At 48.7% G+C, this 55,073-nt stretch carries 59 protein-coding genes and 1 pseudogene (1 of these 60 running past the window's edge); 38 read left to right on the top strand and 22 right to left on the bottom strand.

Features of this window, described 5'->3' with window-relative positions; translation table 11 throughout:
- From ACTHUF_RS10525 to ACTHUF_RS10500, 6 genes are all read left to right on the top strand, one after another.
- Positions 1-507: the 3' portion of an acetyl-CoA carboxylase carboxyltransferase subunit alpha gene (locus ACTHUF_RS10525; RefSeq protein ID WP_440407645.1), read on the top strand. Its footprint begins 453 nt before the window's first position; only the last 507 of its 960 coding nucleotides appear in the window; the start codon falls outside the window, past its left edge; it ends in the stop codon at positions 505-507.
- Positions 508-595: 88 nt separating this feature from the next.
- Positions 596-1,924 carry a tRNA lysidine(34) synthetase TilS gene (tilS, locus tag ACTHUF_RS10520; RefSeq protein ID WP_440407643.1) on the top strand — a complete coding sequence of 443 codons (1,329 nt, stop codon included), beginning with the start codon at positions 596-598 and terminating at the stop codon, positions 1,922-1,924.
- 214 nt (positions 1,925-2,138) lie between these two features.
- Entirely contained in the window at positions 2,139-2,738 is a 600-nt protein-coding gene (gene rpoE / locus ACTHUF_RS10515; RefSeq protein ID WP_004519728.1) for an RNA polymerase sigma factor RpoE, read from the top strand.
- Positions 2,739-2,743: 5 nt separating this feature from the next.
- A complete protein-coding gene (locus ACTHUF_RS10510; protein ID WP_440407641.1) occupies positions 2,744-3,292 on the top strand; it encodes a sigma-E factor negative regulatory protein in 549 nt (182 codons plus the stop codon).
- Between the two features lie 117 nt (positions 3,293-3,409).
- Positions 3,410-4,201: a TrmH family RNA methyltransferase gene (locus ACTHUF_RS10505; protein WP_128581046.1), complete on the top strand. Its 792-nt coding sequence runs from the start codon at positions 3,410-3,412 to the stop codon at positions 4,199-4,201.
- Positions 4,202-4,235: 34 nt separating this feature from the next.
- A complete protein-coding gene (locus tag ACTHUF_RS10500; RefSeq protein ID WP_049348483.1) occupies positions 4,236-4,895 on the top strand; it encodes a YecA family protein in 660 nt (219 codons plus the stop codon).
- Positions 4,896-4,964: 69 nt separating this feature from the next.
- Here ACTHUF_RS10500 and ACTHUF_RS10495 read toward each other — a convergent pair whose 3' ends face one another.
- The 4 genes from ACTHUF_RS10495 to ACTHUF_RS10480 form a co-directional block, all read right to left on the bottom strand.
- Positions 4,965-5,453: a DUF456 domain-containing protein gene (locus ACTHUF_RS10495; RefSeq protein WP_003746916.1), complete on the bottom strand. Its 489-nt coding sequence runs from the start codon at positions 5,451-5,453 to the stop codon at positions 4,965-4,967.
- 143 nt (positions 5,454-5,596) lie between these two features.
- A complete protein-coding gene (locus tag ACTHUF_RS10490) occupies positions 5,597-6,832 on the bottom strand; it encodes an MFS transporter (RefSeq protein WP_440407639.1) in 1,236 nt (411 codons plus the stop codon).
- Positions 6,833-6,932: 100 nt separating this feature from the next.
- Positions 6,933-7,331, bottom strand: a complete 399-nt coding sequence (locus ACTHUF_RS10485) for an extensin (protein ID WP_219088609.1) — start codon at positions 7,329-7,331, stop codon at positions 6,933-6,935.
- Between the two features lie 96 nt (positions 7,332-7,427).
- Positions 7,428-9,473 (bottom strand): TonB-dependent receptor, encoded by a 2,046-nt coding sequence (locus ACTHUF_RS10480; RefSeq protein WP_440407638.1) that lies wholly within the window; start codon positions 9,471-9,473, stop codon positions 7,428-7,430.
- A gap of 551 nt (positions 9,474-10,024) precedes the next feature.
- Between ACTHUF_RS10480 and ACTHUF_RS10475 the strand changes: the two genes are divergently transcribed.
- A complete protein-coding gene (locus ACTHUF_RS10475; RefSeq protein WP_440407636.1) occupies positions 10,025-10,645 on the top strand; it encodes a TetR/AcrR family transcriptional regulator in 621 nt (206 codons plus the stop codon).
- 90 nt (positions 10,646-10,735) lie between these two features.
- Here ACTHUF_RS10475 and ttcA read toward each other — a convergent pair whose 3' ends face one another.
- Together ttcA and ACTHUF_RS10465 are read right to left on the bottom strand one after the other, a co-directional pair.
- Positions 10,736-11,695: a tRNA 2-thiocytidine(32) synthetase TtcA gene (ttcA, locus tag ACTHUF_RS10470; RefSeq protein ID WP_440407635.1), complete on the bottom strand. Its 960-nt coding sequence runs from the start codon at positions 11,693-11,695 to the stop codon at positions 10,736-10,738.
- A 128-nt stretch (positions 11,696-11,823) separates the two neighbouring features.
- The gene (locus ACTHUF_RS10465) at positions 11,824-12,177 is read right to left on the bottom strand and encodes a RidA family protein (protein ID WP_314575700.1); all 354 of its coding nucleotides are present in this window, start codon (positions 12,175-12,177) and stop codon (positions 11,824-11,826) included.
- Positions 12,178-12,275: 98 nt separating this feature from the next.
- On the opposite strand from ACTHUF_RS10465, the gene ACTHUF_RS10460 reads away from it, so the two are divergent.
- The 5 genes from ACTHUF_RS10460 to hemB all read left to right on the top strand — a co-directional run bounded on the left by ACTHUF_RS10460 (position 12,276) and on the right by hemB (position 16,189).
- The gene (locus tag ACTHUF_RS10460; RefSeq protein ID WP_314059020.1) at positions 12,276-12,761 is read left to right on the top strand and encodes an aminoacyl-tRNA deacylase; all 486 of its coding nucleotides are present in this window, start codon (positions 12,276-12,278) and stop codon (positions 12,759-12,761) included.
- Positions 12,762-12,776: 15 nt separating this feature from the next.
- The gene (locus tag ACTHUF_RS10455; protein ID WP_315093584.1) at positions 12,777-13,409 is read left to right on the top strand and encodes a DnaJ domain-containing protein; all 633 of its coding nucleotides are present in this window, start codon (positions 12,777-12,779) and stop codon (positions 13,407-13,409) included.
- A gap of 3 nt (positions 13,410-13,412) precedes the next feature.
- Positions 13,413-14,285, top strand: a complete 873-nt coding sequence (locus ACTHUF_RS10450) for a DMT family transporter (RefSeq protein ID WP_315093582.1) — start codon at positions 13,413-13,415, stop codon at positions 14,283-14,285.
- A 159-nt stretch (positions 14,286-14,444) separates the two neighbouring features.
- Positions 14,445-15,155 (top strand): DUF6973 domain-containing protein, encoded by a 711-nt coding sequence (locus ACTHUF_RS10445; RefSeq protein WP_036491232.1) that lies wholly within the window; start codon positions 14,445-14,447, stop codon positions 15,153-15,155.
- Positions 15,156-15,187: 32 nt separating this feature from the next.
- The gene (hemB, locus tag ACTHUF_RS10440) at positions 15,188-16,189 is read left to right on the top strand and encodes a porphobilinogen synthase (protein WP_039863499.1); all 1,002 of its coding nucleotides are present in this window, start codon (positions 15,188-15,190) and stop codon (positions 16,187-16,189) included.
- Positions 16,190-16,393: 204 nt separating this feature from the next.
- On the opposite strand, the gene lipA is transcribed toward hemB, so the two are convergent.
- The 3 genes from lipA to ACTHUF_RS10425 all read right to left on the bottom strand — a co-directional run bounded on the left by lipA (position 16,394) and on the right by ACTHUF_RS10425 (position 18,387).
- Positions 16,394-17,377, bottom strand: coding sequence for a lipoyl synthase (lipA, locus tag ACTHUF_RS10435; RefSeq protein WP_049349829.1), 984 nt, complete (start codon positions 17,375-17,377; stop codon positions 16,394-16,396).
- Between the two features lie 132 nt (positions 17,378-17,509).
- Positions 17,510-18,112: a lipoyl(octanoyl) transferase LipB gene (gene lipB / locus ACTHUF_RS10430; protein WP_004519711.1), complete on the bottom strand. Its 603-nt coding sequence runs from the start codon at positions 18,110-18,112 to the stop codon at positions 17,510-17,512.
- Entirely contained in the window at positions 18,112-18,387 is a 276-nt protein-coding gene (locus ACTHUF_RS10425) for an HP0495 family protein (protein ID WP_004519710.1), read from the bottom strand. Before ACTHUF_RS10425 ends, lipB begins: the two co-directional genes overlap by 1 nt.
- Before the next feature lie 213 nt (positions 18,388-18,600).
- On the opposite strand from ACTHUF_RS10425, the gene lon reads away from it, so the two are divergent.
- From lon to ACTHUF_RS10400, 5 genes are all read left to right on the top strand, one after another.
- Entirely contained in the window at positions 18,601-21,060 is a 2,460-nt protein-coding gene (gene lon, locus ACTHUF_RS10420; RefSeq protein ID WP_440407633.1) for an endopeptidase La, read from the top strand.
- A gap of 186 nt (positions 21,061-21,246) precedes the next feature.
- A complete protein-coding gene (locus ACTHUF_RS10415; RefSeq protein WP_070625332.1) occupies positions 21,247-21,516 on the top strand; it encodes an HU family DNA-binding protein in 270 nt (89 codons plus the stop codon).
- A gap of 351 nt (positions 21,517-21,867) precedes the next feature.
- Positions 21,868-22,137 carry a FeoA family protein gene (locus tag ACTHUF_RS10410; protein ID WP_003746882.1) on the top strand — a complete coding sequence of 90 codons (270 nt, stop codon included), beginning with the start codon at positions 21,868-21,870 and terminating at the stop codon, positions 22,135-22,137.
- Between the two features lie 27 nt (positions 22,138-22,164).
- Complete coding sequence (gene feoB, locus ACTHUF_RS10405) at positions 22,165-24,033, top strand: ferrous iron transporter B (protein WP_049336637.1); 1,869 nt, start codon at positions 22,165-22,167, stop codon at positions 24,031-24,033.
- Positions 24,030-24,158 (top strand): FeoB-associated Cys-rich membrane protein, encoded by a 129-nt coding sequence (locus ACTHUF_RS10400; RefSeq protein ID WP_003683546.1) that lies wholly within the window; start codon positions 24,030-24,032, stop codon positions 24,156-24,158. The genes feoB and ACTHUF_RS10400 overlap by 4 nt, the downstream gene beginning before the upstream one ends.
- A gap of 115 nt (positions 24,159-24,273) precedes the next feature.
- On the opposite strand, the gene ACTHUF_RS10395 is transcribed toward ACTHUF_RS10400, so the two are convergent.
- The 8 genes from ACTHUF_RS10395 to yhbY form a co-directional block, all read right to left on the bottom strand.
- Positions 24,274-24,927, bottom strand: coding sequence for a DUF1287 domain-containing protein (locus tag ACTHUF_RS10395; protein WP_440407630.1), 654 nt, complete (start codon positions 24,925-24,927; stop codon positions 24,274-24,276).
- Positions 24,928-25,150: 223 nt separating this feature from the next.
- The gene (gene mpl / locus ACTHUF_RS10390) at positions 25,151-26,527 is read right to left on the bottom strand and encodes a UDP-N-acetylmuramate:L-alanyl-gamma-D-glutamyl-meso-diaminopimelate ligase (protein ID WP_440407629.1); all 1,377 of its coding nucleotides are present in this window, start codon (positions 26,525-26,527) and stop codon (positions 25,151-25,153) included.
- Between the two features lie 412 nt (positions 26,528-26,939).
- Positions 26,940-27,278 (bottom strand): P-II family nitrogen regulator, encoded by a 339-nt coding sequence (locus ACTHUF_RS10385; RefSeq protein WP_003683576.1) that lies wholly within the window; start codon positions 27,276-27,278, stop codon positions 26,940-26,942.
- A gap of 89 nt (positions 27,279-27,367) precedes the next feature.
- The gene (gene lpdA / locus ACTHUF_RS10380) at positions 27,368-29,152 is read right to left on the bottom strand and encodes a dihydrolipoyl dehydrogenase (RefSeq protein WP_440407627.1); all 1,785 of its coding nucleotides are present in this window, start codon (positions 29,150-29,152) and stop codon (positions 27,368-27,370) included.
- Positions 29,153-29,229: 77 nt separating this feature from the next.
- Positions 29,230-30,840, bottom strand: a complete 1,611-nt coding sequence (gene aceF, locus ACTHUF_RS10375; RefSeq protein WP_440407625.1) for a dihydrolipoyllysine-residue acetyltransferase — start codon at positions 30,838-30,840, stop codon at positions 29,230-29,232.
- A 148-nt stretch (positions 30,841-30,988) separates the two neighbouring features.
- Positions 30,989-33,652: a pyruvate dehydrogenase (acetyl-transferring), homodimeric type gene (aceE, locus tag ACTHUF_RS10370; protein ID WP_440407623.1), complete on the bottom strand. Its 2,664-nt coding sequence runs from the start codon at positions 33,650-33,652 to the stop codon at positions 30,989-30,991.
- Positions 33,653-34,271: 619 nt separating this feature from the next.
- Positions 34,272-35,699, bottom strand: a complete 1,428-nt coding sequence (locus tag ACTHUF_RS10365; RefSeq protein WP_315093562.1) for a tetratricopeptide repeat protein — start codon at positions 35,697-35,699, stop codon at positions 34,272-34,274.
- 219 nt (positions 35,700-35,918) lie between these two features.
- Positions 35,919-36,206, bottom strand: a complete 288-nt coding sequence (yhbY, locus tag ACTHUF_RS10360; RefSeq protein WP_049323205.1) for a ribosome assembly RNA-binding protein YhbY — start codon at positions 36,204-36,206, stop codon at positions 35,919-35,921.
- A gap of 112 nt (positions 36,207-36,318) precedes the next feature.
- Here yhbY and rlmE point away from each other — a divergent pair, with 112 nt between their 5' ends.
- Both rlmE and ftsH read left to right on the top strand, forming a co-directional pair.
- Entirely contained in the window at positions 36,319-36,939 is a 621-nt protein-coding gene (rlmE, locus tag ACTHUF_RS10355) for a 23S rRNA (uridine(2552)-2'-O)-methyltransferase RlmE (RefSeq protein WP_049323206.1), read from the top strand.
- A gap of 70 nt (positions 36,940-37,009) precedes the next feature.
- Complete coding sequence (gene ftsH, locus ACTHUF_RS10350) at positions 37,010-38,968, top strand: ATP-dependent zinc metalloprotease FtsH (protein ID WP_315093557.1); 1,959 nt, start codon at positions 37,010-37,012, stop codon at positions 38,966-38,968.
- 103 nt (positions 38,969-39,071) lie between these two features.
- Here the strand turns inward: ftsH and tpx are convergent, their stop codons facing one another.
- From tpx to trpS, 3 genes are all read right to left on the bottom strand, one after another.
- Positions 39,072-39,566 carry a thiol peroxidase gene (gene tpx / locus ACTHUF_RS10345; RefSeq protein WP_070850501.1) on the bottom strand — a complete coding sequence of 165 codons (495 nt, stop codon included), beginning with the start codon at positions 39,564-39,566 and terminating at the stop codon, positions 39,072-39,074.
- 43 nt (positions 39,567-39,609) lie between these two features.
- On the bottom strand, positions 39,610-40,149 hold the full coding sequence (locus ACTHUF_RS10340; RefSeq protein WP_070850499.1) for a hypothetical protein: 540 nt from the start codon (positions 40,147-40,149) through the stop codon (positions 39,610-39,612).
- Between the two features lie 79 nt (positions 40,150-40,228).
- Positions 40,229-41,239, bottom strand: a complete 1,011-nt coding sequence (gene trpS / locus ACTHUF_RS10335) for a tryptophan--tRNA ligase (RefSeq protein ID WP_070850497.1) — start codon at positions 41,237-41,239, stop codon at positions 40,229-40,231.
- Positions 41,240-41,498: 259 nt separating this feature from the next.
- On the opposite strand from trpS, the gene clpB reads away from it, so the two are divergent.
- Entirely contained in the window at positions 41,499-44,072 is a 2,574-nt protein-coding gene (clpB, locus tag ACTHUF_RS10330) for an ATP-dependent chaperone ClpB (protein ID WP_440407619.1), read from the top strand.
- A gap of 359 nt (positions 44,073-44,431) precedes the next feature.
- Here the strand turns inward: clpB and ACTHUF_RS10325 are convergent, their stop codons facing one another.
- A complete protein-coding gene (locus ACTHUF_RS10325; protein WP_440407617.1) occupies positions 44,432-45,145 on the bottom strand; it encodes a S24 family peptidase in 714 nt (237 codons plus the stop codon).
- Between the two features lie 202 nt (positions 45,146-45,347).
- Between ACTHUF_RS10325 and ACTHUF_RS10320 the strand changes: the two genes are divergently transcribed.
- Positions 45,348-45,611 (top strand): helix-turn-helix domain-containing protein, encoded by a 264-nt coding sequence (locus ACTHUF_RS10320; RefSeq protein WP_079453753.1) that lies wholly within the window; start codon positions 45,348-45,350, stop codon positions 45,609-45,611.
- 43 nt (positions 45,612-45,654) lie between these two features.
- Positions 45,655-47,649 (top strand): Mu transposase C-terminal domain-containing protein, encoded by a 1,995-nt coding sequence (locus ACTHUF_RS10315; protein WP_440407615.1) that lies wholly within the window; start codon positions 45,655-45,657, stop codon positions 47,647-47,649.
- 66 nt (positions 47,650-47,715) lie between these two features.
- Here ACTHUF_RS10315 and ACTHUF_RS10310 read toward each other — a convergent pair whose 3' ends face one another.
- Entirely contained in the window at positions 47,716-47,973 is a 258-nt protein-coding gene (locus tag ACTHUF_RS10310) for a GntR family transcriptional regulator (RefSeq protein ID WP_222571107.1), read from the bottom strand.
- A 45-nt stretch (positions 47,974-48,018) separates the two neighbouring features.
- Between ACTHUF_RS10310 and ACTHUF_RS10305 the strand changes: the two genes are divergently transcribed.
- From ACTHUF_RS10305 to ACTHUF_RS10230, 16 genes and pseudogenes are all read left to right on the top strand, one after another.
- Positions 48,019-48,933 carry an AAA family ATPase gene (locus ACTHUF_RS10305; protein WP_440407612.1) on the top strand — a complete coding sequence of 305 codons (915 nt, stop codon included), beginning with the start codon at positions 48,019-48,021 and terminating at the stop codon, positions 48,931-48,933.
- Positions 48,934-48,948: 15 nt separating this feature from the next.
- Positions 48,949-49,191: a toxin PIN gene (locus ACTHUF_RS10300; RefSeq protein ID WP_315038100.1), complete on the top strand. Its 243-nt coding sequence runs from the start codon at positions 48,949-48,951 to the stop codon at positions 49,189-49,191.
- 27 nt (positions 49,192-49,218) lie between these two features.
- Positions 49,219-49,458, top strand: coding sequence for a hypothetical protein (locus ACTHUF_RS10295; protein WP_440407610.1), 240 nt, complete (start codon positions 49,219-49,221; stop codon positions 49,456-49,458).
- Between the two features lie 99 nt (positions 49,459-49,557).
- Positions 49,558-49,713: a hypothetical protein gene (locus ACTHUF_RS10290; RefSeq protein ID WP_440407608.1), complete on the top strand. Its 156-nt coding sequence runs from the start codon at positions 49,558-49,560 to the stop codon at positions 49,711-49,713.
- Positions 49,710-49,832, top strand: coding sequence for a hypothetical protein (locus ACTHUF_RS10285; protein WP_440407606.1), 123 nt, complete (start codon positions 49,710-49,712; stop codon positions 49,830-49,832). Before ACTHUF_RS10290 ends, ACTHUF_RS10285 begins: the two co-directional genes overlap by 4 nt.
- Positions 49,833-49,903: 71 nt before the next feature.
- A complete protein-coding gene (locus ACTHUF_RS10280; protein ID WP_440407604.1) occupies positions 49,904-50,071 on the top strand; it encodes a hypothetical protein in 168 nt (55 codons plus the stop codon).
- Positions 50,071-50,499, top strand: a complete 429-nt coding sequence (locus tag ACTHUF_RS10275; RefSeq protein WP_440407602.1) for a hypothetical protein — start codon at positions 50,071-50,073, stop codon at positions 50,497-50,499. The genes ACTHUF_RS10280 and ACTHUF_RS10275 overlap by 1 nt, the downstream gene beginning before the upstream one ends.
- Positions 50,496-50,984, top strand: a complete 489-nt coding sequence (locus ACTHUF_RS10270) for a hypothetical protein (RefSeq protein WP_440407601.1) — start codon at positions 50,496-50,498, stop codon at positions 50,982-50,984. Before ACTHUF_RS10275 ends, ACTHUF_RS10270 begins: the two co-directional genes overlap by 4 nt.
- Positions 50,981-51,364, top strand: coding sequence for a hypothetical protein (locus ACTHUF_RS10265; RefSeq protein WP_249552033.1), 384 nt, complete (start codon positions 50,981-50,983; stop codon positions 51,362-51,364). The genes ACTHUF_RS10270 and ACTHUF_RS10265 overlap by 4 nt, the downstream gene beginning before the upstream one ends.
- A gap of 16 nt (positions 51,365-51,380) precedes the next feature.
- Positions 51,381-51,908, top strand: a complete 528-nt coding sequence (locus tag ACTHUF_RS10260; protein WP_249552032.1) for a host-nuclease inhibitor Gam family protein — start codon at positions 51,381-51,383, stop codon at positions 51,906-51,908.
- The gene (locus tag ACTHUF_RS10255) at positions 51,905-52,150 is read left to right on the top strand and encodes a hypothetical protein (protein WP_440407598.1); all 246 of its coding nucleotides are present in this window, start codon (positions 51,905-51,907) and stop codon (positions 52,148-52,150) included. The genes ACTHUF_RS10260 and ACTHUF_RS10255 overlap by 4 nt, the downstream gene beginning before the upstream one ends.
- Positions 52,151-52,177: 27 nt before the next feature.
- Positions 52,178-53,065, top strand: a complete 888-nt coding sequence (locus ACTHUF_RS10250) for a recombination-associated protein RdgC (RefSeq protein WP_440407596.1) — start codon at positions 52,178-52,180, stop codon at positions 53,063-53,065.
- 178 nt (positions 53,066-53,243) lie between these two features.
- Positions 53,244-53,645 (top strand): gp16 family protein, encoded by a 402-nt coding sequence (locus ACTHUF_RS10245; RefSeq protein WP_440407595.1) that lies wholly within the window; start codon positions 53,244-53,246, stop codon positions 53,643-53,645.
- Positions 53,645-54,085 (top strand): Mor transcription activator family protein, encoded by a 441-nt coding sequence (locus ACTHUF_RS10240; protein ID WP_440407672.1) that lies wholly within the window; start codon positions 53,645-53,647, stop codon positions 54,083-54,085. Before ACTHUF_RS10245 ends, ACTHUF_RS10240 begins: the two co-directional genes overlap by 1 nt.
- An 89-nt stretch (positions 54,086-54,174) precedes the next feature.
- Positions 54,175-54,738 carry a hypothetical protein gene (locus ACTHUF_RS10235; protein WP_440407593.1) on the top strand — a complete coding sequence of 188 codons (564 nt, stop codon included), beginning with the start codon at positions 54,175-54,177 and terminating at the stop codon, positions 54,736-54,738.
- A gap of 143 nt (positions 54,739-54,881) precedes the next feature.
- Positions 54,882-55,073, top strand: a pseudogene (locus tag ACTHUF_RS10230) (N-acetylmuramoyl-L-alanine amidase); the annotation flags it as partial.

Here is a 55,073-nt window from a genome sequence, read left to right as displayed (position 1 = left end):
ATTCCGGTCATGACCTTTGTCGATACTCCGGGCGCGTATCCGGGCATTGGCGCGGAAGAGCGCGGCCAGTCCGAAGCCATCGGCCGTAATTTGTACGAACTGACCCGCCTGCATGTACCGGTATTGTGCACCATCATCGGCGAAGGCGGTTCGGGCGGTGCGTTGGCAGTAGCTGTCGGCGACTACATCAATATGCTGCAATACTCGACCTATTCGGTGATTTCTCCCGAAGGTTGCGCCTCTATTCTTTGGAAAACTGCCGAAAAAGCAGCAGACGCCGCGCAAGCATTGGGCATTACCGCCAAACGCCTGCAAGAATTGGATCTCATCGATAAAGTCATTGACGAGCCGTTGGGTGGCGCACACCGTGATTACGAAACTACGATGAAAAACGTTAAAACCGTTTTGGAACAGCAATTAAGCGAAGCGCAAAGCATGACCATGCCTGATTTGCTTTCCCGCCGTTTCGACCGCATCATGGCTTACGGTAAATTTACCGATAAATAAGTTTGACTGCTGAAAAAGCAAGCAGATGGCGCTGCTTGCTTTTTTTGTATTCTATTTTTGAGTCATTCATAATTTCAGGCCGTCTGAAATGTCGCAACTATCCCCTGATTCCCTATTCAAAAGTTTTCAAGCAACTTTTCCTGATTTGCCGAACCATACTGTTTTTGAAGTCGGTTTGAGCGGCGGATTGGATTCCGTTGTCCTGTTGCATCTTTTGCACCGGATGCGTGAATTCCACCGTTTTGATTTGCGTGCCGTCCATGTTCATCATGGTTTAAGCACCAATGCCGACAGTTGGGCAAAATTTTGTCAGGATTATTGTCAGCGTTTGAATGTTGCCTTGCGGGTGTGCCGTGTCAATGTGGAAAAACAAGGAAAAGGTTTGGAAGCGGCGGCCAGGGCTGCCCGATATCAGGCATTTTCAGACGGCATGAAGAAAATTATTGTTTTGGCCCACCATCGCAATGATCAAATCGAAACATTTATGCTGTCGGCCGTACGCGGCGGCGGATTGCGCGGTATGGCGGCCATGCCGGTATGGCGCGATTTAAATGAAGAGATCCAAATCTGGCGGCCGCTTTTGGCATTTTCCCGTCAGGAATTGGCAGAGTATGCGCAACAATGGGGGCTGCCTTTTGTCGAGGACGAAAGTAACGAGGATCCTGTCTATTTACGCAATTGGATGAGAAATCAGGCCTTGCCGCAATGGCAGCAGCGTATTCCGAATTTTGAGCGGCAAATTTGTGCCAATGTTCGATTATTGCAGGAAGATTTGCAGCTTTTAGATGAATTGATTGAGTCTGAATATCAGCTCATCAGTCCGGACGGAATATTCAGTATCAGTCTGTGGCGGCAATGTACGCCGCTTTTGCGCCGTCGGTTGCTTTGGTATTTTTTGCGAAAGCAAACGGAATCATTGCCTTCTTATCACAGCATTGCCGATTTCGCCCGAGTATTGGAAACCGCAGAACAGGCGCAGTTGAATTTGCCATACGGCGAATTGTTCGCCTATCGGGATCAGTTGTTTATTTGGCAAGAAAGTGAATTTCAACAGCTGCCTTGGTGCAATGGTAGGGAAGTTCGAGGCCGTCTGAAAGATATTTTGCTGGAAAACGGTTTTGTTTTATTGCCTTTTAAAGGCGGTTTGCCGGAAGAGGAGTTGGAGAAGCCGGCCGTGCTTAGAACTGTATCCGAGGGCGACGTGATTCAGTTCGGGCAGAGGGAAAAATCAGTCGAAAAACTATTGCAAGAGTGTCATATCATGCCACTCGTGCGTAAATATTGGCCGATTATCATAAGTATGGGCAACAAGTGCCTTGCTGTTGCTAACCTTAGGGTTGGAAGCGATGTTCAAATAGAGCAAGGCTATCTGCCTGTTCATAGAAAGTTGGTCGAATATATGGCAAAAGTAAAGTAAATAACTCTAAATTTAGTAAGTATCAGTAATTTAACTACTTGTGCTAAGTGTAGGTATATTAAGCAATACAGCTTATATTAGAGTACCTACACGAATAAACTTTTGCTATTAAATGTAATCTTATGGAACTATTTCAAAGCAGTGTTGTCTTTATTGTGCACAGCACGCTTTACTATTTTTTGGTTTAAAGCAGTAAAACGATTAAAGGGTGGGTATGAACGATCGCCAAATAGATCAAGTTTTGGTGGAGCGCGCGCAGAAAGGTGACCATAAGGCATTCGAGATGCTGATGTCCAAATATCAGCGTCGGCTAAACAGACTGATTTCCCGTTTTATTCAGGATGAGCATGAAGTGCACGATGTAACCCAAGAGGCAATGATTAGGGCTTATCGTGCGCTGGTTAATTTTCGAGGTGAGAGTGCATTTTATACATGGCTGTACCGTATCGGCATCAATACGGCAAAGAATTTCCTGACTACTTCGGGTCGTCAGTTTTTTGTCAGTTCGGAAGCAGCCAATGAGGAAGGAGATGTTCTCGATTTAACCGATCAGATTGCGGATTACCATACGCCGGAAGCTGAGATGATGAATCGGGAAATCTTGCAGACCGTCGAGGCAAGCATTGCGCAACTGCCAGACGATATGCGTCAAGCCATTACGCTTAGGGAAATGGACGGCTTGTCTTACGAAGAAATAGCTCGGGTAGTGGATTGTCCGATAGGTACAGTACGTTCGCGTATTTTCAGAGCGCGTGAACTGATTGCAAAAGATTTGCGGCCGCTGTTGGATACTTCTGAAGATCAAAGGTGGTAATAAAAATGAACGATAAAACAAATAAAGCATTGGAGTATGTGTCCGCATTGATGGACGGTGAAGCATTGACTGATGAGATGCTGGATGCCGTATTGGCAGACGAGGAAGCATTGCGCGCTTGGCATGAGTACCATATTATCGGCGACTGTATCCGTCAGGGCGCGGCGGCGAAGGTGGCTGATGAAACCATGCAAAGTAAAGCATTTACAGTGCCTCAAGCTGAGATTGCCGGTAAGCAGGAAAAATATACTCATCGCGAAGCAGCTAATAACGGCTTCTTTAAATTCTTTGCAGCCGCTGCCAGCGTGTGTGCCATTGCTGTGACGGCATGGCAGTTTACGCCGCAAACTTCTCGTGACGCTATGCCGGTTGCCGAGAAGTCTAATGTTCAGCCTGCACAAGATATCATTCCGGTAAGCGGTACGCCTGACGATAAAGTGGCTTCCGAGCCTGGTGAAACCGTTGTGCCGAATGCGGCGAAAGACGGCAAAATTGAAAATCGTCCGACTGTCCGTACCGAGCAGAAAAATGAGCAGCAGACTGTTGTGCAGTAAAAAATGAAATCATGCAAAACCCTTGCTTTATGGCAAGGGTTTTTATTTTTGCAGTAAAACCGTCAGGCCGTCTGAAAGCATAGCTTCAAAGAAGTCAAAACAGTTATAATGCGCTCCATGAAACTGATTACCTCTGCTCAAAACGAACAGCTCAAACATTTATTCCGTCTTTTGACGCAGGCCAAAGCAAGGCGCGAAAGCGGTGAAACCGTATTGGAAGGCGTACATCTGCTGCAAACTTATTTGCAAAGCGGCGGCACGCCCAAACAGGTTTATCTGCCTGAAAAGAAACAGCAACATACTGAAATTCAAGAAATTACGGCGCAGTTGGACGAGGGATTGATTACTTGGGTCGGTAACGAAGCACTGTCTAAAATCACCAGTCTGACCGATGCCGATGATGTGATGACTTGGATTGATATTCCGAAGCAAACTGGCTTGCCTTCAGACGGCGATTGCGTGGTATTGGAGCGGGTACAAGACCCCGGCAATGCAGGCACGATTTTGCGCAGCGCGGCGGCAGCCGGAGTCAGGCAAATTGTGTGCAGCAATGATTCCGTAGATATCTGGTCGCCCAAAGTGTTGCGGGCGGGAATGGGCGCGCATTTTCTGCTGTCTATTTTCAGCCGGGTGGAATTATCCGCTTGGATGGAAACGTATCAGCATCCAATTTGGGCAACAGCTTTGGGCGGTCGCAATATCGGGTTGTATGAGATGAACCTCAGTCAACCCTGCGCTTGGGTGTTTGGCAACGAAGGCAGCGGCGTGAGTGAACGAATAAAAGAGAAGGCTGAAGCCTGTGTCAAAATCCCCATGTTGGGGCAAACTGAATCCTTGAATGTCGCGATGGCGGCAACGGTTTGTCTGTTTGAACAAATGCGGCAACGTATCCATGCCCAGGCCGTCTGAAAACCATAATACGATTTTATTTTAAGGAACGAAAATGCAAATACTGACTTTTGATGAAGCGGCACGCAGCCGATTGATGGAATTGCTGGATGCCAAATCCGAAGCCCACAACACCATGCGTTGTGATGAAGTTCAAGGTTTTATGATGGCTTTATTGAGCGGTCCGGATGCTTTGAATCCGACCAACTGGCTGCCTGAAATTTTGGGTGAAGAATCTTTGTTTGATGCCAAAGAGCGTACCGAAATCGAGCGTTTGGTGATGGCAATGGCTGCCGATATGCGCATGAAGCTCAATGAGAAAATCCTGCCGGATTTGTGGTTTTATGAAGATGAAGCCGGCAATCCGGATTTCTACACATGGTGTAACGCCTATCTTTACGCACTGGATATTGTGCCTACCGATTGGTTTGAAGCAGTCGATCAGGAAGAGTTTGAAGATTTGTTCTATCCGATTATGGCTTTGGGTGGCATCTATGACGATGAGGAAAACGGCGAAGTCATCTTGCATCTGAATGAAAAAGAGCTGACCCAGCTGGAATCTGATTTGCCGCATGTCCTGCTGGATATTTACTGGTACTGGCAGGCCATCATCAATAAACCGCAAACCGTCCGCCGCGAAGGCGAAAAAGTGGGCCGCAACGATCCTTGTCCGTGTGGCAGCGGTAAAAAATACAAAGCCTGCTGCGGCAAATAAGAAAAATAAATAGTAAAATGAAAAGGCCGTCTGAATGCTTGAAATTCAGACGGCCTTTAATGTTTTGTCTTAGAACAACGAGGCCAACCAAACAAACAGAATGGTCAGTGCAATGGTCAAGGCGCAGCCGATTTTGGCCACGGTGCCGATGATAAAGCCGATAAACGTACCGATACCGACCTTGCCTGCCTGCCAAGTGTCTTTGCGTGCGATAAATTCACCGATGGCTGCGCCTGCCAACGGGCCGAGCAACAGACCGGGAATAGAGAAGAATGCGCCGACGATGCCGCCGATAAACGCACCCCAAACCGCAGTTTTACTTGCGCCGGTATATTTTGCACCCAATGCCCCCGCCACATAGTCCATCGCAGTACCGAATACGGCAACGATGGCCAAAAAGGTCAGCGTCCCCGAGCCAAACACTTGATAATCGCCGGCATAACCCAACAACCATGCGCCACCAAACATCAAACCCAATCCGGGCAGGGCGGGATAAATAGTGCCTAAGATGCCGACAACAATAGCAATCAAGCCGAGAACGATGAGAACAGCAGTCATGAGGTTCCTTTTGAATGTAAGAGTGTAATAACGGCAGTATTATGGGCACGTTTTGTTATATTTTCATGAGAGATTGTGCAATAAAATGAAAAATTATCCGGAGGCGCGCTCAATTAAAATCGATGGATAAATATCTGAGCGAATTATTGTGAATCACGCTCTGAATGATTGAATAAATTTCTATTCAAATATAAAAGCAGGCCTACCAATACGGCCAAGTACACTGCAATCCAATACGCATCTGTATAACCAATAGCCTTTGCCAGCCTCAGGGCGGCGAAACCGGCCGCGTAACTGCCGAGCAGGACGACGGAAAATTGCAGGCTGCTGTCGAGTGCGGCGGTGGCGCGGTCTGATTTGTCCATCACCAACGCCAGTATCACCGGCAGCAGCAGCGTGTAGCTCAGGCTCAGGGCGATGATTTGCGCGGGTGGCAGCCAAGGATGGATGCGGGCGAGCGCATCGATGGCGGTCATGGACGCCAAAAGCGGCAGTTGCAGCGCGTAGAGCAGGAACACGAGTTTGCGGCGCGGATAATTGCGCGAAAACCAACCCGACAGCGGCGTCACAATCAGGCAGGCAACAGGAATACCTACCGCCAAAATTCCGCCCGTCTGCTTCGGGGTGAAGTCCAAATCCGCCAGTTTGGGTACAAAAGTTGCCGCCATAAACGCATACGGTGCGGCAACGGCAAACAGCAAAACCAGCCACCGCCAGCCTGTTTTAGGTTGCTGCCAAAAACAAACCAGCCGTGCTGCCAACGCCGTCCAATTGCCTTGCGCAGTCGGACTTTCCGGCTCGCGGTAGTATAAGAGTTGCAGCAACATCAGCAGGCTGAACGCCAGCATAAAGCCGGCCGCCGCCGTCTGTCCGTATTCCTGATACAGCCACAATACCAGCGCGCCGCCGATCATCTTGCCGCCGCGTGCCGCCATTGTTTGAATCACGCCACCGAAGCCGCGTTCGCGGTGCGGCAGGACGATGCACGACAAGCCCAGCATCGCGCAGCCGTACACTGCCGACATTGCTGAGAGCAAAACGCAGCAGGCCAGAAGTAGCGGGAAGTTCTGCGTGATGTCGGTACAGGCCATCAACCCGAACACCGCCGAAAGCCCCAGCGTCGCCGTCAGCAGCCAGCCGCGAAACCGTCCGAACTGCCCCGCCGGCCGCCGTTCCATCAGCGCGGCAAACAATACCTTCGCCGCTTCGATTCCGCCGATCAAATGAATCCAGCTCAGTTGGTTCAGGCTGTAACCGTGGTTTTTCAGAATAGCGACCAGCGCGACCAGATAAAAACCGGTCAGCGTGAATTTGTAAGTGCTGCCGCCGATAAGCAGTAGCCAGTCGCGTGAGTTTGGGGAAGTCTGATTGTCGGACATCACATGATTCTTTTGAAGATGAGGCAAATAAAGGGACAAGGCCGTCTGAACATATTGGGTGGCAATACTTGATTTGTATTTAAATAGGTTTAGTATCTTTTCAGACGGCCTTCAATGCTTCTTCTGCGCGAAGCAGGGCGGTTGTTTCATCTGCTTCGACGATGTAGTTCACGCCCAGCGCGGGGCCGAGTTTGGACGATTGTTCGCGGAAGAACGCTAGTTGCGCCGCGTCGGGTTCGATGAGGAGCATGGCGGCGCAGCGTTCGGACAGTTGAGGCCGATGTGCCTTTATCCATTCGATGTAGGTTTTGCGGTCGGCAATGCGCTGTTCGTCGCTCACCTGCCGCCGCATCGGGGTGCAGACGGTGGCGAAGCGGCGGTTTTGGTTTAACAGGGTTTCGAATTCGGCCAGCCAGTCGGAAAAGTCGGCGACGTGGGTCAGGTCGGTCAGGTAGATGGTGCCTTCGGGCAGGGTTTTGGCGGGGGTGAAGTAGTGCATGGGATTCCTTTGGGTGTTTTGGGGGAATAAACGGTAGGTCGGGCATAAATGTCCGACCTATGTTTTTTCAGACGGCCTCCATCATTTCAGCCCCGCCTAAAACTTCCATTCTGCGCTCACGCCCACGCTTCTGGGGCGTTGGTAGAGTGCGTCTTGGCGGTCGGCGCTGGAAATGAATATGGGTCGGCGGCGGTTGAACACGTTGTCGGCGTAGAGCGAGATGCGGCCTTGTTTGAAGTTGTAGGCGGTGTAGAGGTTGACTTGGTTGTATGCGTCGATTTTGCCTGATTCCGCATTGTCGGCGGCGGAGTAGTAGCCGCCGTAGAAGCGAACGTCGCCGCCGGCTTCCCAGCCTTTGTCGTTCAGGTATTTCACGCCGATGTTGGCGGTGTATTTGGGCGCGCGACCGAGTTTGTTGCCTTCGATGCCGCTATCGGGATAGCTTTTGATTTTGGTGTTGAGCAGCCCCAGTCCGGTGGTGAGTTTCAGGCTGTCGGTGGCCTGCCAGTCGGCGGCGAGTTCCGCGCCGTAGGTATGGACTTTTTTGGCGTTGCGGATGACGACGGAGTTGGTGCCGAGATAGAAGGGGAGCTGCATGTCGCGGTAGTGGTTCAGGAACAGGTTGCCGGAGAGTTGCAGGCGGCGGTCTGCGCTGCGCCAGCGGGTGTACCACTCGTAGTTGTTCACATATTCGGGTTCATAAGTGTAGGTTACGACAGGGCGGCCGAAGGTGATGCCCGCGCCGCCGGGGTTGTAGCCGCGCGCGGCTTTGATGCCGCTGACCCATTGGTCGGTAGGTTTGAAGGCGATGTCGATTTTGGGCAGGAAGACGGTCTGGCCTTTGTCTAAATCAAGGTGCAGTGCGCCGCTGCCGCCGCTTCGTTTGTGCGTTTCTTTTTCAATGCGGGCGGCGGCCGTGATGTCCCATTTTTCGCTGGGGCTGTATGTGGTTTCGGCAAACAGGGCGCGCACGCTGTTGCGGTCGTCAAAGGTATTGCGGCCGCCGACGCTGCGGATGTCCACCCATTCGTCTTGTTTGCTGCGGAAGTAGTGTAGTCCGGCAAGGCCTTTCAGACGGCCTTTGTTGGAAAAATGCAGTACAGGCTCCCATTGCAGTTCGCGGCCTTTGAGTTCGGCGGGCACGCCTTGCGGGCTGACGGTCATCGGCAGGTGCAGCCGCTCGTTGTGGTAGCGGCCGTAAACCAGTTTGTTTTCCAGTTTCAGATAGTCGTTAAGCTGCCACGATACGTCCCAGATGCCCGATGTCGAGCCGGTTACGAACACGGGCTTTTCTTTTAAAAAACGGCGGCTGGCGGTGTTGCCCATGATTTCGTTTTGCGGCGCGCGCGAACGGATGTGGTTCAGCGTCAGGCGGCTGTAAAAATCGGGATGGTTTTCGGGCGTGAGCAGGAGTTTGAAACGCACGTTGGTGTTTTCCACGCGGCGCGGGTTGCCGGTCGGCTCGTAGGACACGAACGGCTCGTAGCTTTCGCGCTGCTGCCGCTCCGCGCTCAATCTGAAGGCAAGGTTGTTTTTCACAATCGGGCCGGACACTACGCCGGCGATGTTGCGCGTTTTCTGGTTGCCCAAACCCAAGCGCAGCGCGCCTTCCCATTCGTCGGTCGGATCTTTGGAGCGCATCACCACCGCGCCCGCCACCGCGTTCTGCCCGCGCACATGGCTTTGCGGCCCGCGCAATACTTCCACTTGCTGCATGTCCCACAGCGACTGCGTGCCGAAGGCGAATTCATTGTAAGTGGCGGAGCGGCCGTCTATGGACAGGTTCAGGCGCGGCCGCGTGCCCGCGAAAAACGCCACTGCGCCGACAGCGGGGCCGGAGCCGTCCACGCCGCGCACGGTCGGCAAATCGTTGCCGCTGCCCAAGTCCACCGTGTTCACGGTTTGTTTCAGCAGGTCGGTCGCGGAAAGATTGTGGCCGCTGCGGTCGATGTTGGGCGTGGTGAAAACGCGGTTGGACGTGGCGGTTTCAAAGCCGCTGCGGTTAGCACGTTCGCCGGTGACGACGACTTCTTCCAACTGCACTTGTTCCGCGTCTTGTGCCGCATCGGTGGCATAAATCCATTCGGAAGCAAAGGCGGCGGCAATCAATAGGGGCAGGCGGCGGAGGGTGTGTTTCTGCATTTCTTTATCCTTTCAGACGGCATAGGTCGGGGCGGATTGAACATCAGGCAATCCAATTGTTCCGTCATTATGCAAATATTTGTGTTTACACATTTACATAAAACAAACTATTAATGTAAAGTATAAGAAATTAGAAACAGGAATGCAAGTGTTTATCATTCACTTTACTTCCCCTCTTATCTTGTGAATCGTCTAAAAAATTCCCTCTCCTATTTGGGGGAGAAGGTTGGAGGAGGGAGATTCTGTAATCTTCATGAATTTGGCCTGCCAAGCATCCGACAGTCCTCATCCGTAGGGCGGAGCGGAGGGACAAGGAAAGAGGTCGTCTGAAACGCCACTATCTTGCCATTGCCGCCGTGGGAAAATATAGTGGATTAACAAAAATCAGGACAAGGCGACGAAGCCGCAGACAGTACAGATAGTACGGAACCGATTCACTTGGTGCTTCAGCACCTTAGAGAATCGTTCTCTTTGAGCTAAGGCGAGGCAACGCCGTACTGGTTTAAAGTTAATCCACTATATGATGGGTATCCGACTTGCGGATAACTTTAATGAACCTCCTTTATGAACAAAATCAAAACCTTCCTACCGTCATGACTGCCAGCAAACAACAAACCATCATCGACACCGCCCGCCGCCTGTTCCGCGAACACGGTTTTTCCGCCGTATCCGTAGGTAGCATCTGCGTCGAGGCCGCCGTCAGCCGCGTTACCTTTTACAAATATTACAGCGGCAAAAACGCGCTCTTGCAGGAAATTGTTACCGAGCAGAAAAACCGCGTCCGTGCCGAATTTGAGGCGCTGCTCGCACGGCAATGCAGCCTGCGCGAAGCCGCTGAAGCCGTTTTCGCCCTGCAAAAACAATCATTTGAAGAACTCTATTCCGCCGCCTTCCTGCGCGACATTGAAGAGAACACCGATTTGGAGCTGGAGCGGTTTTTCCACGAATTGAACGAAGAAAAATACGCCTTTATGCGCGGTTTCTTCCACACTCTGCAACAACGCCGCCTGATTCAGCCCGATTTGCCAGTGGAACTCATCGATCTGTTCATCCGTCAGGCGGATATATTGATGCGCCATCCGCAACTGACCGCGCTTTATGCCGCCGCGCCGCAAAAGCTGCCGCAAGACGTATTGGGATTGCTGCTGCACGGTTTGTCAGGGAAAGAATAGATAAAAAGAATAGAAAAAATTTCAAATTTGAATATTCAGACGGCCTTTCGGTAAATAGCTACCGAAAGGCCGTCTGAAAATTAAATGGAATTATAAACCGCAAGTTTTAGGTTTGTTTGCCAGAATATTGATGACTTTGCGTTCGGCTTTTTGCGGTTCGATTTTGATTTCGCTTTCGTCTTCTTCGCTGCCGTCGGAGAAACGTTCCGGCATTTTTTCGTTGTCAAACGCTAAGTCGCCACCATGTTTCAGGTTTTGACCGCGTTCCAAGCCGACAAAGTCGAAGAGTTCGGTATCGGCCAAATGTGATGGAACGACGTTTTGCAGGGCGGAGAACATGGACTCGATACGGCCGGGGAAGCGTTTGTCCCAATCGCGCAGCATGTCGCCGATGACTTGGCGTTGCAGGTTGGGCTGCGAGCCGCAGAGGTTACACGGGATGATTGGGAATTGTTTCAGTTCGGCATATTTGATCAAGTCCTTCTCTTTGACATATGCGAGAGGACGGATGACGATGTGTTCGCCGTTGTCGCTGACCAGTTTGGGCGGCATGGCTTTGAGTTTGCCGCCGTAAAACATATTCAGGAACATGGTGGCAAGGATGTCGTCGCGGTGGTGTCCCAAGGCGATTTTGGTGCAGCCCAATTCTTTTGCGGTGCGGTAGAGGATGCCGCGGCGCAGGCGGCTGCACAGTGAACAAGTCGTTTTGCCTTCGTCCAACACGCGTTTGACGGTGGAGTAGGTGTCTTCTTCAACGATTTTGTAGGGAACGCCGATGCTTTCGAGATAGGTCGGCAATACTTCTTCAGGGAAGCCCGGCTGTTTTTGGTCGAGATTGACGGCGACCAGTTCAAAATCAATCGGCGCACTGGCTTGAAGCTGGCGCAGAATATCTAAAAGGGCGTAGCTGTCTTTGCCACCTGAGAGGCAGACCATGATTTTGTCGCCCGGCTCGATCATATTGAAATCGTTAATGGCATCGCCGACGGCGTGACGCAGGCGTTTGCTGAGTTTGTTGTTTTCTAATTCTTGCTTGGTTTTTTTGGACATGGCTGTTTGTGCTTTGAAATAATAGAAAAATTTAAGGGCGGTATTGTACCGCAAAAGAATAAAGGCCGTCTGAAAAACTGTGCTTGCTTGATTGAAGTGGCATTTTCAGACGGCCTGATATTTGTGCTTTATTTGATTTGAAGGGCGGTAATTTTGATTTCAACCTTCCAGTCGGGTGAGGCCAGTTTTGCTTCCACGCAGGCGCGGGCCGGAGCGCGCTCGTGGGCTGTCCATGCGTCCCAGGCTTCGTTCATGGCGGCGTAGTCGTTCATATCGGGCAGATAGATGGTAGCTTCTAAAATGTGGGCTTTGTCAGATTGGCATTGGGCGAGCCATGAATCGATTTGTGCCAAAACATTTTCAGTTTGCGCTTTGGCATCGGCTTCAGGATTTTCGGGAACCATGCCGGATAGGAAAACCAAGCCGTTGGCTACGACGGCTTCCGAATAGCGTTTGCTTGTGCCAAGATAGCGGATGTCCATGTTGTCTCCTGATTTCAAAAAGAAGGTATGGTAACATTGCAGTTGTTTACGTTCCACATTTAAGAGGGGCCGTCTGAACAGGGTGGCGGAAAACAACCATGAGTAAAGCAGAATATCCGGTTACGCAGGCAGTGCGCTTTTTACGCAGTAAGAAAATCGATTTTGTCCCTTATGTTTATGCGTATGAAGAACATGGCGGTACGGCGCGTTTTACCGAATGTACGGGCAAGCCTGAGCATCAAGTCATCAAAACAATCGTCCTGCAGGATGAACACAAAAAAGGCTTGGTTGTGTTAATGCACGGCGACAAACATATTTCCACCCGCAATCTGGCACGCGAACTGGGCTTGAAACACATCGAGCCGGCAACGGCGGATCAGGCGGCGAAATGGACGGGCTATTTGGTCGGCGGGACATCGCCGTTTGGTATGAAAACCGCGTTGCCGGTTTATGTGGAAGAAAGCATTTGGGCTTTGGACGAGATTTTTATTAATGGCGGTAAACGCGGGTTTATCGTGGGCATGAAGCCTGAAAACCTGCGTACGCTCAACCCGCAAGATGTTCATGTTGCAGTGGATGCATAAAGGATAGGAATAAAGATGGAACAATTAAATTTATACGAAATCTTGGGTGTGTCTCAGGATGCGGATATTAATGTTATCCGCGAGGCTTATGGAAAATTGGTGGCCAATCCGGATATTCAGAAAGATGCGGAGCGTTTCAAAGCCATCGGACAGGCGTTTGAAGTATTGTCCCATCCGGAAAAACGTCTGGCTTATGATGCGGCGATGCAGTATGAGCCTCAGGAAGTCAGAGACAACGGCTTCAATAATATAGTGGTCAATCATACGGAAAACCATAATACAGGGAACAATAATACGGAGGCCAATATGGTCAATACGTCTAATTCTGAAGTGAAAAACTATGTTTTTATCGCCTATATTACCTATGCGTTGGGCCTGTTTATCTGGTTTGCACCCGTTGTCGGTGTGATTTTGGCATATGTCAAACGCGATGAGGCACAAGGCAGTATTTATGCCAGCCATATTGACTATCTGACCAAGACATTTTGGGTGTCGTTGGTGGGTATGCTTTTCGGGATGTTGACCATACTTATCTTAATCGGTTGGCTGATTTTGGTGGCAACCGGTATTTGGCTCATTTATCGCGTAGTCGTCGGACTGATTAAACTGAATGAAGATAAGCCTGTTCCTACTCAAGGATGGTTCTAAAGCATGGCATATTTATTGGCAAGTATTGTTTGCAGCGTGTTGGTTTCCGTATTGCTGAAAGTGGCGCGTAAGCAAAAAATCAATATTGAGCAGGCGGTAGCGGTGAACTATATCGTTGCCGTCACTTTGACCATGCTGGTGTTAAAACCCGATTTGAGTAATCCGCAGGTGTTTTTACCGACTTGGTGGCTCTTTGCGGCTTTGGGTATCTTGTTGCCAAGCGTGTTTGTCATTATGGGCAAATCCGTCGATGCGGCAGGTATCGTTAAATCGGACGCGGCACAACGCTTATCGCTGTTTTTGCCCATTATCGCTTCATTCACGCTTTTTCATGAACAACTGACCGAAGGTCGTCTGATTGGTTTGGTATTGGCATTTACAGCATTGTTTTTCTTGCTTTGGAAAAGTGATGGCGGCAAGAAATCCGGCGGCTTCAGCACGCAAGTAATGCTGCTTTTGGGCGTTTGGTGCGGCTATGGCGTCATTGATATTTTGTTCAAACAAGTGGCAAAGAGCGGTACCGCGTTTGCCGGAAATTTGCTGGTGGCATTTTGTTTGGCCGGTATCTTGATGTTTGGCTACCTGTTTGCCAAAGGAAGCAAATGGACCAAAGAAGGTATCTTGGGCGGTATGATTTTAGGCTGCCTGAACTTTTTGAATATTGTTACCTACATCTCGGCACACCAAATCATGAAGGATAATCCGACCTTGGTGTTTGCCGGTATGAACATCGGCGTGATTGTTTTGGGTACGCTGATTGGTGCGGCAATGTTTAAAGAAAAAATCAGCAGCATTAATGCGGCCGGTATCAGTATTGCTATTTGCTCGATAGCCTGTCTGTTTTATTGGCCGCAAATTCGAAGCTTGGTAGGTTAAAAATACTTATGCCGTCTGAAAAATTTCAGACGGCCTTATTTTTATTATAAAATAGCCATTCATGCGCCGATTTGGCCGTATGGGAATTATTTTGCGCTTACGGGCGTTTCTATGTTAAACAATAAGTTGAACTCACACAATAATATCGATAGTTACATCATGAAACATATTAAAAAACACATTCAATGTGCCGTTCTCGGCATGCTGGTATTGTCCGGTTGCCAATCGTATCAGGAAGATCAAAGCCGCCGCAGTAAAATGGCACAATTTGCGCTTAATCATCCCGTGGCCGCCCAAGTCATCGGTATGGAGGACGAGGGCTTAATCAATATGACCAGTAATGCCACACGTTTTGCCGAGCGTACAGGTTTGGATGACAAAGCAAACGGCGACAGCAGGGGAACACAGGTCAATGCCGTACGCCAAGCATTATGGCAGGCGGCGATTGCTTCTAAATTCGACAGCATTATTGCCGAAAAAGCAGGTAATGCGCGCCTGACGGATATGGAGTTGCGAGAAGGTAAAGACGACTACTTCAGCCGTTACCTTGCCGACCAGGCAGTCGATCAACGTAACAACCGTATCGGCCGCAGTATCGGCAGTGCCAAACCCGACAGCGATATGAAGACGCTGGCGGCAAGCATTTTGTTCTACTACAACAAAGTAGGCTTGTGGACGGCTTCCGAAGTGAAAAACCGTTGGCACATCAAACAGGAAAAACTTTCAGACGGCCAATATGCCGAAGCATTGAAAAATATCGCCAAATTGGATCAAAACGGTATGACCGAGCAGGAACGTAATAGTTATAAAACCGGTACGCTCAGCGAAATCAAACGTTCGGTCAAAGCCATACGTCAAGTCGAAGACTGATTTTAAGACTTCATTATTGAAAGGCAATTGTTATGAATTTCCCTCCGCGTTATGTCTCAAACACCCGTATGCGCCGTATGCGTAAAGACGATTTTTCACGCCGTCTGATGCGCGAGCATACTTTGACGGCAGATGATTTAATCTATCCGGTTTTTGTATTGGAAGGTCAGAATCAGGAAGAGGCAGTGCCGTCTATGCCCGGCGTCAAACGCCAAAGTTTGGATAAATTGTTGTTTACCGCTGAAGAAGCACTGAATCTCGGTATTCCTATGCTGGCTTTGTTTCCCGTGGTAACGCAAAACAAAACCGAATTTGCGGAGGAGGCTTATAACCCTGAAGGCTTGGTACCGACAGTAGTGCGAACCCTGCGCGAGAAATTCCCAGAGCTGGGGATTATGACCGACGTTGCCTTGGACCCCTATACCATTCACGGCCAAGACGGTTTAACCGATGAAAATGGCTATGTCCTCAATGATGAAACCATTGAAGTTTTGGTAAAACAGGCTTTGTGTCATGCCGATGCAGGCGCACAAGTCATTGCCCCATCAGACATGATGGACGGACGTATTCTTGCCATCCGCGAAGCCTTAGAAGATGCCGGACATATCCATACGCGCATTATGGCATATTCGGCAAAATATGCTTCAGCGTTCTACGGCCCGTTCCGCGATGCGGTCGGCAGCTCCGGCAATTTGGGTAAGGCAGACAAGAAAACCTACCAAATGGACCCTGCAAACACCAATGAAGCCTTGCACGAAGTCGCATTGGATATTCAAGAGGGCGCAGACATGGTCATGGTAAAACCGGGTCTGCCGTATCTGGATGTCGTCCGCCGAGTTAAAGACGAGTTCGGCGTACCGACTTATGCTTACCAAGTTTCCGGCGAATATGCCATGCTTCAGGCTGCCATTCAAAATGGCTGGTTGGATGGTGAGAAAACCATTTTGGAAAGCCTATTGGCATTCAAACGCGCCGGCGCCGATGGCATTTTGACTTACTATGCGATTGAAGCGGCAAAATTGTTGAAGAAATAAAATAAAGAAATAAATCAAAAAGCGGCAAACAGTGTTTATCCTGTTTTGCCGCTTTTTTATATTACTTAAGATTGGCTCAATAGAGTCCAACTAAGGTTTATACTTTGAAAATCTAAAAATTTTGTATAGTAAGTTATGACCAAATAAAGACCGTCTGAAAAAACAGTCTACTGATTTTTCAGACGGCCTTATATGATTTAAACTTTAGTGGTGGCTGCAACCGCCGTGGGTTTCACGCAAAGCTTCGGCTGCTTGTTCGTCTGCGTGGTAGCTGGAGCGGACCATTGCACCGATGGCGGCATTGGTAAAGCCCAATTCGTATGCTTCTTTTTCAAAAACTTTGAATTGGTCAGGCGTTACATAGCGTAGGACGGGCAGGTGGCCGTCTGAAGGTTGCAGATATTGGCCGATGGTAATCATCTCGATATTGTTGGCACGCATATCGCGCATGATTTCGCGCACGTCCTCGTCTGTTTCGCCCAGGCCGACCATGATGCCGGACTTGGTCGGGATATGGGGCATCATTTCTTTGTAGCGGCGCAGGAGGTCGAGGGAGTGCTGGTAGTTGGCACCCGGACGGGCTTTTTTATACAGGCGCGGATGGGTTTCCAAGTTGTGGTTCATCACGTCAGGCGGTGTTTCTGCCAAGATTTTCAATGCGATGTCCAGGCGGCCGCGGAAGTCGGGAACGAGGATTTCGATTTTGGTATTCGGGCTGGTTTCTCGGATGGCTTTGATGCAGTCGGCGAAGTGTTGTGCGCCGCCATCGCGCAAATCGTCGCGGTCGACAGATGTAATGACGACATAGCGCAGGTTCATGGCTTTGACGGATTCGGCCAAATGTTTAGGCTCGTCAGGATCCAGCATATTGGGGCGGCCATGGCCAACGTCGCAGAATGGGCAGCGGCGGGTACAAATATCGCCCATGATCATGAATGTGGCCGTACCCTTGGTAAAGCATTCGCTGATATTGGGACAAGATGCTTCTTCGCACACGGTATGCATTTTTTGTTCGCGAAGAATGTTTTTGATTTCAAAGAATTTCTTGCCTGGTAATTTGGCGCGGATCCATTCGGGCTTTTTCAATTTTTGTTCCAATGGAACCACTTTAATCGGAATGCGTGCAGTTTTGTCTGCACCTTTCAGTTTGATGCCGCGTTTGGGGTCGTTTTTTACTTCTTCACTCATGGTGATGTGTTCTTTCTGTCGTTATAAAGGCCGTCTGAAAGCTTCTAGAAGGATTTATACCTAAAAGCTTATGGGTAAAAGTTCAGAGGGCGGTTAAAAGATGGCAGTGTGACTGGATTTTTTCAGACGGCCTTATGCCAGCTCTTTCTGTAAATGCTTGGTCAGTTTGTCTGAAACTTCTGCCAAGCCGGGTGCCGGAGAGACAAAGTCGGCAATTTGGGTCATTTCCATACCGGCATAACCGCAGGGGTTGATATGGGTAAACGGACTTAAATCCATGTTCACGTTAAGCGCCAAGCCGTGGTAAACGGAGCCGTCTTTGATACGCAGGCCCAGGGAAGCGATTTTACGCTCGCCGACATAAACGCCGGGACGTTTGGGGTCGGCGGCTGCTTCGATGCCGTATTCTGCCAAGGTGGCGATGATGCTGTTTTCAAGTGCGGAAACGATATGGCGCACACTGGTCTTACGGCGTTTGAAATTGATCATCGTATAAACGACCAATTGGCCAGGACCGTGGTAGGTAATTTGACCTCCTCTGTCAATTTGGACAACGGGAATATCGTCGCGGATGAGGAGGTGTTCGGGCTTACCGGCCAAGCCTTGAGTGAATACGGGCGGATGTTCGACCACCCATAATTCGTCTTCGGTATTTTCGTCACGCGAGGCATTAAATGCCTTCATGGCTTCGAAAGTCGGCAGGTAATCGACCAAGCCTTTGTGCACGATTTTCATTACAGCACCACTTTTACCAATTCGTGTGAAGTCAGGTCGCGGTAGATATTGTCGAGCTGCTCTTGATTTTCAACATTTACATGGACAGTCGCGCCGGTATAGTTGCCTTTGCTGCTTGGGCGCGTAGTAATGTGGTGCGGCTCGGTATCGGGAGCGTGTTTGCGCACGGTTTCCAAGATGGCGGATTCAAATTCCGGATGAACCACGCCCATGACTTTTACAGGAAAGGTGCAAGGGAATTCAATTAATGATTTTTTTTCGGTTGAGTCTGTCATGGTTTACTACCTTTTTTGGTTAGCCAGGGCCGTCTGAAAAGTTTTCAGACGGCCCAAAATCCGATATATTTTATCGTAAACGTCCATATCGGGCTATTAAAAATGATGTTTTAGAAAATAGGTGCGGATAAGCTGTTTTCAAGTCTTGAAATGGAGCGCTTCAGCCCAATTTTGAGCTACATTCTGATTTAACAATGATTGAGATTTCTAACTATGCCGACAAAAGACAAATATTTCGAGGAATACAGTGCGCTGGCTACCTTGCCTTTACGCGATGTCGTGGTGTATCCGCATATGGTATTGCCGCTGTTCGTCGGTCGTCCTAAATCGATTGCAGCCCTTGAGGCGGCAATGGCTAATGATGATCCGGTTTTCCTGTTGGCCCAGCTTGACCCTAATACAGAAGACCCTAAAGCTGAAGATTTGCACCAAACTGGTACGGTTGCCCAAGTTTTGCAGGTTTTGAAGCTGCCTGACGGCACCGTTAAAGTGTTGGTAGAAGGTATCCGTCGTGCGCGCGCATTGACGGTTGACGAAACAGGCGGACTGTTTTTATCCCATGTGGAGGCGATTGATGAAAACAGCGACAAGGACAATCCCGAAATTGAAGCCTTGCGCCGTACCTTGCTGACTCAATTTGAGCAATATGCGAAATTGAACAAAAAAATCCCTGCCGAAGTTATCAGTACCATCAGCAGTATCGATGACAACAGCCGTCTTGCCGATACTATTGCCGCGCATTTGCAGCTGAAATTAGAGCAGCGTCAATATGTACTGGAGACTGCCGGCATTGTTGACCGTTTGGAATTTCTGCTGGCGCAGTTGGAAGCCGAACTCGATATCATGCAGGTCGAGAAACGCATCCGTGGCCGTGTGAAACGTCAAATGGAAAAATCCCAACGTGAGTATTACTTGAATGAGCAAGTCAAAGCGATTCAGAAAGAATTGGGCGAAGAAGACGAGCGCGACGAGCTGGATGCGCTGGAAAACAAAATCAAAGAAGCAGGCATGAGCAAAGAGGCTGAAGAAAAATGTCTGTCTGAATTGAAAAAACTGAAAATGATGCCGCCGATGTCTGCGGAATCTACCGTCGTGCGCAACTATATCGATACTTTGCTTGAGCTGCCGTGGGAGAAAAAATCCCGTGTCAGCAAAGATATTGCCAAGGCTGATTTGATTTTGAATGCCGACCACTATGGTTTGGAAAAAGTCAAAGAGCGCATTTTGGAATATTTGGCTGTTCAAAAACGTATGGACAAGCTCAAAGGCCCGATTTTATGTCTGGTTGGCCCTCCGGGAGTAGGTAAAACTTCCTTGGGTGAGTCGATTGCCAAAGCCACAGGTCGCCAATATGTGCGTATGGCGTTGGGCGGCGTGCGTGATGAAAGCGAAATCCGAGGCCACCGCCGTACCTATATCGGCTCTATGCCGGGCAAAATCCTGCAAAACATGGCAAAAGCGGGTGTGAAAAATCCATTGTTCCTGCTTGATGAAATCGACAAAATGGGCAGCGATTTTCGTGGCGATCCGGCCAGTGCATTGCTTGAGGTGCTGGATCCTGAGCAAAACAATAAGTTCGCCGACCACTATGCCGAAGTCGATTATGATTTGAGCGATGTGATGTTTATTGCCACTTCAAACAGCTTGAATATCCCGACTCCGCTGCTTGACCGTATGGAAATTATCCGTTTGTCCGGTTATACGGAAGACGAAAAAATCAATATCGCCATGCAATACCTTGTGCCGAAACAAATGAAGCGCAATGGTGTAAAAGAGGGCGAATTGGTGGTTGATGAAAGTGCGGTGCGCGATATTATCCGTTACTACACCCGCGAGGCCGGTGTCCGCTCGTTGGATCGTGAAATTGCCAAAATCTGCCGTAAAGTGGTAATGCAGGTTACCTTGAATGAGGACAAGAAAAAAGCGTCCAAATCCAAAACAATAAGCAAGGCCAAGCCTAAAGCGATTAAAGTTACTGAGAAAAATCTGCATGACTATTTGGGCGTGCGCCGTTTTGACTATGGTGTGGCCGAAAGCGAAAACCGCATCGGTCAGGTAACCGGTTTGGCTTGGACTGAAGTCGGTGGCGAGTTGTTGACTGTTGAGGCAGTAGCTTTGCCGGGCAAAGGTACGATTCAATGTACCGGCCAACTGGGCGATGTCATGAAAGAATCGGTATCGGCCGCATGGTCGGTTGTCCGTTCCCGTGCTGAGTCAGTGGGTTTGGCTCCTGATTTTTACGAGAAAAAAGACATTCACGTCCATGTGCCTGAAGGTGCGACACCGAAAGACGGTCCGAGCGCAGGTATCGCCATGACTTTGGCGATGGTTTCTGCCTTCACCAAAATTCCAGTGCGTGCAGACGTGGCGATGACCGGTGAAATCACTTTGCGTGGCGAAGTGTTGCCGATCGGCGGTTTGAAAGAAAAACTGCTGGCTGCTTTGCGCGGCGGCATCAAGCATGTATTGATTCCGAAAGACAACGTCAAAGATTTGGAAGAAATCCCTGAAAATGTCAAAACCGGTCTGACCATCCATCCGGTCAAATGGATTGATGAAGTGTTGGCTTTGAGTCTGGAAACTCAGCCTGAGCAATGGGTTGCCGAATTGGCAGTTGCCGAGACCGTGCAAACTCCTAAGACAAAGTCAAGAACAAAAGCAACCAAGCATTAAGTTGGCCGTCTGATGTTGCAAAAAATGTGGTTTTGCCCTGAATGCCCCAAAAATAGGGCAATTCCACATTTTTTACTTGACATGATAATTTCAGAATTGCTATAAAGTGCGTATGTGCTTTGAAAGCGCTCAAGCCCCGAGTATTCGGGCATTTCATCATCTTTATACGATAGGAAGGGACTAATTGTGAACAAGTCTGAATTGATCGAAGCAATTGCTCAAGAAGCCGGCATTTCCAAATCTGCTGCGCAAAAAGCTTTGGATGCTACTACTAATGCCGTAACCAACGCATTGAAAAGCGGCGACACTGTTACTCTGGTCGGTTTCGGTACTTTCTACGTCGGCGAACGCGCCGAACGTCAAGGCCGCAACCCAAAAACTGGCGAGCCTTTGACTATTGCTGCTGCTAAAACTCCTAAATTCCGTGCCGGTAAAGCATTGAAAGACGCTCTGTAATTTAGAGTCTTTCCCTGAATGGGAATAAAAAACCGATTTGATTCGGTTTTTTATTTTGAAGGCCGTCTGAAACCTTTCAGACGGCCTTTAGTTTGTTGAGTGCATAAAAAGGCTGAAATCCTAATGATAAAAGGATTTTAGCCTTTTTAGTTTATCTTGTTACATTTGATTTTTATATTGATATACCTTATAATTAAGGGAAACAATAACAGTATTCAAAACAAACCGCACTTATCGAAAGAAGGGGCAAATAGCCATTCGTAAACAATCTTTCAAATGTGCTACACATTCATCATACTTCTCACGTTTTTTCAATAATCTATTTTTAAAACAAAAAGAAAAGAGAGACTTATGTCTGCTGTTCCTTTGTCGCGCCTGAAAAAAGGCGCAGTCGTACATATTGATTCCATTGCTCCCAATCCTGTTTTTGGTGATTTGGATACCTTGGTAACCCGTCGTCTTGCAGATTTGGGTTTTTCCAGCGGAATGCCGTTGCAAGTGATTGCAGTGGGTGGTTTTGGGAGAGGCCCGTTTGCGGTACGTTTGGGTAACCAATCTCAATTTTCCCTGCGTTCGGAAGAGGCCGGGAAGATTATGTGTCGTATCGTTGAGGCCGTTTAAGGCCGTCTGAAAGAATAAGGAAAAATGATGGAACTAAGCTATTTTGCCTTGATTGGCGCGCCAAACTGCGGCAAAACCGTTTTGTTCAACGGTTTGACCGGCTCACATGCCAAGGTTGCCAATTATCCGGGCGTAACTGTCGATAAGCGCGAGGGCGCCTTCCTCGACGACGAGGCCGTCCGCATTATCGACCTGCCGGGCACATACAGCCTACGCACGACCAGCCCCGACGAAGCGGTGGCGAAAGATGTAATGGTAGGCAAGATGGGCATTCCGCCCGATGCCATTATTGCCGTTGCCGACGCGACCAACCTGCGTATGACCCTGCGCATGATTTTGGAACTGAAAACGCTGGGACTGCCTATGGTGGTGTCGCTGAATTTGAGCGACGTGGCCCGCAAAAGGGGCTTGAATATCGACGCGGCCAAACTGAGCGAGTTGTTGGATGCACCTGTTTTGGAAACAGTTGCAGTGAGCGCGTCGGGTGTACAGGCTGTACGCGAAGCCGTGGCGAAGCTGCCGCGCAAACGCTCTTTCCCCGCAAACCCCGCCTCTGCCGAACGCACGCTCGATGCGCTGGATAGCGACAAACTTTATCAAGAAGTCGAATCGATTTTGGCACAAGTGGTACGCACCCAGATGACGCTGCCCGCATGGCACAAAAAACTCGACGACATCGTGCTGCACCCCGTCTGGGGCATGATTATGCTGCTGGTCATCCTGTTTATGGTGTTCCAAGCGGTTTACACATGGGCGGCGCCGATTATGGACGCCATCGAAGGTGGCTTTACCGCGCTGGGCGAATGGATAGGCGCCAACATGGAGCCGGGCATCCTCAGCGACTTGCTCGTCAACGGCGTCATTGCCGGTTTGGGCAGCGTGTTGGTGTTCCTGCCGCAGATTACGATTTTGTTTGCCTTTATCCTGCTATTGGAAGACTCAGGCTATCTGCCGCGTGCAGCCTTCCTGCTGGATAACATCATGGCAAAAAGCGGTTTGTCCGGCCGTTCGTTTATTCCCCTTTTGTCCAGCTTTGCCTGTGCCGTTCCTGCCGTGATGTCGGCGCGTACCATTAACGACCCGCGCGAACGCCTTGTTACCATCGCGGTTGCGCCGTTGCTGACTTGTTCCGCACGTTTGCCAGTGTATGCGCTGATTATCGCCGCTGTTATTCCTGACCGTACAGTGGGTGGGATTTTCAACCTGCAAGGCCTGACATTGTTTATTCTTTATATCGTAGGCATTCTGTCGGCTGCATTGGCAGCGTATATCATGAAACGCTTGGCGCGGATGAAAGGCAATGTGCAACAATTCCCACTTTTGATGGAATTGCCGACTTTCCGTACGCCTAACTTCAAACACATCATGACCAGCTTGTGGGATAGGGTAAAAGCCTTCCTGAAACGCGCGGGTACCATCATTTTTGCGTTGGCCGTGGTTCTGTGGGGCTTGGTAAGCTGGCCGCAACCGCCTGAAGGCGCAACCGGTGCCGCCATCGATTACAGCTTGGCAGGTACGCTTGGTCATGCTATTCAGCCGTTTTTTGCACCTTTGGGCTTTACTTGGGAAATGTGTATCGCCATGATTCCGGGTATCGCTGCACGTGAAGTAGTCGTTGCCGCTTTGGGTACCGTTTATGCCGTCAGCGCGTCGTCTGAAGATGCCGTACAAAACGCATTAATTCCCATCATACACAACAACTGGGGCTTGCCGACTGCCTTTGCCTTCTTGGCTTGGTATGTGTATGCTCCGATGTGTGCCGCGACTTTGACCGTGATTAGACGCGAAACCAAATCCACGAAAAATATGCTTATGATTACAGGCTATTTGTTCCTGATGGCTTATTTTGCCGCATTCGTGGTTTACCAAATTTCTTCAAGGATACTATCATCATGACTCAATATATTATCGTCGGCTTGATTATGCTCGCCTGCGTATTCTTCCTCTTGCGAAAATTCGTATTCAAACCGAAAAAACGCGACTGCAGCAGCGGCTGCGGCAAATGTGGCGGTTGCGGTTAAATAAAGAGGGTTAGGTAAAAGTAAAAGGCCGTCTGAAATGGTTTCAGACGGCCTTTTTTATTGCTCTATGGCTTTTCAGATTCAAAACTAGGTATCTAGGACTTAGCACTAAGATTTATTGAACGGGAAGCCTGAAATGTCCGGTGATAGTGTAGCGATAGAGAATATCGTCTTCACGGGTTCCAGAACCGATATTATGGATAATCAAAGGCCTGTCGCCGATTTTTCGATCGGAGACAATGCCGATATGGGGACGGTTGCCTTTTAGTTCCCAAGTTACAATATCGCCAGCTTGATAGTTTGTATCTTGGATGACCCAGCCTTGACGCGTGAAATAAGTCATTAGGTTAGGGACGCGGCGGTGGTCGATATTGGTATCGGGTTGTTTCAAACCCCAGCGTTTCGGATAGACAGAAAAGTTACGGCTCATGTCTTGATGAACAAGCTCTTGCAAATCTATATTTTGGTCACGCAAGGCACGGATGACCACGTCTGTGCAAACGCCTTTTTCCATCGGTACATCGCCCATTGGATATTTGAGCTTGGTATAAGCAGGGTCGTAGTGGAGGGTTTTGCCAATTTGGTTTCGTGCAGATTGGACAATTTGCGGTGATGGTCCTTCGGGTTCGGTAATCTTTTGTTGTAGGAAATTGGTATTAAAACTTGGGATAGAGTTGTGATGACGGGCAAAAAATATAGCTGTTGTAATCAGAAGGATGGAAAGCGCAATACTGAGAACTATGGGCTTAAAGAGAGTTTTGTGTTTCATGATATATGCACAGATTAGATGTTGTCTGCATTATTATCAGATTTTGGGGAGGCTTGGCAATGCATAATGGAAAAATGGTCTTGAGCAAGTATGTATTGGCTAATAATGGATGAGTGCTATTTGGGTATTATTAAAACGTTTTTTCGTAAATATAGATTTTAATTAGTACATGATAAAAGGCCGTCTGAAAACTTTTCAGACGGCCTTGGTTATTGGAGAAGGCTTATTTCAAGGCTTCTAACAGCTTCCCGTGTATTCCACCGAAACCACCGTTGCTCATGACCAAAATATGGTCGCCTGCTTCGGCATTTTTCACGATTTCGGCAACAAAGGTATCGAAGTCTTTGCCGACGTGCAGCTTGCCGCCTAAAGGTGCAAGAGCTTCGGCAACGTCCCAGTCCACGCCACCGGCGTAGCAGAACACTTGGTCTGCATCGTTTAAGCTTGCAGGTAGGGCGGCTTTCATTGTGCCAAGTTTCATGGTATTGGAACGCGGCTCGAGGACGGCGAGGATGCGTGCGTTACCGACACGTTGGCGCAGGCCTTCGATGGTGGTTTCGATGGCGGTCGGGTGGTGGGCAAAGTCGTCGTAAACAGTGATGCCGTTCACCGTGCCTTTGATTTCCATACGGCGTTTGACATTTTTAAACGCGCTCAAAGCTTCACAGGCCGTCTGAATATCGACGCCGGCATGACGTGCGGCAGAGATAACGGCGAGTGCGTTCATGCGGTTGTGTTCGCCCATCAGTTCCCAAGCGACGTGTCCGACTGTTTCGCCGTGATGGCGTACGTCGAACGAGCCGTCGGCATGGACACTACCAACCTGCCAGCCTTGTTCGGTACCGAATTTTTCTACGGGCGTCCAGCAGCCTTTGTCCAAAGTATCTTGCAGGCTTTGCTGCTGGCCATTGCAGACGATGAGGCCTTCAGACGGCACGGTGCGTACCAAATGATGGAATTGGGTTTGAATGGCGCCCAAATCGGCAAAAATGTCGGCGTGGTCGAATTCTAAATTGTTCAAAATGGCGGTACGCGGACGGTAGTGTACGAATTTGGAGCGTTTATCAAAAAAGGCGGTATCGTATTCGTCGGCTTCGATAACGAAGAATGGCGATTTTGAGTTAGGGTCTTGACGCGGAGTTTGCGGCAGACGGGCGGAAACGCTGAAGTTTTCCGGTACGCCGCCGATGAGGAAGCCCGGTGCAAGGCCGGCATATTCCAAGACCCATGCCAGCATGGAGGCTGTGGTCGTTTTGCCGTGTGTCCCTGCCACGCCGAGTACCCAGTGCTGGTGCAATACGTTTTCAGCAAGCCATTGCGGGCCGGAAATATAAGGCAGGCCTTTGTTCAAAATGGCTTCAATCACATCCATGCCGCGTTTGGCAACATTACCGATAACGTAAATATCGGCTTTAAATTTGTCCAATTGAGCGGCATCAAAGCCTTCGTGTACGTCAATGCCCAAGGCTTCGAGCTGGGTACTCATCGGCGGATACATCTTGGCATCGCAACCGCTGACTTTAAAACCTGCTTCTTTGGCAATAGCCGCTACGCCGCCCATAAATGTGCCGCCGATACCGATAATGTGGATGTGTTTCATGATAAGACTGTCTTTGGATAAATTAATTTTAAAGCCGTCATTATAACGGAGTTTGGATAAAGAAAGGGGTCGTCTGAAAAGTTAGGCAACAATAAGAATAGGAAACAAATACGAGGAATTTGATTTTAAAAGGAGGGCATTGAGGTTTTGCAAGTATGGGATTGGGGTTAGCCCTGCTTTGGAAAGAGTTATTTGATACGGTAAAGTTGTTCACGAAGGTCAGGTGAAGCATTGCCTTGAATTCCTCCATACTTGATGGCGTGAGGTTTTCGGTAACTGGTTTATTTGGATAGACTTTAGAAAATGGATGGTTGTTGTTATTAAAATAATGCCGTCTGAGAAATAAGTCTTGATTAAAACAAGTCATGACTTTTTTCAGACGGCATTTATATCCTGTGTTTTACGATTTCTATTAAAGTGCTGCTTCTGAGCGTTCTCCGGTACGAATACGGATGGCTTCTTCAACCGGATAAATGAAGATTTTACCGTCACCGATTTTGCCGGAATGCGCGGTTTCCAAGATGGCATCAACAGCTTGATCAACTTTATCGTCAGCCAATACCAATTCGATTTTTACTTTGGGCAGGAAATCAACTGCGTATTCTGCGCCGCGATAAATTTCTGTGTGGCCTTTTTGGCGGCCGAAACCTTTGACTTCGCTGACGGTCATGCCGGTAATGCCGATTTCAGTTAGGATTTCGCGTACATCGTCGAGTTTGAAAGGTTTGATAATAGCTTCGATTTTTTTCATATTGAGTCTCCTTATTTGCGAAAAGGCCGTCTGAAACATTCAGACGGCCTTTGTTCCATCAAGTTCGTTCAAATTTTATTTGAGTGAACTTATTTCTTTTTCTGAGCAGGCAGGTCGGTACATACGCCCAATGCCACTTCCGCAGCCATACCGATGGATTCGCCCAGGGTTGGGTGTGGGTGGATGGTTTTGCCGATATCGGCTGCATCACAGCCCATTTCAATCGCCAAGCAGACTTCGCCGATCATATCGCCGCCGTTAGGACCAACGATACCGCCGCCGATGATGCGGCCGGTTTCAGCATCAAAAATCAGCTTGGTGAAACCATTGTCGCAACCGTTGGCAATTGCACGGCCGGAAGCAGCCCATGGGAAGTTGGCTTTGGTGATTTTGCGGCCGGAGGCTTTGGCAGACAACTCGGTTTCGCCAACCCATGCCACTTCAGGAGAAGTGTAGGCAACGCCCGGAATAACGCGCGCGTCGAAGTAGGCTTTGTGGCCGGCACAGTTTTCAGCGGCAACGTGGCCTTCGTGAACGGCTTTGTGTGCCAACATCGGTTGACCGACGATGTCGCCGATAGCGTAGATGTGCGGCACGTTGGTACGCATTTGTTTGTCTACTTCGATGAAGCCGCGGTCAGTTACAGCAACACCGGCTTTCTCAGCGCTGATCAGTTTGCCGTTAGGCGCACGACCGGCGGCAACCAGTACGGCATCGTAACGTTGTGGCTCTTTAGGCGCATTTGCACCTTCAAAGGTAACGTAAACACCGTCTTCTTTAGGCTCAACAGCAACAGTTTTGGTGTTGATCATGATGTTGTCAAAACGATATTCGTTTTGTTTTTGCCATACTTTAACCAAGTCGCGGTCTGCGCCTTGCATCAGGCCGTCCATCATTTCAACAACATCTAGGCGAGCCCCCAAAGTGCTGTAAACCGTACCCATTTCGAGACCGATAATACCGCCGCCGATGATCAACAGTTTGCCCGGTACTTCTTTCAGAGCCAGTGCACCGCTGGAATCGATGATGCGTGGATCTTCAGGAATAAAAGGCAGTTTGGTTACGCGGCTGCCTGCTGCAATGATACAGTTTTTGAAGGCAACGATTTTTTTCTCGCCGGTAGGGGTCGCTTGCTCGTACACGTCGCCGGTAGTCAGCGACACTTCCAAGTGGTGAGGATCCAAGAATTGACCGTCGCCTTGGATAACGTCCACTTTACGGCCTTTGGCCATACCTGCCAAGCCGGTAGTCAGGCGGGAAACCACGCCGTCTTTGTAAGCGCGCAGCATGTCGATATCGAGTTCTGGCTCTGGGTATTTGATACCGTTGGCAGCCAAGTGACGTACTTCATCGATAACGGCAGCGTTGTGCAACAAAGCTTTAGAAGGGATACAGCCGACGTTCAAGCAAACGCCGCCCAAAGTTTTGTAACGCTCGACGATGGCAACTTTCAAGCCTTCGTCAGCAGCGGCAAATGCAGCGGAATAACCGCCGGGGCCGCCACCCAATACGACCACATCGTATTCAGCATCGGCAGAACCGCCAAATTGTGCAGCTTGAGGAGCTGGAGCAGCAGCTTTAGGTGCTTCTTGTGCAGGAGCAGCTGGTGTTTCGACTTTAGGAGCGGCAGCCGCACCTTCGGCTTCAACGACTGCAATCAAGCCGCCTTCGGAGATTTTATCGCCGACTTTAACTTTAACTTCTTTAACGACACCTGCAACTTCGGCAGGTACGTCCATAGTGGCTTTATCGGTTTCCAAAGTAATCAGGGTATCGTCCACAGCAATGGTGTCGCCTACATTTACTTCAACCGCAATAATATCTACGTTTTCGTGACCGCCAATGTCGGGCACTTTTAATTCAACTAAGCTCATGTCTAATCTTTCTGAATGATGTTCGGACTTCTTTTTTCAGACGGCCTGAGTAAAAAGGCCGTCTGAAAATGCTCGGATTACAGAGTAATGCGGCGGAAGTCTTTCAACAGGTTGGCCAGGAATACGGTAAAGCGCATACCGGCAGCACCGTCGATGACGCGGTGGTCGAAGGACAGGCTCAATGGGCACATCAGGCGAGGAGCGAATTCTTTGCCGTTCCAAACCGGTTTGATTTGGGATTTGCACACGCCCAAGATAGCAACTTCAGGAGCATTCACGATCGGCGTGAAGCCTGTGCCGCCGATACCGCCCAAGCTGGAAATAGTAAAGCATGCACCTTGCATTTCTTGTGGTTTGAGCTTGCCTTCGCGGGCTTTTTTAGACAATTCGGTCAGCTCTTGGCTGATTTGTTTCAAGCCTTTTTGATCCACGTCTTTAATTACTGGAACAACCAAGCCGTTTGGTGTGTCGGCTGCGAAACCGATATTGAAGTAGTTTTTCAGCACCAAGTTGTCGCCATCCAGAGAGGCGTTAAATTCAGGGAAGGCTTTCAGCGCAGCAACAGAGGCTTTGATGATGAACGCTAACGGAGACAGTTTCACGCCTTCGCGTTCCCATTCTTTGTTCAGTTGTTTACGGAATTCTTCCAATTCGGTCATGTCCGCTTCTTCGTGTACGGTAACGTGAGGAATCACAACCCAGTTGCGAGAAAGGTTTTGACCGGAGATTTTCTTAATGCGAGACAGTTCTTTAACTTCGACGCTGCCGAATTTAGAGAAGTCGACTTTAGGCCATGGCAACAAGTCCAGACCACCGCCCAAAGAGGCAGCAGCAGGTTTGCCTGCACCGCTTTGCATAACGGATTTAACGAAGGCTTTAACGTCTTCGCCCATGATACGGCCTTTCAGACCGGTACCTTTGACTTGGCCCAAATCTACGCCCAATTCGCGCGCCAGTTTGCGTGCGGAAGGACCTGCATGAGCTTTTGCAAATGCAGCTTCGTCAATTTTGGCAGCTGCAGGTGCAGCCGGAGCAGGCGTAGCGGCTGGTGCAGGTGCGGCAGTAGGAGCAGCGGTTGGTGCAGGTGCGGCAGCTTGAGCGGCAGGAGCAGGAGCAGCTGCGGCGGAACCGGCGGTTTCTACTTCGATAATAGCGGAGCCTTCAGATACTTTGTCGCCAACTTTTACAAATACGGCTTTAACCACACCGGCTTCTGTACATGGTACGTCCATAGTGGCTTTGTCGGTTTCCAAAGTAATCAGAGTGTCGTCAACGGCAACAGTGTCGCCAACTTTAATTTCAACGGCAATAATGTCTACATCTGTATGATCGCCAATATCCGGTACAACAACTTTTACAGTTGCACCGCCTGCAGGAGCGGCTGCAGGCGCAGTAGCTGGAGCTGCAGGAGCTTCAGCTGTAGGAGCCGGAACTGCATCGGCAGCGGCGGCATCGGTTTCAACGGTCAGAATAACGCCGCCTTCAGAGATTTTATCGCCAACTTTAACTTTAACTTCTTTCACGACACCAGCTGCATCGGCAGGTACGTCCATAGTGGCTTTGTCGGTTTCTAAAGTAATCAGGGTGTCGTCAACGGCAATGGTGTCGCCTGCTTTAACTTCTACAGCGATGATGTCGACGTTTTCATGACCACCGATATCAGGGACTTTGATTTCTACGATACTCATTTGAGTTCCTTTAATATTTTCAGTTTGATGCCGCCTGAAAACTGTTTCACACGGCATCGGTACAGTTTGTCTGTTCAAACCATTCAAACATTTGGTTTTCAGACGGCCTAATGTTGGCATGAAGCAAATAGGCCGTCTGAAACATCAATTAGCGTTTCCAGCTAGGAGCTGCATCGGCTTTGATGCCATATTTTTCAATAGCTTGTTGAACGGTTTCTTTGCTGACTTTGCCTTGTTCGGCCAATGCGCTCAATGCAGCAACGGCAACGTTGTAGCGGTCAACTTCGAAGAAGCTGCGCAGGTTGGCACGGCTGTCGGAACGACCGAAGCCATCGGTACCCAAGACGTGGTAGTCGTTAGGGATGTAGGCACGAATACGGTCGGCATAGCTGCGGATGTAGTCGGTAGCGGCAATAACCGGACCGTCATGACCTTGCAGTTGAGAAGTAACAAACGGTACTTTTGCAGTTTCCAATGGGTTCAGACGATTGAAGCGTTCCACTTCGATGGCATCGCGGTGCAGCTGGTTGAATGATGGGCAAGACCAGATGTCTGCTTCTACGCCGAAGTCGGCTTTCAACAATTCGGCACCGGCAATGACTTCTTGCAGGATGGTACCGGAACCCATCAATTGGACTTTTTTATCGCCTTTGCCGCCGGCTTTCAGCAAGTACATACCTTTCAGGATGTCTTGTTCTACGCCTTCAGGCATGTCCGGATGGGTGTAGTTTTCATTCATTAGGGTGATGTAGTAGAACACGTCTTCGTGGTTAACATACATGCGGCGCAAGCCATCGTGTACGATAACGGCTACTTCATATTGGAATGTTGGATCGTAAGTTACACAGTTTGGAATCAAGTCTGCTTGAATGTGGCTGTGGCCGTCTTCGTGTTGCAAACCTTCGCCATTCAGTGTTGTACGGCCGGCTGTACCACCCAACAGGAAGCCGCGTGCATGCATATCGCCTGCTGCCCATGCTAAGTCGCCAACGCGTTGGAAACCGAACATAGAGTAGTAGATGTAGAAAGGAATCATGGCAAAGTCGTTGTTTGCGTAGCTGGTCGCAGCAGCAATCCAGTCAGCCATGGCACCTGGTTCGTTAATACCTTCTTGCAAGATTTGACCGTCAACAGACTCTTTATAGAACATCAGTTGGTCTTTATCTTGAGGAGTGTATTGTTGGCCTTTAGGGTTCCAAATACCGTATTGGCGGAACATACCTTCCATACCGAACGTACGGCTTTCATCAGGAACGATAGGCACCACGCGTTTGCCGATTTTTTTGTCTTTCAGCAAAGTAGACAGGATACGGACGAAAGCCATGGTGGTTGAGAATTCACGGTCACCGCTGGATTTCAGTTGAGTCTCAAATGCTGACAACTCAGGCACTTCCAGAACTTCTTGGGTAGGTTTACGTTGAGGCAGGTAGCCACCCAAAGCTTCACGGCGTGCATGCAGGTATTTGTATTCTTCGCTGTCAGGAGCAAAAGTCAGGTAAGGCAGGTCGCCGCTTTCGATTTGTTCGTCAGTTACAGGAATGTCAAAGCGGTCACGGAATTGTTTCAGAGAAGCTTTGTCCATTTTTTTAGCTTGGTGGGCAACGTTTTGACCTTCGCCGGATGCACCCATGCCGTAACCTTTAATGGTTTTCGCCAAGATTACAGTAGGTTTGCCGTCAGCGTGGTTCACTGCGCGGTCGTAAGCGTTGTACACTTTTTGAGGGTCATGACCACCGCGGTTCAACGCCCAAATTTGCTCATCGGTCATATCGGCGACCAATGCTTTCAGTTCAGGTGTATTGAAGAAGTGTTCGCGAACGTATGCACCGTCTTTGGATTTGTAAGTTTGGTAGTCACCGTCCAGGCACTCTTCCATACGTTTGCGCAGGATGCCATCTTTGTCTTTTGCCAAGAGGCGGTCCCAACGACGACCCCAGATGACTTTCACAACATTCCAGCCAGCGCCGGCAAAGTTGCCTTCCAGCTCTTGAATGATTTTGCCGTTACCACGTACTGGACCGTCCAAACGTTGCAGGTTACAGTTGATGACGAATACCAAGTTATCCAAGCCTTCGCGTGAAGCCAGAGCAATAGCACCTTGGCTTTCAGGTTCGTCCATTTCGCCGTCGCCACAGAATACCCATACTTTACGGCCTTTGGTTTTAGCCAGGCCGCGAGATTCCAAGTATTTCAGGAAACGGGCTTGGTAAATCGCCATCAATGGGCCAAGACCCATAGATACGGTTGGGAATTGCCAGAAGTCAGGCAACAGGTGAGGGTGAGGGTAAGAAGGCAGACCTTTACCGTCAACTTCTTGACGGAAGTTGTTCAATTGGTCTTCAGTCAGACGGCCTTCAACGAAAGCACGTGCATAAATGCCAGGAGCAGCATGACCTTGGAAGAATATCAAGTCGCCTTCTTCGCCTTCGCCTTTGGCTTTCCAGAAGTGGTTAAAGCCGACTTCGTACATGGTCGCAGCAGATTGGAAAGATGCAATGTGTCCACCCAATTCCAAATCTTTTTTACCTGCGCGCAATACGATGGCCGCGGCATTCCAACGTACGAAAGCACGAATGCGGTGCTCGATATTTTGGTCACCAGGAATGCCTTTTTCGTTTTCAACGGAAACAGTATTCAAATATGGAGTAGTGGTGCCGTGAGGCATGCGGATGCCTTTGTCACGGCTGTATTTGACCAAACTTTCCAGCAGGTATTGGGCGCGTTCGCTGCCTTCATATTCTAAAACAGAGCTTAACGCGTCTAACCATTCTTTGGTTTCAATTGGGTCAACATCGTGTAATTGGGTGGACATAATATCTATCCTTGTGTTGAGTGTTTTTCAATGACGGAGTAGTACCCCGATATTTTCGTTTGTGAACAAATACGGCTTATAAACGAAAATTCCAAGAGTCAAATTCGAAAAAATTTTAATTATTTAAATATTTTCAATACGTTATATTAAGCAATGAAAATTCTGAAAAATTAAAATTTTTTGCAAACTGGCTAACCTGCAAATGCTATCAGTAATTGGGCAAACTGGCAAATCGCGCTGTTGATATTAATAGGAGGGTAGAGGTTGAATTGATGATTTTTTGAGAGTGCCCTTATGATGATTTTTAAATTGAAATATTAAACAGACACGGTAAAAAATCTCTGTTGTTTTGATGAATAAATTCGAATACGAAAATTAATTTTCAAAATTTGTCTAAAATCGAAGATTAAATTTAGACTTTGAGTTTGGAAAAGAAAATTAGACCGTGTCATTTTTTACAAGCGAATGGGCCGTCTGAAGATTTTGGAAGAGGTTAAGAAAGAGTGAAATTCTAAGAGGACGATGATTGAGAAAGGGAAAATTAAAAAAATGACATGCACAGGCTGGTTGAATAGCTGGACATGTCATTTATTAGTAGTCTGAGAATTTCAGACGGTCTTTAAACTGCAGAGGATTTTTGAGCAAATTGCTTCCATTGAGCTAAAAGCTCTTTGAGAACATCTTGCTGCTCATGTCCATGTTGGATGGCTTCTTGCAGCCAAAAACATGCGTTATTGATGTCTTTCTCTACACCCAGGCCGTGGTAATACAGACAGGCAAGATTATATTGAGCCATTGTATCCCTTTGTTTGGCTGCCGCTTCAAACCATTTCGCCGCTTGGGCATAATCGACAGGTACGCCTTGTCCGCTGTAATACATCATACCAAGATTGGTTTGTGATTTGCTGTGTCCTCGTTCTGCAGACTGAAGGTATAGCTCCAGTGCTTCGGCATAATTTTGTTGGCGTTTTAAACCATAGTGGGCCGCAAATGCCAGTTTGTATAGGCGCTCGGCCTCTTGGCGTTGGAGGGCGATTTCTTTGGTCAGCTCGTAGTTTTGCTGGTTATTCAACGCGCTGTCAGATAGAAGTTTTTGGTAAGCGACAAGATTGCCTAAGTCGGCTGCGCGTTGATAATACTGACGGGCGGTGTCTGCATCAACTGCTCGTCCCAATCCGTAGCGATGGATATCTCCCAAAAGGCGCAAGCCTTCCGGATCATTTTGATCCGCAGCAGACTTAGCGTGTTGATAGGCCTTTTGAGGGTCTCGCTCAGTGTTTTTTCCCAAAAGATAGATTTCGGCAAGCGCTACATGCGCATTGCTGTCTCCTTGTTCTGCCGCTTTTTCAAACCATTCTAATGCCTCGGCAGGGTTTGATGCCGACAAGAGTTCTGCAAGAGAAGTTTGAGCCGGAACAATGTCGTAATTGGCGGCAATGCGTAAATGTTCGATTGCTTTTTCAGGATTTTGTGCGACACCTTGCCCCAATTTATATTGAAGACCAAGTTGCCAGTGTGCTGCAATAAATCCCTGTGCGGCAGATTGCTGGTAGAGTTTATGGGAATATTCTAAATCGGGGGTGCTTGAGTATTGGTAGTGTTGGGCTAAGAAATATTGCGCCTGAGGGTTTTGTTGCTCGGCAGCTTTCAATGCCCATTTGACTGCTTGCTGTTCATTGCCGCTATCCGCATATAAACGCATCAGGCGTAGCTGGGCCGGGACCAAGCCTTCTTCGGCAAGTTCTTGATAGGCTGAAATAAGCGTTTCTACTTCTGCGCCGTTATTTTCTTGTAATTGGAGAAGATTGTAGCGGGCATAGGGATGACCGGCTCTTGCCGCTTGTTTTAAATATTCAACTGCAATTGCCAAATCTTGTTCGTTTTCGTGGTTTTCAAACAGGCATCCTGCCAGCTGAAATGCAGCCTCGATATGTCCCGCCTCTGCTGCTTCGCAGAGCAATGGAATAGCTTGCGCAAAGTCAGGCGAGTCTTGAGTAATTAATTTTTTTGCCAGAAGAAAAGATTCTTCATATTGTTGAGCATTCATCGTTTTTTATATTTATGAAGGATTCAAGGATAAAATAATCGGCCGACAGGGTGCGGCCGTTATGATTTTGTAATTTTGGGGTTATTTACAAAAACAGGCAACCGTATTTGTATTTTTATACTTAGAATAATGGAATAAATTGTTTTATGCTGCATAAATACAACAGAAGGTGGAATAAAGTGGGTTGAGAAAATACTTCTGCTGTTTGTTCAGTTCGAATTACTCTTCGTCCGGTTTTTTACGCCATAAAACAAGTAATTTACCAATGTGTTGAACCAGTTGGGCACCCAATGTTTCACACAGGGCATTGCAAATTTCAATACGTTCTGCACGGTCATCGCCAAAAACGCGGACTTTAATCAATTCGTGTGCTGTCAATGCGGCGTCGGTTTCTTTAATGACAGAGTCAGTCAAACCTTGTTGGCCAACCATAACGACAGGGTGGAGGTGATGTGCTTGGGCTTTCAAGGCCAAAATTTCTTTGGTGCTTAGTTTGTTGTCGCTCATTTTGATAAGTATCCAATTAAAAAGAATAATGGCTATATTGTACGCGATTTAGAACATTTACGGGGGAAATAACGTACAATACTGGTTTTTAACTTAAGCATTTCAAACCAAGATGGCTGTACGCTCAAAATCTTCAAAAGCATGGCTGCATGAGCATGTCAACGATCATTATGTCCATATGGCACAAAAGGATGGATATCGTGCCCGGGCGGCTTATAAATTATTGGAAATCAATCAGAAAGATAAATTGATCAAGCCGGGTACTGTCTTAGCGGATTTGGGTAGTGCGCCGGGTAGTTGGTCGCAGGTGGCAGCCAAGCTGGTCGGTAAAACAGGGGCGGTGTTTGCTTTGGATATTTTACCGATGGATGCGATTGATGGTGTGTCGTTTATTCAGGGAGACTTTAGGGAAGATGCTGTTTTGGAGCAGTTTGAAGCTTTGTTGGATAATCGCCCGTTAGACCTTGTAATCTGTGATATGGCACCCAATATGTCAGGCAATGCCGTAACAGACCAGGCACGCAGTTTTTACTTGTGTGAACTGGCTTTGGATTTTGCCTCGCAGCATTTGAAACCCGGAGGCAGTTTTTTGGTGAAGGTGTTTCAAGGCGCGGGCTATCAGGAATATACGGCGGCAATGCGCGAAATTTTTGCCAGTGTGCAAACTCGAAAGCCGGATGCTTCCCGCAATCGTTCCAGTGAGATTTACCTATTAGGCAAAAATAAACGCTGACAATGTAGGGTGGGTGCTTTAAAATTCTTTCCCTTGATTTTATTTATTTTGTAACCATGGAGCCTGTTCAGTGGGGAATACCATTAAAAACATATTAGTCTGGGTAGTGGGTGGGGCTATGCTTTTAGCAGCATTCAATGCACTCAGCGATAAGCAGGAAGATAAACAGCAAATCGAATATTCTCAATTTATTCAGCAAGTTAATAGTGGCGAAGTATCCAATGTCAATATCGAAGGATCTGTTGTCAGCGGCTATCTGATTAAAGGTGAGCGCACCGATAAAACTGCCTTCTATACCAATGCGCCTTTGGATGACAACTTGGTTAAAACACTGTTGGACAACAAAGTACGCGTCAAAGTAACTCCGGAAGAAAAACCAAGCATGCTGGCCAGTCTGTTTTACAGCCTGCTGCCTGTTTTGTTGTTGATTGGTGCATGGTTCTACTTCATGCGCATGCAAAGTGGCGGTGGCGGTAAAGGCGGTGCCTTCTCTTTTGGTAAAAGCCGTGCGCGTTTGTTGGATAAAGATTCCAATAAAGTGACTTTTGCCGATGTTGCAGGTTGTGATGAGGCAAAAGAAGAAGTACAAGAAATCGTAGATTATTTGAAAGCACCCAATCGTTATCAAAGCTTAGGCGGTCGTGTGCCGCGCGGTATTTTGTTGGCAGGCAGCCCCGGTACGGGTAAAACTTTGCTGGCCAAAGCGATTGCCGGTGAAGCCGGTGTGCCATTCTTCAGTATTTCAGGTTCTGACTTTGTGGAAATGTTTGTCGGTGTCGGTGCGAGCCGTGTCCGCGATATGTTCGAGCAGGCCAAGAAAAACGCACCATGCATCATCTTTATTGATGAAATTGATGCGGTCGGCCGTCAGCGCGGTGCCGGTTTGGGCGGTGGCAATGATGAGCGTGAGCAAACATTAAACCAATTGTTGGTTGAAATGGATGGTTTTGAAAGTAATCAAACCGTTATTGTGATTGCAGCAACCAACCGTCCTGATGTACTTGACCCTGCGTTGCAGCGTCCGGGTCGTTTTGACCGTCAAGTCGTTGTTCCATTGCCTGATATTCGTGGCCGTGAGCAAATCTTGAAAGTCCACGCTAAAAAAGTGCCTTTGGATGCATCTGTAGATTTAACTTCTTTAGCTCGCGGTACACCTGGTTTTTCAGGTGCGGATTTGGCAAACTTGGTCAATGAAGCAGCTTTGTTTGCGGGTCGTCGTAATAAGGTTAAAGTCGATCAAAGCGACTTTGAAGATGCTAAAGACAAAATCTATATGGGTCCGGAGCGTCGCAGCATGGTGATGCACGAAGATGAAAAACGTGCGACAGCCTATCATGAGGCTGGCCATGCAATCGTAGCGGAAAGCCTGCCGTTTACCGATCCGGTTCACAAAGTAACGATTATGCCGCGCGGCCGTGCCTTAGGTTTGACTTGGCAGCTGCCTGAGCGTGACCGCATCAGCATGTACAAAGACCAAATGTTGAGCCAGATCTCAATCTTGTTCGGTGGCCGTATTGCTGAAGATATTTTTGTCGGCCGTATCTCTACCGGTGCCTCTAATGACTTTGAGCGTGCAACTCAAATGGCACGCGAGATGGTAACGCGTTATGGTATGAGCGACAAAATGGGGGTGATGGTTTATGCTGAGAATGAAGGTGAAGTGTTCTTGGGTCGCAGTGTAACCCGTTCTCAAAATATTTCCGAGAAAACCCAACAAGATATCGATGCGGAAATCCGCCGTATTTTGGATGAGCAATACCAAGTGGCTTACAAAATCTTGGATGAAAATCGCGATAAGATGGAAACCATGTGCAAAGCGCTGATGGATTGGGAAACCATCGATCGAGACCAAGTTTTGGAAATTATGGCCGGTAAACAGCCTAGCCCGCCTAAAGATTACAGCCACAATGTCCGTGATGACAAAGTAGAAGAGCCTGAAGCGCCTGTTGCTGAAGCTGCCAAACCTGTTGAGCAAAATGAGGTTCAGACTGAGTCAGTAGAAGCAGACAAAACAGATAAATCTGTATAAGGTCTGAAACAGAAAACGGTAGCTTTTAAGCTACCGTTTTCTGTTTCAGGATAAGTTAAAGGCTGTCTGAAAAATTTTAGACGGCCTGATTTTATTTGGTTAATTACAAAACAGCTAAAGCAGCTTCGTAGTCAGGTTCATTCGCAATTTCAGAAACCAGCTCAGCGTGGAGAACTTGGTTTTGCTCGTTCAAAACCACAACTGCGCGGGCAGTCAGGCCGCGTAATGGGCTTCCTGTCAGTGTAACACCGTAATCGTTAGAAAAGCTGCTGCGGAATGTAGAAAGTGTCACTACGTTTTCCAAACCTTCTGCACCGCAGAAGCGGGCTTGTGCAAACGGTAAATCGGCAGAAATGCACAAGACGACGGTATTGTCCAAAGACGAGGCACGTTTGTTGAAAGTGCGGACGGACTGGGCACATACGCCGGTGTCAATGCTAGGGAAAATATTCAGCACTTTGCGTTTGCCTGCAAAGTCAGCCAATGATTTCTCAGATAGGTCTGCTGCTACCAATGTGAAATCAGGTGTAACTTGGCCGATAGCGGGCAAATTGCCGTTTGTAGAAATAGGAGAGCCTTGGAAAGTAACTTGAGCCATGATTCAGTCCTTATATCAGGGGTAAAATAGGATGGGCAGGATTTTAGTAATGACGGCGACGGAAATAGAACATGCCTTCGCTGTCAATTTCTAAAATATAGCGGCCGTTTTGGACGGCGGCATAACCGCTTTTGCCTTCGGTATAAGGCTGTAAAGCAGCGTGTGAAATCAGATAGTCGGTCAGTTTGCCGCCGTCTTGGGCAATATTGTCCACCATTTTTGCAAAGGCAGTGTGGCAGACGCCGTTGGTTGACCAGCCGGCTGAAACGCCTTTTTCATTTTTTTCCATGCATTGGCCGTTGATGACTTCTAAGTCGTTAGGGTGCTTGCCAATCAGATTGATAACGCCGCCCTCTATGCCGTTAATCGGATAGGTGCGTTGTTTTTTACCTTCTTTAGTTTCGCCTTCTTGAGCTGTACCCAAATCCAAACCGGATATGGCTTGTTCATCGATGTATTTGACTTTGAAGGTAGGTTTAGGCGCTTTGCCTGAAGCAGCATCATTGGCGGCAGTATCTTCAGACTTGCCGCCGCAGGCGGCCAATAAAAGGCTAAGTAGGATAAGAGGGAAGGTTTTTTTCATATGAGAAACCCTGAAAAATAGTGATATTTTGAAAAATAGCGAGATGATGGCCGTCTGAAATTTTCAGACGGCCTTGCTATTATTTCAACGGACGAATACCTACTGCATCGCGGACTTTATCCAACAATTCGCGTGCTTCTTTACGCGCTTTTTGTGCGCCGGCCTGCAAAATATCTTCAATTTGAGAGGGTTTGGCTGTCAACTCATTGTAACGCTCGCGCGGTTCTGCGAGTTCGGCATTGATTTTTGTGCCCAAGAGTTTCTTGGCTTCGCCCCAAGCAAGGCCTTTGGCCAGCATTTGTGTGAACTCGGCAGTTTCAGACGGCGTAGAGAAGGCTTTGTAGATTTCAAACAGAGGACTTTCATCAGGCTGTTTCGGTTCGCCGGGCTCTTTCATGTTGGTGATGATCTTGTTGACCGATTTTTGGGTTTTCTTGTCGTTTTCCCAAAGCGGAATGGTATTGCCGTAGGATTTGGACATTTTACGTCCGTCCAGGCCGACCAAAAGTTCGACATTTTCATCGATTTTTACTTCGGGCAGGGTAAAGAGCTCTTGGAAGCGATGATTGAAGCGTCCGGCAATATCGCGCGCCATTTCGACGTGTTGGATTTGGTCGCGACCGACAGGTACTTCATGGGCATTGAACATAAGGATGTCGGCAGTCATGAGGATAGGGTAGCTGTATAGGCCCATTTCCACGCCATGATCCGGATCTTCCTGATCGTTTTCGGTATTTGCCTGTACTGCGGCTTTGTAAGCGTGTGCGCGGTTCATCAGACCCTTTGCAGTAATACAGGTCAGAATCCAGTTCAATTCCATTACTTCAGGAATATCGCTTTGACGGTAGAAAGTGGTCTGTTCCGGATTGAGTCCGCAGGCGAGCCATGTGGCGGCAACAGCTTGAGTAGATTGATGAATCATTTCCGGCTCATGACATTTAATGATGCCGTGATAGTCGGCCAAAAAGAGGAATGATTCGGTATTGGCATCCTGCGCAGCACGGATAGCCGGGCGGATGGCGCCGACGTAGTTGCCCAAGTGCGGAATGCCTGTTGTGGTAACGCCTGTTAAAACTCGTTTTTTGCTCATGAAAGTATCCTTCGGCGCAAAGGCCGTCTGAAAATTAATATGTTGCCGATTATACCTGATTCTTCTTGATTTTTCAGACGGCCTTTTACGTATGGGACAACTGGAAAAGAAAAGTTATACACATAAAATCATAAAAATAAATCAATATAAAACAATAACATAAATTAAATTTACTATTTAATGAAAAAATAACTCTTGAGTTATCCACATTTGCGCTTATATAGGATTCAACGGAAATATATTTGTAGAGGAACGTAAAATGAGATTTGATAAATTGACTGCTAAATTTCAGCAAGCTCTGCAAGAAGGTCAAAGCCTGGCTTTGGCTGCGGACAGCAGCTATCTCGAGGCCGGCTTTATCTTAAAAGCATTGCTTGATGATCAAAACAGCGGAGCTGCTGCGTTACTGGCCCATGCGGGCGTGAATGTGCCTCAAGTCAAACAGCGTTTGCAGCAGCATTTAAACAGCCTGCCGAAAGTATCCGGCCAGGGTGGCGATATTATGCCCAGCCGCGAATTGCAAGCTGTATTAAACCTGATGGACAAGGCTGCGACCAAACGTGGCGATGCCTATATTGCCAGCGAACTTTTCCTGTTGGCTTTGGTGCAGCAGAATGACGCTACCGGCAAAATTTTGAAAGATGCCGGTGCAACCGAACAAAACATAAATGCCGCAATCGATGCGGTACGAGGAGGACAAAACGTGAACGATGCCAATGCTGAAGACCAACGCGATGCGCTGAAAAAATACACACTCGACCTGACTCAACGCGCCCGTGACGGTAAGCTCGACCCTGTTATCGGCCGTGATGATGAAATCCGCCGTGCGATTCAAGTGCTGCAACGCCGCACCAAAAACAATCCTGTGCTGATTGGTGAGCCTGGTGTGGGTAAAACCGCTATTGTTGAAGGCTTGGCGCAACGTATTGTTAACGGCGAAGTGCCCGAATCCCTGCGCAACAAATGCCTGCTGGTTTTGGATTTGGCGGCATTGATTGCCGGTGCGAAATACCGCGGCGAATTTGAAGAACGCTTGAAAGGCGTGTTGAATGATTTGGCGAAAGACGACGGCAACACCCTGATTTTCATCGACGAAATCCATACTTTGGTCGGCGCAGGCAAAACTGATGGCGCAATGGATGCGGGCAATATGCTGAAACCGGCTTTGGCACGCGGCGAACTGCACTGCATCGGCGCGACTACTTTGGACGAATACCGTCAATACATCGAAAAAGACGCAGCACTCGAACGCCGCTTCCAAAAAGTATTGGTTGGCGAGCCCAGCGTGGAAGACACCATCGCCATCTTGCGTGGTTTGCAAGAGCGTTACGAAATCCACCACGGCATCGACATCACCGACCCTGCCATCGTTGCCGCAGCGGAGTTGAGCGACCGTTACATTACCGACCGCTTCCTGCCTGACAAGGCGATTGATTTGATTGACGAAGCCGCCAGCCGCATCAAAATGGAGCTGGACAGCAAACCCGAGCAGATGGATAAACTTGACCGCCGCATCATCCAGCTCAAAATGGAAAAAATGCACGTTGCCAAAGAAAGCGACGAGGCCAGCAAAAAACGTTTGGAGTTGATAGACGAAGAAATCGACGGTCTGCAAAAAGAATACGCCGATTTGGACGAAATCTGGAAAGCCGAAAAAGCCGCGTCTTCCAGCACCGCCGACATTAAGAAACAGATGGACGACATCAAAGTTAAAATCGAACAGGCCAAACGTCAAGGCGATTTTGCCCGCGCGTCCGAACTCGAATACGGCGAGTTGCCTAAATTGGGTGCGCAATTGCAAGCAGCAGAAAGCAATCCTGAGGGCAAAAAACAAAACAAACTCTTCCGCACCGAAGTTGGCGCGGACGAAGTAGCCGAAATCGTATCGCGCATGACCGGTATCCCTGTGTCCAAAATGATGGAAGGCGAACGTGACAAGCTGTTGAAAATGGAAGAAGTGTTGCACCGCCGCGTGGTTGGTCAAGACGAAGCCGTGCGCGCCGTGTCCGACGCCATCCGCCGCAGTCGCTCCGGTTTGGCTGATCCGAACAAACCTTACGGCAGCTTCTTATTCTTAGGTCCGACTGGTGTGGGTAAAACCGAGTTGTGCAAAGCTTTGGCAGGCTTCCTGTTTGACAGCGAAGACCACCTCATCCGTATCGACATGTCCGAATACATGGAAAAACACGCCGTTGCCCGCTTAATCGGTGCGCCTCCGGGCTATGTCGGCTACGAAGAGGGCGGTTACCTGACCGAACAAGTCCGCCGCAAACCGTACAGCGTGATTCTGTTGGACGAAGTGGAAAAAGCTCATCCAGACGTGTTCAACATCTTGCTGCAAGTTTTGGATGACGGCCGTTTGACCGACGGACAAGGTCGTACAGTGGACTTTAAAAATACTGTTATCGTCATGACTTCCAACATCGGTAGCCAACATATCCAACAAATGGGTACTCAGGACTACGAAGCAGTAAAAGAAGTCGTTATGGAGGATGTGAAAGAACATTTCCGTCCTGAAATGATCAACCGTATTGACGAAGTCGTCGTGTTCCACGGTTTGGATCAGGCTAATATCCGCAGCATTGCGAAAATCCAGCTTAAAGGTTTGGAAAAACGTTTGGAAGCGCAACACTTGCACCTGAAAGTGGACGATGCTGCCTTGGATCTGATTGCCAAAGCCGGTTTCGACCCTGTGTATGGTGCCCGTCCGCTCAAACGCGCCATCCAGTCGGAAATCGAAAACCCGCTGGCAAAAGCCTTGCTTGAAGGCAAATATGCGCCCGATAGTACAATTCATGTTAAAGAAGAGGGTGGTAAACTCTTGTTTGCATAGGATTAAATTAATGTAGTATTTTGTTGTAACAGGCCGTCTGAAAGAATTCAGACGGCCTTTCTTGATTATTGATTCATATTATATAATTGTTATGTAATTTGATTATTCTTTGAATTTTAGGGAAATTGATCAAATTCCTATGCCTTAGTTTGATAATGTGGGGGACTGTTAGTTTTTGCACAAGGAACAAATAGAGTAAAAAAACGCTGAAATCTTGGAAAGACGTGGATTTCGGCGTTTTTTTGTATTCGGAAAAGTTACGCCAGCTTTTTCACAAAACCGCGCCGGAATGCGCGGTTTTTTGTTTGAAGTTGACGGGATTGGGAAATTTTTAAAACTATTTTAAGAGGGTTTTAAAATCAGTTTACGGTACGGCCGAACCATTCTACGCGTCCGACGATGGCGATGTCGTCGTCTGTATGGCTTAGGTCTATTTCAAAGGGGGCGTAATGTGGGTTGGCTGATGTTACCAACAGCTTGCCCGGCATACGTTGCACGCGTTTGACGAACAGGTCGTTTCCTATGCGTAGGACGTACAGGCCGTCGCGCGGCTCGGTTTCGGCGTGGTTGATTAGGATGTTGTCGCCGTGGTTCAGGATGCCTTCCATGCTGTCGCCTTTAACGGCGATTACAGAAAGCTTGTCTGTCTGCCGGGTAACGTAGTTTTCTATCCAGTATCTCCGGAAAGCCATGCAGAATAATGGTTTTTCATCATTCACTGCTTGTCCATGCCCTGCCGCCGCTTCCACGCTGTATCGCGGGATAAAGACAAACTCACGCAGATCAACCGGATTGCCCAAGGTGTCCACCGCGCCTGAGCTGGTATTGGATACCGGGAAGGCTCCAACGTTTTCCGGTCTTGATTTGTCAGCAAACGGCAAACCTTTTCCGGTCAGTAACCAGTTTAAATCACAGCCGGTAACTTCTTGAATTTTTATAAGTGTTTCAGCCTTTGGCAAACCATCTTTAGCAAATACCTTATTCAGTCCCATGTAGGACATATCTATCTTGGAGGCTATATCCTCCAATGTCGAATCCGGCCATAAAAGCTGAAGTCTGCTTTTAAAAGTCATGTGTTTCTCTCTAACAAAAAGACTAACCAAAAAACCTTCCCTTTTGGTTAGAAATAATCTTAATCAAAAACAAAAGTTTATAAAATAATCGCCATTTGTTTGTAAATTGACTAACCAAAAGGGTTTACAACTATCCTTTTGGTTAGTATTATTCGTTTCACTAAGTCAAATGACTTAGCAAACAAACCCAAAAGGAATGTGTATGGAAACCCTAAAAGAAAGATTAATGGTAAAAATTGAAGATGCGGAAAGACAAAAACAAGATTGGCATCGTGCGGAAATTGTGGCAGCAGTTCGTAAACGCGGGAAAACAATTACTGCACTATCAATCGAATCCGGGTTAAGCGCGAATACATTAAAAAGCGCGTTGCAATTTAAATATCCAAAAGGCGAACGGATTATTTCAGACTTTCTCGGCATTCCACCTCAAGAGATTTGGCCTAGCCGTTATCCCAAACAGGTTTAACTTACTCAAAAGAGTAAACAAAAGTTTATATCAGGAGCAGTAAATGAGCAACACCATATCCTTAGAGGAGCTGAAAAATTTAAGTTTGCCCTGTCTTCCCAAGAACCTAGAAAGCATTAGATATCGTGCCAAAACGCAGGACTGGCCGTACATCGAAGAAGTTGGCAAAGCGCGTGGAGGCCGTCTGAAAAAATACTTAATCGCTTCCCTCCCTGCCGAAATCCGAGTAGCCATCATGAAACGGCAGTCGGACGAGTTGGCGGAGAAGATGCCGAAAATGCTGCCCCAAGTCAGACCGGGGACGGCGATGTCGGCTCAAGCACTGGCTGAAGCGGCCAAGCTGTTGAACGAGAAACAACGGTCGGTGGCGGATGCGCGATGTGCGGTGGTGGCGGCGGTGTTGGGGATTAAATATCAATACGGTTGCTCTGCGAAGGCTGCGGTGGCTCAGTTTTTGGGCTTGCTGGCAGAAGGTAAATTGGACGCGGTCACGCTTGGAAACTTGGAAAAGGCCAATGACCGCAGCCGGTCGGCAAAGGTTGGCGAACGTACTTTAGACGGCTGGATTTCTGCTTATTTGAAAGCGGAAAACGCGACAGAGCGGTTGGTTGCTTTGGCTCCGAAGACGACGAAGGCGGTTAAGCCGATTGAGAGCTACGGTTGGTTGCCGATGTTTATGCAGTTCCACAATATCCCGTCCGCGCCGAAACTGGCACACAGCTACCGCCGGTTTGTGCAGTGGGCAGAAGCGGAAAATATGCCGGTCAATGATGTGCCTAACTTGAGTATGGTGCGGCGCGTTTGGGACAAGCTGCCGATGATTATGCAGGAGCGCGGTAGGAAAACGGGGGCGGCTTATAAATCGCTGCTGCCTTATGTGAAACGTGATTGGGGGGCTTTGAAGCCTAACGATGTTTGGATCGGCGACGGCCACAGCTTTAAGGCGAAGGTGGCGCATCCGGTACACGGCAGGCCGTTCAAGCCGGAAGTGACGGTGATTATTGATGGTTGTACGCGGTTTGTGGTCGGTTTTTCGGTATCTCTTGCTGAAAGTTGCGTAGCAGTGTCGGACGCTCTGCGTATCGGGGTCAAGCACTATGGTTTGCCGATTATTTATTACTCGGATAACGGCGGCGGCCAAACCGGCAAGACGATAGACCATGAAATCACGGGTATTACGTCCCGACTGGGTATCCGGCATGAAACGGGTATCGCGGGCAATCCGCAAGGGCGCGGCATCATCGAGCGATGGTGGAAAGACAATCTGATTGAGATGGCGCGCCAGTATGAGACTTTCACGGGCAGCGGGATGGACAGCAGCACGAAGAACCTGATGTACCGCAAGATGGAAAGTGCGTTCAACGCCTTGGAAAAAGGCAAGGATTTGACGGAGGAACAACAGAAATATTTGAAAAAACTGCCGAGCTGGTCGCGCTTTATTGCGGATGTGGTCAAGTGTATCGACGAATACAACAACCGCCCGCACGGCGAGCTGCCCCGACATCCGGACGGCGGGCATTATACGCCGAAGGCTTATCGGGAAATGAGGCTGGAACAGGACGGTATCGCGCCAGATATGTTGTCGGCGGAAGAACTGGCGACGATGTTTATGCCGCAAGAGGTGCGAAAGGTACAGCGCGGTTGGCTGGATTTGTTCAACAACTCTTATTTCTCGGTGGAGCTTGCGGAGTATCACAAGGACGAGGTACGCGTGAGCTACGATTTGGACGATGCATCGGCGGTCAATGTGTTTGATATGGACGGCAAGTTTATCACTAAGGCGCAGGCCAATGGCAATACACGCGAGGCTTTCCCGATGGCGCGTATCGACCAACTGGCGGAAAAACGCCGAAAAGGCAAAATCAAGCGGGCGGAAAATGCAATCAAGCTCGCGAATGCGGAAGTCAATCCGGCTTTGGAACAGGCGGCAGCTTGGGACGAGCTGGGAAATTTGGGCGGAAACGTCATCGAGGCGGAGTATGCGGTATTGCCGAAAACGGGCACAGACGATTTTGTGCTGTTTGAGGCGGATAGATAAAGGAAAACATGATGGACAAACAGCAAAATGCGGCGTTTTCGGCCGAGCTTATTGAAAAATTGAAACTCAAGCGAGCCCTTGGGCGGATTCAACGACTTCAAACAAAGATTCAAGGTGTTCCCGCTGAACGGAATCAGGCTCAAAGGTTTTTGCCTGCGCTTGAAGGAAGCGGCGAACCTGCTCAATCGAAGTCGGCTCTTGACGGGTAATCCGCTGGAGCAGCCAGGCAAGTACGAGGGAATCGGCAAGCGACCTGTCTTCCAAGTCTTGAACGGCGACTTCCAGCATGATCAGGCGTTTTTCTAAATCGGGGAACTCTTTCATTTCAGACGGCCTTTAAAGGTTGTTTAAAACTCAAGGATATTAAAAATGAAACAAATTAATCAAGCATTGCAACAAAAACTGGCTGAATTTAAAGCCAAATCAGGTATGAACCAAACCCAACTGGCGCGCGGTATCGGTACTTCGCCGGCATCCATCAGTATGTATCTGAACGGCACTTATGCGGAAAAAGGCGGCAATTATGAAACCATCGAGCCGAAAATCGAGGCGTTTTTGGAGATGCAGGACAGCAAAGCGCGACGTGAAGAGCTGGTGTTGGGTTTTGTATCGACTAAGACGACACGCCGTATTGCGGAAGTGATGCGCGATGCGCACGAAGGCGGCGAAACAGTGGTGATCTACGGTCAGGCAGGTTTGGGCAAGACGCAGGCAGTCAAAAACTACTGCGAGAAAAACCCTGCGGCCATCCTGATTGAGGCTAATCCGAGCTTCACGGCACTTGTCCTGATGCGCAAGTTGGCGACAGCGGCGAAGGTATCGGCGATAGGCAGTTTGAATGATTTGTTTGAGTCTGTATCTGACCGTCTGCGCGATTCGGGCCGTCTGATTGTGGTCGATGAAGCGGAAAACCTGCCCTTGCGCGCCCTTGAGATTATCCGCCGACTGCACGACGAGACGGGCTGCGGTTTGGTGTTGAGCGGTATGCCCCGACTGGTGGCCAACCTGCGCGGTAAGCATGGCGAGCTGGTACAGCTTTACAGCCGCGTGTCTGTTGCGCTGAATTTGGGCGAATCTTTGCCGGACGAGGAACTCTTTGAGATTGCGAAAGCGGCTTTGCCTGATGCGGACGAGGAAACGCTCTTGGAACTGGTTAAACATAGCAACGGCAATACGCGCCGGATGAGCAAATTGATGCGCGGCGCGGTACGCACGGCGAACAAGAACGGTATCAAGATGCAGGCCGGTATCGTTAAGAAATACAGCTCCCTGATTATCCGATAAGAAAGGCCGTCTGAAATGAGACACGAATATGCGGTACACGCCGGGGTCTATGAGGACACTTGGCACGATTATGAAACCCATAAACGGCGGAAAATTTGGCGGGCAGATGTACGCGGCAAGCGGAAAGAAGGCTTTGCATGGCTACAAATCCGCCGACTGCGGAAACGCTTTGAAAGCAAAGAGGAAGCCAAGGAATGGGCGACGCAGGTTAAGGCGGATTGGGTACGCAATAATTTTTTTGCCTTAAGAAAATATTAAGTAATTGATTTATAAGGAAATAGGAAAATGTCTAATTTATTTTACGAACGAAAAACCAAGTGGATCGGTTTGGCTTTTTGGTTGTTGTTTTGGGCGGTTTTGGTGGGAACGATGCTTCACAGCTGCTCTAAGCCGGTGGTATCGGCGGCGAAGTTGGAAATGTCGCGTCGCGAGCGGATGGCGGATTTGGAGGCTCAAGCCTTGGGCGAGCAATACGAGTCGATGAGTACGGAAGAAAAAATGAAAGGGATTGTTTATGAGCGATAAGCCATTGAGCTCTACGGCGAAACAAGAGGCTTTGGATCGGGCGGTAAAAGAAATCCGCGCGAAATATGGCGATAAGGCGATTGTGAAAGGATGTGTGAAATGAGTTTCGGGCGACGTAATACGGATTGGCAGGCTTGGGGACAGCACCGCAGGCGTGCGACGGCGCGAATAGCGCAAAAAAACAGAGAGCGCGAAATCGAAGAATATCAGGCGCGTTTCAGACGGCCTGCCGATAAGAAGGAGGAGAAAAAATGATTTGGTTTGTTGTCGGATTGGCGGTGTTGGTGCTGCTGGGGATTTGGCTTGAAATGCTGGCCCGAATCGTCGTATTGCACATGATAGGCGAAGGCCGTGACGGGTATGACGACAATTAAGGCATTGATGTCGCTCTATATTTTTTTGCCTTATTGAAAATATAAGGCATTGATTTAAAAGGATTTAAGAAATGAATCAAAAAGAAATTACCGAATGGCTCGAAGACCGTGGCGAGCTGATGATTATGAAAAAGGACGGAGAAGGCTTTGTGATTGCAGCGCGTGCGCCGGATGGGATGTGGAAAACTGCCGAGGCGGAAACTTTGGCTCGGGCGATAAATTTATGGGAGGAAGCGTGATGGACATTGAGCAATACAACCCTAAAAAGAGTCCGAAATATAGCAATTTTATTTATAGATTTTTGAAAAAGAACAAAAAAATTATACCGCATAGAGGAATACCGGTTATCGAAAAGTTTGACACGCTGGGTATCTGGCGTATCGGATGGCATGACAGTGACGGATGGTTTACCGGTGCTCCCATCAGTTTTTTACCCAATGGCAAGGTAGAGATTTATGCATTTAAGCCAGGCGGACAAGTTGTCGAAAAAGTCGAATGGTGTGATTACAAACGTATTGGAGCCTGTGCTATTGACGGATATGCGCATAAATGGCGTGAAGTTAATAAAAACAGCCGGTGCTGCGAATACTGCGGCCAATGGATACGGCGGAAAGTGAAAACTGAGAAAGTTATTCGCCGCCGCGATATTTGGGAGATTGAATCATGATTTGCCGTTGTCCCAACTGCGGAGCGGCCAATAGCTTAGATAGCTTGGTCAGTGATGCTGAAGCAGCCGAAGTGCTGAAGATGTTGCTGGAACTTGATGCTGATATCGGTAAAGCGGCGATACGGTATATCGGTTTGTTCCGTCCTGCGAAATCCCAGCTCTCTTGGGCGCGTACCGCGAAACTGCTGAACGAGTTGCTGCCGATGATTAAGGCGCAGGAGGCGACACGCGACGGGATTTGTTTCCCTGCCCCTGCCGAGGCTTGGATTCATGGTTTTAACGAGACGGTCAACGCACGCGACCAAGGCCGTCTGAAAACGCCGCTGAAGTCGCACGGCTACCTGTATGAAATCCTTGCGGGCTGGGTCGGCCAGCCAAACGCGGGGAATCAGACAGTAAACCAACCCAGCCGCCGCGCCGCACTGCAGGCCAACCCCAGCCAAACCCTGACTGCAGCCGTATCGCTGCAAGGACTGAAGAAATGAAAGAACTGCCTACCCAATTGCATAACGCCATGATCGACGGCCTGACCATGCTTTTGACCCTGCGTCTGAGCGGTTCGCCGGCTGCCGACACTGTGGCCGCCACTGCGCAAACTTGGAGCCGTGTGTTGGCGCACGGCCGGGCGTGGGACGAAGCGCGAGATGTACCGCGCTTTCAGACGGCCTTTATGGTGCTGGCAAATGAAATGAGCCGCTGGCCGAGTCCGAAAGATTTTTTGGACAATCTGCCGCCACCGCCGGAGCCGTTGAAATTGGAACACCGCTACCGACCGAGCGCAGACGAAAAAGCACGCGGCAAAGCGGCTTTAAAACAGATTCAATCCGCCGTTAAAGCAATTTTAAACGGCAAAAATATCAACTAAACCGAAAGGAAAAATGATGGCTAAATCGAAAAAAATCAAAAGCGAAGCCCTGACCGTGGGCATTCAAGACCGCGCGGACGCGTCGGTGCAAATCAAACGCATGGGCGATTTGCAGCGCGAAATCGAGCGTATCCAAGCCGACCACAACGACAATGTGGCCGAATTGCAAAAACAGGCCGACGAGCGTGTTGCGCCCCTGATGGCGGAAATCAACGCCATTCATGCCGGTGTGCAGGCGTGGAGCGAAGCCAACCGCGATGCGCTGACCGATGGCGGCAAGGTCAAATTTGCCGACCTGACCACCGGCATTATTCGCTGGCGCAACAACCCGCCAAAATGCAGCGTCAGCGGTGTTGATGCGGTGCTGGCTTTATTGGAGTCAAAGCCCGACTTGGCACGCTTTATCCGCGTGAAGAAAGAAGTCAATAAAGATGCGGTATTGAATGAACCTGAGTTTTTCGCCGACAACCCTGTGCCGGGAATTAAGATTGTGCAGGGTAAGGAGTTTTTCAGCGTCGAACCGCATAATCAGGAGTTGTCATGATGGAAAACGGAAACTTAAATACCGACGAGCTGGCAGTTTTAAGAACTGCCGCACGCGATTCCTTCTACATCCATGCTCAAGTTGAAAACGCCAACCGAAAATTAGAAACCGCGTTTCTCGTGTGGGAAAAAGTGAAAGAAGGAGAAAAAGAGGCTATACGCAACCGAAAAAAAGCCTTTATTTATCACTGCGCCGGGGTGGTTTGGTTTTTTCTTGCGTTGATTTTATTGCTTCTTTGGTAATAAGTAGATTTTATAAAGGATTATATTATGTGGTTTAAACAAGTTACCCCATTTCGTGTGTTTGAATTGCCGGAAGCTGAACGGCTCGAAATAGCACTTGCAGAAAACTGGTTTTGTTCTCCTGCTGGATTAGACTGGTTTAGTGAAGGCTTTTATTACCCGGTGCCATTTGGGAAGCCTATTATTTTTGAAGCCCAAAAGACTATGCTTATCAGTTTGATGCGAGAAGAAAAAGTATTACCCAGTGCGGCCATCAAACATAAATTGGACGAACAGGTTGTTAAGATCCAAACTGCCGAAGACCGTAATGTCGGTCGCAGAGAAAAGCATGAATTACGCGAAGCAATTATCGACGACCTGCTGCCTAAAGCATTGACGAAAAGCAGCCGCACTAACGGCTTGCTGGACACAGGCTGGCTGTGGGTAGATACCGCCAGCCGCCACAAGGCTGAAAATCTGTTGACTAAATTGCGCGAAGCCCTTGGCGGCCTGCCTGCTCAACAGCCGGTCGCCCGTCAATCGCCGGCATCATTGATGACCAATTGGCTGTTGCAGGGAGAAGCCCAAGGCCGGTTTGTGTTGGATAGTGATGTTACCCTGGTCGGAGCGGGCGATGTTGCTCCAAAAGTTAAAATCAGCCGCAAAGACCTTACCGCCGAAGATGTGGTACAACACGCCAAAAACGGCATGGCCGTAACCGAACTGGGCTTGGTCTGGAATGACCGCGTAGCATTTATCCTGACTCAGGATTTAACGCTGAAACGTATCAAATGGCTGGATGTGGTGCAGGAAGAGGCACAAGATAACTGCGATGATGCACAGAGCCACGCCTACGCCACGCAATTACTGATGACGGCTGCGCTGAGTATGATATTTAGCGAGTTGGTGGAGTTGCTTGGAGGCTGGCAGGAATGATGGAAAGCTGGGACTTTTAAAGCTGGATTAAAGGCCGTCTGAAATGGGTTTAAAACCTGTTTCAGACGGCCTTTTTTATGTCTGTTTATTCCTAAAAAAATAATAACTTAATACTATATATTGTATTTTATTGGTATAATATGCGCTAATTTATACCATATGTTGTATTGGAGGGATAATGCGCCGGGCGTTGATTGCGAAAATTAAGATTGCTCAAAAGGAGCTGGGCTTGGATGACGGTACCTATCGTGCGGTGTTGGAGCGCGTGACGGGCAAGCGGTCGTGTACGGAGTGCAGTATCCCTGAGCTGGAACGCGTGGTCGAGGATTTGCGCCAACATGGGTTTCAGCCGAAAAAAACGGCAGGCCGACGGCCGAACCGCCGCTCTTCCGCCGACCCGATGATGCGCAAAATCGAGGCCCTGCTACTGGATAACGGCTGGACTTGGAATTATGCGCACGGTACGGCGCGTAAAATGTTTAAGGTTGATCGCGTGGAATGGTTGTCCGACGGCAATATGCACAAGCTGGTGGCGGCGTTGCAGATTGCGGCGAACCGCCGTAAGAAAGGGGCTGTATGATGTATGAGACGGCAGATTTTGGCGCGGTCAAGCATCTGCTCCCTGATAGTGTACAGGCGTTGATTACGGTCATCGGGTTTAATGAAACGCTGGAGCTGGTGCGCCTGATGGGCGGTACGACTTATCCGTTGCGGCAGGGTTATACGAAAAACAGTCAATCCCGTGTTGCATACTTGGAGGAGATTATCGGCAGTGAGGCGGCCGGTCGGCTGGTGGAAGCAATGGCTCCGTGCAATCTGTTTATACCCCGTTGCGAGACGGCCTTGTATGAGCTGCGTAACCGTAAAATCCGCAGTCAGTTTGACCGACAGACGGCAGGCGGTACCCCTGCTTATGAGGCCGTTAACGATTTGGCCTTGGCACACCGTCTAAGCGACCGCCATGTGTGGCGGATCCTGAAAAAGGCGGACAAGGAAGCGGAGCAGGAAAATTTGTTTTAAGGGCATGACCCGTTTGAAAATTAAATTTCAGACGGGTCCTTTTTATCTATAATGACTACTCTTTCCAAAATTTGAATAGGGATAAACAAATGAAACTCATACTTGCTCTAGCGTTGGCTTGTACTTTGGCTGCCTGCGGGAGCCAAGAAACAGCCGCCAAACAGGAAACTGCGCTCCAACAGGAAGATGCGCCCCAACAGGCTGTGATTTGTGCCGAGCCGATGGGAATATCGGCGGAAAAGCTGCTGCTCAATATCGATGCAGGATTGAAAGGTATTGGTGCGCCTTCGACGGTGCAAAGTAAGAATATTGAAGAAAATGAGTGTGGCTATCAAATTGTGATGATAACTGATTTCGGCGCCACCCAAGTGGAAACTAACCCTCAGCAAGAAGTGTTGAAACTATTGACAGCCACGCAGCTGAATCCTGATTTGTCTAATCTGTTTGCCAGTATACAAACGATTACGGCCATTGATGGTACGGAAAAAATGGGGCAAACCGAAATCGGCAATCTGTTGTTTAAAACGATTGGCGATATGGCGCCGGAGGTAAAGCAATCTGGTAATGCGAGCAAGGATTTTAAATATAAAGGTAAATACTATTCAATCATGATTGAAGGAAATAATTTGGTAATGCTGGTACGAAAAATATAGCATTTTCATTGCACAGGCCGTCTGAAATTTCAGGCGGCCTTTTTGTTGCCTACTGACACTGTTTCGCCCGCCGCAAAAGCCATGCCGTTTGAAAATGTAAGCCTCTGAAAGTGCATTTTAATCTGATTTTGAGGGAGGCTTTAATGAGCAAAATTGTTTGTCTGACTGCCGGACACAGCAACACCGACCCGGGCGCGGTCAACGGCAGCGACCGTGAGGCGGACTTGGCGCAGGATATGCGCAATATCGTGGCATCTATCCTGCGTAACGATTACGGCCTGACCGTACGCACCGACGGCGAAGGCAAAGGCAATATGCCGCTGCGCGAAGCGGTC

Origin of the sequence: Neisseria sp. P0024.S006 (assembly GCF_051956595.1) — a bacterium.
GTDB lineage: Bacteria > Pseudomonadota > Gammaproteobacteria > Burkholderiales > Neisseriaceae > Neisseria.
The sequence above is the reverse complement of the archived record's forward strand: the minus strand, read 5'-3'. Positions and strand labels throughout refer to the sequence as shown.

What these genes read in the sequence shown, in the direction of transcription:
- tilS (WP_440407643.1), top strand. Translation starts at nt 596, where the DNA reads ATGTCGCAACTATCCCCTGATTCCCTATTCAAAAGTTTTCAAGCAACT.
- rpoE (WP_004519728.1), top strand. Translation starts at nt 2,139, where the DNA reads ATGAACGATCGCCAAATAGATCAAGTTTTGGTGGAGCGCGCGCAGAAA.
- ACTHUF_RS10510 (WP_440407641.1), top strand. Translation starts at nt 2,744, where the DNA reads ATGAACGATAAAACAAATAAAGCATTGGAGTATGTGTCCGCATTGATG.
- ACTHUF_RS10505 (WP_128581046.1), top strand. Translation starts at nt 3,410, where the DNA reads ATGAAACTGATTACCTCTGCTCAAAACGAACAGCTCAAACATTTATTC.
- ACTHUF_RS10500 (WP_049348483.1), top strand. Translation starts at nt 4,236, where the DNA reads ATGCAAATACTGACTTTTGATGAAGCGGCACGCAGCCGATTGATGGAA.
- ACTHUF_RS10495 (WP_003746916.1), bottom strand. Translation starts at nt 5,453, where the DNA reads ATGACTGCTGTTCTCATCGTTCTCGGCTTGATTGCTATTGTTGTCGGC.
- ACTHUF_RS10490 (WP_440407639.1), bottom strand. Translation starts at nt 6,832, where the DNA reads ATGTCCGACAATCAGACTTCCCCAAACTCACGCGACTGGCTACTGCTT.
- ACTHUF_RS10485 (WP_219088609.1), bottom strand. Translation starts at nt 7,331, where the DNA reads ATGCACTACTTCACCCCCGCCAAAACCCTGCCCGAAGGCACCATCTAC.
- ACTHUF_RS10480 (WP_440407638.1), bottom strand. Translation starts at nt 9,473, where the DNA reads ATGCAGAAACACACCCTCCGCCGCCTGCCCCTATTGATTGCCGCCGCC.
- ACTHUF_RS10475 (WP_440407636.1), top strand. Translation starts at nt 10,025, where the DNA reads ATGAACCTCCTTTATGAACAAAATCAAAACCTTCCTACCGTCATGACT.
- ttcA (WP_440407635.1), bottom strand. Translation starts at nt 11,695, where the DNA reads ATGTCCAAAAAAACCAAGCAAGAATTAGAAAACAACAAACTCAGCAAA.
- ACTHUF_RS10465 (WP_314575700.1), bottom strand. Translation starts at nt 12,177, where the DNA reads ATGGACATCCGCTATCTTGGCACAAGCAAACGCTATTCGGAAGCCGTC.
- ACTHUF_RS10460 (WP_314059020.1), top strand. Translation starts at nt 12,276, where the DNA reads ATGAGTAAAGCAGAATATCCGGTTACGCAGGCAGTGCGCTTTTTACGC.
- ACTHUF_RS10455 (WP_315093584.1), top strand. Translation starts at nt 12,777, where the DNA reads ATGGAACAATTAAATTTATACGAAATCTTGGGTGTGTCTCAGGATGCG.
- ACTHUF_RS10450 (WP_315093582.1), top strand. Translation starts at nt 13,413, where the DNA reads ATGGCATATTTATTGGCAAGTATTGTTTGCAGCGTGTTGGTTTCCGTA.
- ACTHUF_RS10445 (WP_036491232.1), top strand. Translation starts at nt 14,445, where the DNA reads ATGAAACATATTAAAAAACACATTCAATGTGCCGTTCTCGGCATGCTG.
- hemB (WP_039863499.1), top strand. Translation starts at nt 15,188, where the DNA reads ATGAATTTCCCTCCGCGTTATGTCTCAAACACCCGTATGCGCCGTATG.
- lipA (WP_049349829.1), bottom strand. Translation starts at nt 17,377, where the DNA reads ATGAGTGAAGAAGTAAAAAACGACCCCAAACGCGGCATCAAACTGAAA.
- lipB (WP_004519711.1), bottom strand. Translation starts at nt 18,112, where the DNA reads ATGAAAATCGTGCACAAAGGCTTGGTCGATTACCTGCCGACTTTCGAA.
- ACTHUF_RS10425 (WP_004519710.1), bottom strand. Translation starts at nt 18,387, where the DNA reads ATGACAGACTCAACCGAAAAAAAATCATTAATTGAATTCCCTTGCACC.
- lon (WP_440407633.1), top strand. Translation starts at nt 18,601, where the DNA reads ATGCCGACAAAAGACAAATATTTCGAGGAATACAGTGCGCTGGCTACC.
- ACTHUF_RS10410 (WP_003746882.1), top strand. Translation starts at nt 21,868, where the DNA reads ATGTCTGCTGTTCCTTTGTCGCGCCTGAAAAAAGGCGCAGTCGTACAT.
- feoB (WP_049336637.1), top strand. Translation starts at nt 22,165, where the DNA reads ATGGAACTAAGCTATTTTGCCTTGATTGGCGCGCCAAACTGCGGCAAA.
- ACTHUF_RS10400 (WP_003683546.1), top strand. Translation starts at nt 24,030, where the DNA reads ATGACTCAATATATTATCGTCGGCTTGATTATGCTCGCCTGCGTATTC.
- ACTHUF_RS10395 (WP_440407630.1), bottom strand. Translation starts at nt 24,927, where the DNA reads ATGAAACACAAAACTCTCTTTAAGCCCATAGTTCTCAGTATTGCGCTT.
- mpl (WP_440407629.1), bottom strand. Translation starts at nt 26,527, where the DNA reads ATGAAACACATCCACATTATCGGTATCGGCGGCACATTTATGGGCGGC.
- ACTHUF_RS10385 (WP_003683576.1), bottom strand. Translation starts at nt 27,278, where the DNA reads ATGAAAAAAATCGAAGCTATTATCAAACCTTTCAAACTCGACGATGTA.
- lpdA (WP_440407627.1), bottom strand. Translation starts at nt 29,152, where the DNA reads ATGAGCTTAGTTGAATTAAAAGTGCCCGACATTGGCGGTCACGAAAAC.
- aceF (WP_440407625.1), bottom strand. Translation starts at nt 30,840, where the DNA reads ATGAGTATCGTAGAAATCAAAGTCCCTGATATCGGTGGTCATGAAAAC.
- aceE (WP_440407623.1), bottom strand. Translation starts at nt 33,652, where the DNA reads ATGTCCACCCAATTACACGATGTTGACCCAATTGAAACCAAAGAATGG.
- ACTHUF_RS10365 (WP_315093562.1), bottom strand. Translation starts at nt 35,699, where the DNA reads ATGAATGCTCAACAATATGAAGAATCTTTTCTTCTGGCAAAAAAATTA.
- yhbY (WP_049323205.1), bottom strand. Translation starts at nt 36,206, where the DNA reads ATGAGCGACAACAAACTAAGCACCAAAGAAATTTTGGCCTTGAAAGCC.
- rlmE (WP_049323206.1), top strand. Translation starts at nt 36,319, where the DNA reads ATGGCTGTACGCTCAAAATCTTCAAAAGCATGGCTGCATGAGCATGTC.
- tpx (WP_070850501.1), bottom strand. Translation starts at nt 39,566, where the DNA reads ATGGCTCAAGTTACTTTCCAAGGCTCTCCTATTTCTACAAACGGCAAT.
- ACTHUF_RS10340 (WP_070850499.1), bottom strand. Translation starts at nt 40,149, where the DNA reads ATGAAAAAAACCTTCCCTCTTATCCTACTTAGCCTTTTATTGGCCGCC.
- trpS (WP_070850497.1), bottom strand. Translation starts at nt 41,239, where the DNA reads ATGAGCAAAAAACGAGTTTTAACAGGCGTTACCACAACAGGCATTCCG.
- clpB (WP_440407619.1), top strand. Translation starts at nt 41,499, where the DNA reads ATGAGATTTGATAAATTGACTGCTAAATTTCAGCAAGCTCTGCAAGAA.
- ACTHUF_RS10325 (WP_440407617.1), bottom strand. Translation starts at nt 45,145, where the DNA reads ATGACTTTTAAAAGCAGACTTCAGCTTTTATGGCCGGATTCGACATTG.
- ACTHUF_RS10320 (WP_079453753.1), top strand. Translation starts at nt 45,348, where the DNA reads ATGGAAACCCTAAAAGAAAGATTAATGGTAAAAATTGAAGATGCGGAA.
- ACTHUF_RS10315 (WP_440407615.1), top strand. Translation starts at nt 45,655, where the DNA reads ATGAGCAACACCATATCCTTAGAGGAGCTGAAAAATTTAAGTTTGCCC.
- ACTHUF_RS10310 (WP_222571107.1), bottom strand. Translation starts at nt 47,973, where the DNA reads ATGAAAGAGTTCCCCGATTTAGAAAAACGCCTGATCATGCTGGAAGTC.
- ACTHUF_RS10305 (WP_440407612.1), top strand. Translation starts at nt 48,019, where the DNA reads ATGAAACAAATTAATCAAGCATTGCAACAAAAACTGGCTGAATTTAAA.
- ACTHUF_RS10300 (WP_315038100.1), top strand. Translation starts at nt 48,949, where the DNA reads ATGAGACACGAATATGCGGTACACGCCGGGGTCTATGAGGACACTTGG.
- ACTHUF_RS10295 (WP_440407610.1), top strand. Translation starts at nt 49,219, where the DNA reads ATGTCTAATTTATTTTACGAACGAAAAACCAAGTGGATCGGTTTGGCT.
- ACTHUF_RS10290 (WP_440407608.1), top strand. Translation starts at nt 49,558, where the DNA reads ATGAGTTTCGGGCGACGTAATACGGATTGGCAGGCTTGGGGACAGCAC.
- ACTHUF_RS10285 (WP_440407606.1), top strand. Translation starts at nt 49,710, where the DNA reads ATGATTTGGTTTGTTGTCGGATTGGCGGTGTTGGTGCTGCTGGGGATT.
- ACTHUF_RS10280 (WP_440407604.1), top strand. Translation starts at nt 49,904, where the DNA reads ATGAATCAAAAAGAAATTACCGAATGGCTCGAAGACCGTGGCGAGCTG.
- ACTHUF_RS10275 (WP_440407602.1), top strand. Translation starts at nt 50,071, where the DNA reads ATGGACATTGAGCAATACAACCCTAAAAAGAGTCCGAAATATAGCAAT.
- ACTHUF_RS10270 (WP_440407601.1), top strand. Translation starts at nt 50,496, where the DNA reads ATGATTTGCCGTTGTCCCAACTGCGGAGCGGCCAATAGCTTAGATAGC.
- ACTHUF_RS10265 (WP_249552033.1), top strand. Translation starts at nt 50,981, where the DNA reads ATGAAAGAACTGCCTACCCAATTGCATAACGCCATGATCGACGGCCTG.
- ACTHUF_RS10260 (WP_249552032.1), top strand. Translation starts at nt 51,381, where the DNA reads ATGGCTAAATCGAAAAAAATCAAAAGCGAAGCCCTGACCGTGGGCATT.
- ACTHUF_RS10255 (WP_440407598.1), top strand. Translation starts at nt 51,905, where the DNA reads ATGATGGAAAACGGAAACTTAAATACCGACGAGCTGGCAGTTTTAAGA.
- ACTHUF_RS10250 (WP_440407596.1), top strand. Translation starts at nt 52,178, where the DNA reads ATGTGGTTTAAACAAGTTACCCCATTTCGTGTGTTTGAATTGCCGGAA.
- ACTHUF_RS10245 (WP_440407595.1), top strand. Translation starts at nt 53,244, where the DNA reads ATGCGCCGGGCGTTGATTGCGAAAATTAAGATTGCTCAAAAGGAGCTG.
- ACTHUF_RS10240 (WP_440407672.1), top strand. Translation starts at nt 53,645, where the DNA reads ATGTATGAGACGGCAGATTTTGGCGCGGTCAAGCATCTGCTCCCTGAT.
- ACTHUF_RS10235 (WP_440407593.1), top strand. Translation starts at nt 54,175, where the DNA reads ATGAAACTCATACTTGCTCTAGCGTTGGCTTGTACTTTGGCTGCCTGC.